The 57,671-nt window shown below is 67.2% G+C and carries 49 protein-coding genes (2 of these 49 only partly in view); 21 read left to right on the top strand and 28 right to left on the bottom strand.

Annotated features, from left to right (window positions below; genetic code table 11):
• On the top strand, window positions 1–400 hold the 3' portion of the coding sequence (locus ABD210_RS07175; RefSeq protein WP_344110078.1) for a SigE family RNA polymerase sigma factor. It extends 101 nt beyond the left edge of the window; 400 of the gene's 501 nt are visible here — the last part of the coding sequence; the start codon falls outside the window, past its left edge; the stop codon is at window positions 398–400.
• 23 nt (window positions 401–423) lie between these two features.
• Complete coding sequence (locus ABD210_RS07170) at window positions 424–1,692, top strand: hypothetical protein (protein WP_344110076.1); 1,269 nt, start codon at window positions 424–426, stop codon at window positions 1,690–1,692.
• A 39-nt stretch (window positions 1,693–1,731) separates the two neighbouring features.
• Here ABD210_RS07170 and ABD210_RS07165 read toward each other — a convergent pair whose 3' ends face one another.
• Genes ABD210_RS07165 through ABD210_RS07155 form a run of 3 tightly spaced genes read right to left on the bottom strand, consistent with a single transcriptional unit; the run spans window position 1,732 to window position 4,336 of the window.
• Complete coding sequence (locus ABD210_RS07165) at window positions 1,732–2,478, bottom strand: GntR family transcriptional regulator (RefSeq protein ID WP_344110074.1); 747 nt, start codon at window positions 2,476–2,478, stop codon at window positions 1,732–1,734.
• A 53-nt stretch (window positions 2,479–2,531) separates the two neighbouring features.
• Complete coding sequence (locus ABD210_RS07160; protein ID WP_344110072.1) at window positions 2,532–3,305, bottom strand: TIM barrel protein; 774 nt, start codon at window positions 3,303–3,305, stop codon at window positions 2,532–2,534.
• Window positions 3,302–4,336 carry a Gfo/Idh/MocA family oxidoreductase gene (locus ABD210_RS07155; RefSeq protein WP_344110070.1) on the bottom strand — a complete coding sequence of 345 codons (1,035 nt, stop codon included), beginning with the start codon at window positions 4,334–4,336 and terminating at the stop codon, window positions 3,302–3,304. Before ABD210_RS07155 ends, ABD210_RS07160 begins: the two co-directional genes overlap by 4 nt.
• Window positions 4,337–4,453: 117 nt before the next feature.
• On the opposite strand from ABD210_RS07155, the gene ABD210_RS07150 reads away from it, so the two are divergent.
• The 3 genes from ABD210_RS07150 to ABD210_RS07140 all read left to right on the top strand — a co-directional run bounded on the left by ABD210_RS07150 (window position 4,454) and on the right by ABD210_RS07140 (window position 7,694).
• Window positions 4,454–5,434, top strand: coding sequence for a LacI family DNA-binding transcriptional regulator (locus tag ABD210_RS07150; protein ID WP_344110068.1), 981 nt, complete (start codon window positions 4,454–4,456; stop codon window positions 5,432–5,434).
• 102 nt (window positions 5,435–5,536) lie between these two features.
• Window positions 5,537–6,682, top strand: coding sequence for a phytanoyl-CoA dioxygenase family protein (locus tag ABD210_RS07145; protein ID WP_344110066.1), 1,146 nt, complete (start codon window positions 5,537–5,539; stop codon window positions 6,680–6,682).
• Between the two features lie 10 nt (window positions 6,683–6,692).
• Window positions 6,693–7,694 (top strand): Gfo/Idh/MocA family protein, encoded by a 1,002-nt coding sequence (locus ABD210_RS07140; RefSeq protein ID WP_344110064.1) that lies wholly within the window; start codon window positions 6,693–6,695, stop codon window positions 7,692–7,694.
• 336 nt (window positions 7,695–8,030) lie between these two features.
• Here ABD210_RS07140 and ABD210_RS07135 read toward each other — a convergent pair whose 3' ends face one another.
• The 13 genes from ABD210_RS07135 to ABD210_RS07075 form a co-directional block, all read right to left on the bottom strand.
• Window positions 8,031–9,527 carry a CoA-acylating methylmalonate-semialdehyde dehydrogenase gene (locus ABD210_RS07135; protein WP_344110062.1) on the bottom strand — a complete coding sequence of 499 codons (1,497 nt, stop codon included), beginning with the start codon at window positions 9,525–9,527 and terminating at the stop codon, window positions 8,031–8,033.
• The gene (locus ABD210_RS07130; protein WP_344110060.1) at window positions 9,524–10,390 is read right to left on the bottom strand and encodes a sugar phosphate isomerase/epimerase family protein; all 867 of its coding nucleotides are present in this window, start codon (window positions 10,388–10,390) and stop codon (window positions 9,524–9,526) included. Before ABD210_RS07130 ends, ABD210_RS07135 begins: the two co-directional genes overlap by 4 nt.
• On the bottom strand, window positions 10,387–11,403 hold the full coding sequence (locus ABD210_RS07125; RefSeq protein WP_344110058.1) for a Gfo/Idh/MocA family protein: 1,017 nt from the start codon (window positions 11,401–11,403) through the stop codon (window positions 10,387–10,389). Before ABD210_RS07125 ends, ABD210_RS07130 begins: the two co-directional genes overlap by 4 nt.
• Window positions 11,400–12,275, bottom strand: coding sequence for an ATP-binding cassette domain-containing protein (locus ABD210_RS07120; protein WP_344110056.1), 876 nt, complete (start codon window positions 12,273–12,275; stop codon window positions 11,400–11,402). Before ABD210_RS07120 ends, ABD210_RS07125 begins: the two co-directional genes overlap by 4 nt.
• On the bottom strand, window positions 12,272–13,318 hold the full coding sequence (locus ABD210_RS07115) for an ABC transporter permease (RefSeq protein ID WP_344110054.1): 1,047 nt from the start codon (window positions 13,316–13,318) through the stop codon (window positions 12,272–12,274). Before ABD210_RS07115 ends, ABD210_RS07120 begins: the two co-directional genes overlap by 4 nt.
• Before the next feature lie 10 nt (window positions 13,319–13,328).
• Entirely contained in the window at window positions 13,329–14,333 is a 1,005-nt protein-coding gene (locus tag ABD210_RS07110; protein ID WP_344110052.1) for a substrate-binding domain-containing protein, read from the bottom strand.
• Window positions 14,334–14,415: 82 nt separating this feature from the next.
• Window positions 14,416–15,312 carry a TIM barrel protein gene (locus tag ABD210_RS07105; RefSeq protein ID WP_344110050.1) on the bottom strand — a complete coding sequence of 299 codons (897 nt, stop codon included), beginning with the start codon at window positions 15,310–15,312 and terminating at the stop codon, window positions 14,416–14,418.
• Window positions 15,312–17,225, bottom strand: a complete 1,914-nt coding sequence (iolD, locus tag ABD210_RS07100; RefSeq protein ID WP_344110048.1) for a 3D-(3,5/4)-trihydroxycyclohexane-1,2-dione acylhydrolase (decyclizing) — start codon at window positions 17,223–17,225, stop codon at window positions 15,312–15,314. The genes ABD210_RS07105 and iolD overlap by 1 nt, the downstream gene beginning before the upstream one ends.
• Before the next feature lie 127 nt (window positions 17,226–17,352).
• Entirely contained in the window at window positions 17,353–18,243 is an 891-nt protein-coding gene (gene iolB / locus ABD210_RS07095) for a 5-deoxy-glucuronate isomerase (protein WP_344110046.1), read from the bottom strand.
• A gap of 46 nt (window positions 18,244–18,289) precedes the next feature.
• Window positions 18,290–19,162, bottom strand: coding sequence for a Cgl0159 family (beta/alpha)8-fold protein (locus tag ABD210_RS07090; RefSeq protein WP_344110044.1), 873 nt, complete (start codon window positions 19,160–19,162; stop codon window positions 18,290–18,292).
• Window positions 19,159–20,100 carry a 5-dehydro-2-deoxygluconokinase gene (gene iolC, locus ABD210_RS07085; RefSeq protein WP_344110042.1) on the bottom strand — a complete coding sequence of 314 codons (942 nt, stop codon included), beginning with the start codon at window positions 20,098–20,100 and terminating at the stop codon, window positions 19,159–19,161. The genes ABD210_RS07090 and iolC overlap by 4 nt, the downstream gene beginning before the upstream one ends.
• Window positions 20,100–20,981: a sugar phosphate isomerase/epimerase family protein gene (locus tag ABD210_RS07080; protein ID WP_344110040.1), complete on the bottom strand. Its 882-nt coding sequence runs from the start codon at window positions 20,979–20,981 to the stop codon at window positions 20,100–20,102. Before ABD210_RS07080 ends, iolC begins: the two co-directional genes overlap by 1 nt.
• The gene (locus ABD210_RS07075) at window positions 20,978–21,979 is read right to left on the bottom strand and encodes a Gfo/Idh/MocA family protein (protein WP_344110038.1); all 1,002 of its coding nucleotides are present in this window, start codon (window positions 21,977–21,979) and stop codon (window positions 20,978–20,980) included. Before ABD210_RS07075 ends, ABD210_RS07080 begins: the two co-directional genes overlap by 4 nt.
• 241 nt (window positions 21,980–22,220) lie before the next feature.
• Here ABD210_RS07075 and ABD210_RS07070 point away from each other — a divergent pair, with 241 nt between their 5' ends.
• Window positions 22,221–22,958, top strand: a complete 738-nt coding sequence (locus tag ABD210_RS07070) for a GntR family transcriptional regulator (RefSeq protein WP_344110036.1) — start codon at window positions 22,221–22,223, stop codon at window positions 22,956–22,958.
• A gap of 120 nt (window positions 22,959–23,078) precedes the next feature.
• On the opposite strand, the gene ABD210_RS07065 is transcribed toward ABD210_RS07070, so the two are convergent.
• The 10 genes from ABD210_RS07065 to ABD210_RS07020 all read right to left on the bottom strand — a co-directional run bounded on the left by ABD210_RS07065 (window position 23,079) and on the right by ABD210_RS07020 (window position 35,826).
• Entirely contained in the window at window positions 23,079–27,941 is a 4,863-nt protein-coding gene (locus ABD210_RS07065; protein ID WP_344110034.1) for an NAD-glutamate dehydrogenase, read from the bottom strand.
• 122 nt (window positions 27,942–28,063) lie between these two features.
• Window positions 28,064–28,276 (bottom strand): ferredoxin, encoded by a 213-nt coding sequence (locus ABD210_RS07060; protein WP_344110032.1) that lies wholly within the window; start codon window positions 28,274–28,276, stop codon window positions 28,064–28,066.
• Entirely contained in the window at window positions 28,269–29,492 is a 1,224-nt protein-coding gene (locus ABD210_RS07055; protein ID WP_344110030.1) for an NADH-ubiquinone oxidoreductase-F iron-sulfur binding region domain-containing protein, read from the bottom strand. The genes ABD210_RS07060 and ABD210_RS07055 overlap by 8 nt, the downstream gene beginning before the upstream one ends.
• Entirely contained in the window at window positions 29,489–30,061 is a 573-nt protein-coding gene (locus tag ABD210_RS07050) for a ferric reductase-like transmembrane domain-containing protein (RefSeq protein ID WP_344110028.1), read from the bottom strand. Before ABD210_RS07050 ends, ABD210_RS07055 begins: the two co-directional genes overlap by 4 nt.
• Entirely contained in the window at window positions 30,061–30,969 is a 909-nt protein-coding gene (locus ABD210_RS07045; RefSeq protein WP_344110026.1) for an FAD:protein FMN transferase, read from the bottom strand. The genes ABD210_RS07050 and ABD210_RS07045 overlap by 1 nt, the downstream gene beginning before the upstream one ends.
• Window positions 30,966–31,262, bottom strand: a complete 297-nt coding sequence (locus tag ABD210_RS07040) for a hypothetical protein (RefSeq protein ID WP_344110024.1) — start codon at window positions 31,260–31,262, stop codon at window positions 30,966–30,968. Before ABD210_RS07040 ends, ABD210_RS07045 begins: the two co-directional genes overlap by 4 nt.
• A 177-nt stretch (window positions 31,263–31,439) precedes the next feature.
• A complete protein-coding gene (locus ABD210_RS07035; RefSeq protein ID WP_344110022.1) occupies window positions 31,440–31,940 on the bottom strand; it encodes a MarR family winged helix-turn-helix transcriptional regulator in 501 nt (166 codons plus the stop codon).
• 431 nt (window positions 31,941–32,371) lie between these two features.
• Window positions 32,372–33,712: a HAMP domain-containing sensor histidine kinase gene (locus ABD210_RS07030; RefSeq protein WP_344110020.1), complete on the bottom strand. Its 1,341-nt coding sequence runs from the start codon at window positions 33,710–33,712 to the stop codon at window positions 32,372–32,374.
• A gap of 2 nt (window positions 33,713–33,714) precedes the next feature.
• Entirely contained in the window at window positions 33,715–34,407 is a 693-nt protein-coding gene (locus tag ABD210_RS07025; protein WP_344110018.1) for a response regulator transcription factor, read from the bottom strand.
• Between the two features lie 804 nt (window positions 34,408–35,211).
• Complete coding sequence (locus ABD210_RS07020; RefSeq protein ID WP_344110016.1) at window positions 35,212–35,826, bottom strand: hypothetical protein; 615 nt, start codon at window positions 35,824–35,826, stop codon at window positions 35,212–35,214.
• A gap of 599 nt (window positions 35,827–36,425) precedes the next feature.
• Here ABD210_RS07020 and ABD210_RS07015 point away from each other — a divergent pair.
• Genes ABD210_RS07015 through ABD210_RS07005 form a run of 3 tightly spaced genes read left to right on the top strand, consistent with a single transcriptional unit; the run spans window position 36,426 to window position 44,191 of the window.
• Entirely contained in the window at window positions 36,426–37,604 is a 1,179-nt protein-coding gene (locus tag ABD210_RS07015; protein WP_344110014.1) for an amidohydrolase family protein, read from the top strand.
• Between the two features lie 48 nt (window positions 37,605–37,652).
• Complete coding sequence (locus ABD210_RS07010) at window positions 37,653–38,843, top strand: M48 family metalloprotease (RefSeq protein WP_344110012.1); 1,191 nt, start codon at window positions 37,653–37,655, stop codon at window positions 38,841–38,843.
• Window positions 38,840–44,191: an AAA domain-containing protein gene (locus ABD210_RS07005; protein WP_344110010.1), complete on the top strand. Its 5,352-nt coding sequence runs from the start codon at window positions 38,840–38,842 to the stop codon at window positions 44,189–44,191. The genes ABD210_RS07010 and ABD210_RS07005 overlap by 4 nt, the downstream gene beginning before the upstream one ends.
• A gap of 18 nt (window positions 44,192–44,209) precedes the next feature.
• On the opposite strand, the gene ABD210_RS07000 is transcribed toward ABD210_RS07005, so the two are convergent.
• Window positions 44,210–45,061: a tryptophan 2,3-dioxygenase gene (locus ABD210_RS07000; protein ID WP_344110008.1), complete on the bottom strand. Its 852-nt coding sequence runs from the start codon at window positions 45,059–45,061 to the stop codon at window positions 44,210–44,212.
• A 222-nt stretch (window positions 45,062–45,283) separates the two neighbouring features.
• On the opposite strand from ABD210_RS07000, the gene ABD210_RS06995 reads away from it, so the two are divergent.
• Window positions 45,284–45,883 carry a hypothetical protein gene (locus ABD210_RS06995; RefSeq protein WP_344110006.1) on the top strand — a complete coding sequence of 200 codons (600 nt, stop codon included), beginning with the start codon at window positions 45,284–45,286 and terminating at the stop codon, window positions 45,881–45,883.
• Window positions 45,884–45,995: 112 nt separating this feature from the next.
• Here ABD210_RS06995 and ABD210_RS06990 read toward each other — a convergent pair whose 3' ends face one another.
• Window positions 45,996–46,808, bottom strand: a complete 813-nt coding sequence (locus tag ABD210_RS06990; RefSeq protein ID WP_344110004.1) for an IclR family transcriptional regulator — start codon at window positions 46,806–46,808, stop codon at window positions 45,996–45,998.
• 233 nt (window positions 46,809–47,041) lie between these two features.
• Here ABD210_RS06990 and ABD210_RS06985 point away from each other — a divergent pair, with 233 nt between their 5' ends.
• The 11 genes from ABD210_RS06985 to ABD210_RS06935 form a co-directional block, all read left to right on the top strand.
• Window positions 47,042–48,034: a 5-dehydro-4-deoxyglucarate dehydratase gene (locus tag ABD210_RS06985; protein WP_344110001.1), complete on the top strand. Its 993-nt coding sequence runs from the start codon at window positions 47,042–47,044 to the stop codon at window positions 48,032–48,034.
• Complete coding sequence (locus tag ABD210_RS06980) at window positions 48,031–49,632, top strand: ABC transporter substrate-binding protein (RefSeq protein ID WP_344109999.1); 1,602 nt, start codon at window positions 48,031–48,033, stop codon at window positions 49,630–49,632. The genes ABD210_RS06985 and ABD210_RS06980 overlap by 4 nt, the downstream gene beginning before the upstream one ends.
• Window positions 49,633–49,712: 80 nt before the next feature.
• Entirely contained in the window at window positions 49,713–50,657 is a 945-nt protein-coding gene (locus ABD210_RS06975; protein ID WP_344109997.1) for an ABC transporter permease, read from the top strand.
• Window positions 50,654–51,562 (top strand): ABC transporter permease, encoded by a 909-nt coding sequence (locus tag ABD210_RS06970; RefSeq protein WP_344109995.1) that lies wholly within the window; start codon window positions 50,654–50,656, stop codon window positions 51,560–51,562. Before ABD210_RS06975 ends, ABD210_RS06970 begins: the two co-directional genes overlap by 4 nt.
• Entirely contained in the window at window positions 51,559–52,599 is a 1,041-nt protein-coding gene (locus tag ABD210_RS06965; protein ID WP_344109993.1) for an ABC transporter ATP-binding protein, read from the top strand. Before ABD210_RS06970 ends, ABD210_RS06965 begins: the two co-directional genes overlap by 4 nt.
• A complete protein-coding gene (locus tag ABD210_RS06960; protein ID WP_344109991.1) occupies window positions 52,592–53,650 on the top strand; it encodes an oligopeptide/dipeptide ABC transporter ATP-binding protein in 1,059 nt (352 codons plus the stop codon). Before ABD210_RS06965 ends, ABD210_RS06960 begins: the two co-directional genes overlap by 8 nt.
• Window positions 53,647–54,639 carry a Gfo/Idh/MocA family protein gene (locus tag ABD210_RS06955; protein ID WP_344109989.1) on the top strand — a complete coding sequence of 331 codons (993 nt, stop codon included), beginning with the start codon at window positions 53,647–53,649 and terminating at the stop codon, window positions 54,637–54,639. Before ABD210_RS06960 ends, ABD210_RS06955 begins: the two co-directional genes overlap by 4 nt.
• Window positions 54,639–55,793, top strand: a complete 1,155-nt coding sequence (locus ABD210_RS06950; RefSeq protein WP_344109987.1) for an aminotransferase class V-fold PLP-dependent enzyme — start codon at window positions 54,639–54,641, stop codon at window positions 55,791–55,793. The genes ABD210_RS06955 and ABD210_RS06950 overlap by 1 nt, the downstream gene beginning before the upstream one ends.
• Window positions 55,790–56,629 (top strand): amidohydrolase family protein, encoded by an 840-nt coding sequence (locus ABD210_RS06945; RefSeq protein WP_344109985.1) that lies wholly within the window; start codon window positions 55,790–55,792, stop codon window positions 56,627–56,629. Before ABD210_RS06950 ends, ABD210_RS06945 begins: the two co-directional genes overlap by 4 nt.
• A 34-nt stretch (window positions 56,630–56,663) precedes the next feature.
• A complete protein-coding gene (locus ABD210_RS06940) occupies window positions 56,664–57,443 on the top strand; it encodes a cysteine hydrolase family protein (protein ID WP_344109983.1) in 780 nt (259 codons plus the stop codon).
• 62 nt (window positions 57,444–57,505) lie between these two features.
• A protein-coding gene (locus ABD210_RS06935) for an amidohydrolase family protein (protein ID WP_344109981.1) crosses the window boundary here: on the top strand, window positions 57,506–57,671 show its beginning. It continues 1,055 nt past the right edge of the window; 166 of the gene's 1,221 nt are visible here — the first part of the coding sequence; its start codon is at window positions 57,506–57,508; its stop codon lies beyond the right edge, outside the window.

The raw sequence follows: 57,671 nt of genomic DNA, 5'->3' as shown, positions 1-57,671 counted from the left end.
GGACCTGCTCCAGGAGACGCTGGCGAAGATGTTCCGGGCCTGGCACGGGGTGCGGCGGATCGACAACCCGCAGGCCTACGCCCAGACCGTGCTGGCGCGCACGTTCATCTCGCAACGGCGTCGGCGCAGCTGGACCGAACAGCCGACCTCGACGCTGCCGGAACGAGCCGAGCGACCGGGCGATCCCGAGCTGCGGCTGTCCCTGCAGCAGGCGCTGGCCGAGCTGGCTCCCCTTGATCGCGCTGTCCTGGTGCTGCGGTTCTTCGAAGATCGCAGCGTCGAACAGGTCGCGCTCGATCTCGGCAAGAACGCCGGTGCGATCAGAACCAGGACCTCCCGCGCGCTGGAGCGCCTCCGGGTCGTCCTCGGCGATGACGCCGTCCACCTGATCGCACTCTGACCCGACGTACCAGGAGAACCTCCATGTCCGACCTGAAAGACTCCCTGCCCGACCTGATGCGCCGGGCCACCGAGCACCTCGAACCCTCCTCGACCGACCTGGTGGAACGCGGCATGCGTCGCGGGGTCACTCTGCGCCGCCGCCGTACTGCGCTGCTCGGTTTCAGCGGCGCCGGCGCCGTCCTGGCCACGGCCGGCATCGTGTTCGGCGGCAGCCAACTGTTCAACGGCAACGGCTCCGCCGAAGCACCGGTCGCGGGTACGCCGGGCGCTTCGGCGCAGTCGGCCAAATCCGGCAAGCCCGCCGGCCAGGCGGAAACTCTGGCCACGCTGCAGAACCTGCTTCCTGCGGACCTGAAGCAGACCAAGCCGCACACCTGGGGTTTCGACGGCTTCAACGGAGCATCCGTCATCGTTGACGACGGCAACGGCGCGTCCTTGGTCACGGCCACCGTGCAGACCGTCAACTACAAGAAGACCTGCGCCGACGTGGGGGTTCGCAACTGCAAGATCCAGGCGGACGGATCCGTGCTGGTCTCCTACGCCGACGAGCCGGTCTACCCCAACGGCGGGAACCCCGGCGGCGTGATCACGAACAGGGTCGAGCTCTACCGGCCGGACGGCTCGAACGTCAACCTGATGAGCCTCAACGGTCCGCAGGAGAAGGACGCCGAGCACACCCGTCCGAAGCCGGTGTTCTCCGTTGCCCAGCTGACCAAGTTGGCCGACAGCGAGCTGTGGGGGTTCCCACCGAAGCAGTCGGTACCGACTCCCACTGGTGGTCCGGTGTCGATCCAGGCCAAGCCGCCGATCGTTCCGCTGCCCACCACGCTCGCGACACTGAAGAAGGTGCTGCCGGGCTCGCCGCAGCTGATCAAGCCGACCACCTGGGGCGGCGGCAACGAGGGCTTCAACGGCGCCGCGTATGTCATCAACGACGGGAAGGGCGCGTCGCGGGTCGACGTGTTCCTCACGACTGATGCAGCGGTGTCCAAGTGCCCGCCGGAAGGCCTGCAGCACTGCACAGTGCGGTCGGACGGGTCCGTGCTCAGCTGGTCGAAGGACGCGCCCACCTACGCGGATGAGCGCAACAGCATCGAGGGCGTCCTGTCCAACGTCATCACGATCAACTACCCGGATGGTCGCTCCATCAGCATGACGAGCTACAACGCACCGCAGGAGAAGGGCTCCAAGCACACCCGGGTGAAGCCCGCCTACACAACCGACCAACTGACCGCCATGGCTGACAGCAAGCTCTGGAAGTTCCCGGGCGGCCGGTCGGCGACGAAGTAGGTGCTGCCCTCGTCCATCGCCGGCCTTCTGAGGGGTGGGTCAGCGGTGGACGAGGGTGTGTTCGAAGGCATAGCGGGACGCACGGAACAGGTGTCGCCCGTACTCCACAGCGCGACCGTGATCGTCGTAGGTGATCCGTGTCGTCGCAAGCAGTGGAGAGCCCGGCTCCTCCGACAGGAGCCGGGCTTGTTCGGGTGTAGCCGGCAGAGCCGAGATCGTCTGGTGCGCCACCTTCAGGCGAACCCCCTCGGCCCTGAGCAACTCGTAGAGTCCCTGGTCGGCCAGGGTGTTCGGGTGGTTCGTGTCGAGCATCTCTGGCGGCAACCAGTTGCGCATGAGGGCGAGCGGTTCGCCATCTGCTTGCCGGAGCCGCTCCAGCCGCAGTACGCGATCGCCCTCCTCGCATTGCAAGGCGATAGCCACCTCCGCGCTCGCAGGGGCGATACCGAACCGCAGCACCTCTGTCTGTGGTTTGCGGTGTGCCGCGGACAGGTCGTCGTACAGGCTGGTGAGCTCCAGCGAGCGCCGTACCTGCCCGGAGTTGCCTACTACCTGAGTACCGACGCCGCGCTTGCGCACCAGCAGGCCCTGGTCGACCAGGCGGGCTATGGCCTGGCGCACCGTGGGCCGGCTCAGGCCGTACGCCTCCGCGAGGTCCACCTCGTTGCTGAGCCGGGAACCGACCGGCAGCTCACCGCCCTGGATCGCCGCTTCGAGTTGCTGTGCTAGCTGTACGTGAAGCGGGGTACGGCTGGTGCGGTCAACGCTGACCTGGACGGTGCTCATGGGCACATCTTGGGGCGTCAGGGGCCCACCGTCGAGTCAGAGGCGGGATTTGATCAGATCTCTTCGTTTGTGAACGCGGCCCGGAACCTACGCAGCGCCAGGTCGCTGTCGCTTTGTGGAAAGGCCTCCAGCCCGACCGTGCCGTCATAGCCGAGCTGCCGCAGCGCCTCGGCGACGGCCGGATAGTTGATCTCGCCCGTGCCCGGTTCGTAGCGGCCGGGAACATCCGCGACCTGGATTTCACCGATGTAGGAAATGGCCTTCTCCAGCAGCGCGATCAGGTTTCCTTCGCCGATCTGCGCGTGGTAGAGATCCAGCATCATTCGGAGATTCGGGTGATCGACAGCCTTGACCAGCGCGAGGACGTCCTTCGCTTTCGCGAACGGCACGCCCGGATGGTCCACCTCGGTGTTGAGGTTCTCCAGCACGAACATGACGTCGTTGTCCTCCCCCAACTTCGCCAACCGTGCGAGCGTCTTCTCCGCGGCCAGCCACATCGCCCCTGTCATTTCGTACTGCGGGACGACGGGCAGGCCGCGATCGTCGAGTGCGCCGCCGTGCAGGTTGAGCCGCGGACAGTTCAGCCTCCTCGCCACCTCCACGGACTGCTCGGCTGTCTTGAGTAGTTCGTCCTGGTCATAGGTCAGCGAGCCGCTGACGTAGCCGGTCATCGACGAGAAGGTCGCCCCGGTAGCGATCAGCGCGTCGATGTCCTTGGTCGTCCAGTTCCAGATCTCCACCTCGAAACCGCCTCGGTGGATGCGCTCGATCCGTTGCGGCAACGGGAGATCCGTGAACACCATCTCGGCGCAGACCGCGAGCTTCACGCGAACTCCTTCAGCTGGACCGGCCGGCTTTCCTCGTGCGATTTCATCGCTGCGAGCGCGACCCGGAGTGCCCTGCGCGCAACTTCACCACCGGGCGACGGGGTCGTTTTGTTGCGGACCGCCGCGGCGAATTCGATGAGTTCCTCGGTATAGGCGTCCGCGAACATCTCCTCGTCGCTTCGGAGCGTCTGCTGCTGCAATCCTTCGGCGTTGTAGTGCACCAGCGGACTACTGGCATGGCGTCCCGCCGTCACCATGCCCTTCGAACCGAACACCTCGGCACGTACGTCGTACCCGTAGAGCGCGGAGAAATTCGCCTCCGCCGTCGCGATCGCGCCATTGTCGAACGTGATCATGACGACGGCTGTGTCGAGCAGCCCGTCCTTCTTGTACTGCGGGGCGACCAGGGCGTCGGCTTTCGTGTACACCTCGACCGGCTCGGCTCCTTCGTTCAGCCACAGCAGCGCGTCGAAGTCGTGGATCAACGTCTCGCGGAAGATCGTCCATGGCCGGACACCCGCCGCGTTGGAAAGCCCCGCGGGCCATCCCGGATCCCTGGTGATCGAGCGCATCAGCTGCGGAGTACCGATTCCGCCTTCCGCAATAACCTTCTTCGCTTGGGCGAAGTCCTTGGCGAACCTTCGATTGAAGCCGATCTGCAGCGGAACCTCCGCCTGCTTGACTGCAGCGATGGCGCGATCGATCTCCTCGAGATCAAGCGAGGCGGGCTTCTCGCTGAAGATCGCCTTGCCGGCCTGCGCCGCCTTGACGATCAGCTCGGAATGCGCCGCCGCGATCGCAGTGATCGCGACCGCGTCGATCTCGGGATCCTTCAACAGGTCGTCGACATCCAGTGCCTTCGCGTCGTACTGCGCCGCAAGGGCTCGCGCCGCTTCCTCCCGGGGGTCCGCCACGGCCATGAGCTCGGCCCCGGGGACCCGGCGTGCGATGTTCCGGGCATGCATCGCCCCGATCCGGCCCGCCCCGATCAATCCGAACCTGACCACCTGCAGCCCGTGATCCGTACGCATCCGCGGCTCCCCTTCGATCGCTTACGCTGTCGCTACTAGAGCGCTCTAGTCAGATGCTAGCGAACCCTGCTTTGATAGTGGCGTCAAGACCCGATCCAAGATGGGAAGCTGAACCGCATGGGCCGTCCGACCATGGAGGATGTCGCCGCGCTGGCCGGGGTCTCCCGCGCGCTCGTTTCGATCGTGTACCGCGATGCTCCCGGGGCGAGCGACGCCACCCGTGCCAGGGTGCTGGCGGCCGGCGCCGAACTCGGCTACCGCCCTGATCACCGAGCCCGCCTGCTCGGCCGTACGAGGACCCGCCTGCTCGGCGTGACCTTCGACGTACAGGCGAGTTTTCACGGGGACCTCGTCGAAGCCCTGTACACAGCCGCCGAATCCGCCGGCTATGACCTCGCTCTCAGCGCGGTCGCCCCCAGCCGCTCCGAGTCGCGAGCCGTCCAATCGTTGTTGGACTACCGCTGCGAGGCGCTGATCCTCCTGGGCCCGACCTTGAAGCCCTCGGCCCTGGCGGCCCTCGCCGAATCCCAACCCACCGTCGTAGTAGCCCGTAAAGTCAGGGCACCCGGCGTCGACGTAGTCCGCACCGACGACACCACCGGCTCCCGCCTAGCCGTTGAACACCTACTCGCCCTAGGCCACACCAAAATCGCGCACATCGACGGCGGCAAAACCCCAGGCAGCCCGGAACGCCGAACCGGTTACCGCAACACCATGCGCGCAGCACGCCTGACCCCGCTCATCGTCCCCGGCGGCCCCACCGAGGACGAAGGCGCCCGCGCGGCGAAAACCTTCCTCGACGACGCCCCGCGAGCAACCGCCGTCACGGTCTTCAACGACAGATCGGCAGTCGGGTTCCTCGACATCATCCGTCAGTCCAGGCGAGTCCCCGACGAGCTTTCCGTCATCGGCTACGACAACACCACTGTCGCCGCCCTCTCCCACATCGACCTCACCACCATCGCCCAAGACACCCCGCGCCTAGCCGCCCACGCCACCACCACAGCCCTGGCCCGCCTAGCCGGCACCCCGACCACCCCCGACCAGACAATCCCCCCGACCCTCATCCCCCGCACCACCACAGGACCCCCACGCTGACTCTACTGCCGGCCCGCGGACGACGGGCGTTCTCGGCGGATTTCAGGTCCAGCGAAACCTTCAATGAGTCACCAGGTTGAGTACCAACGAGAGGAGCCACCAATGAGCAAAGTCTGGCTACGCGCCGAGGACGCGAGACTCGAGGACCTCCTGCAGGTCCTCAAGGAGCAGACCGATGCCGCCGACTACCCGTATGCCGAGCGCATCGAGCAGCAGGTCCCCCTGTACGACGCCACGCGCATCCGCGAGGAGGATCCCCGGCAAGTGCAGACGGAGTTGGCGAAGGCGCTCAGCGAGGGACCCGGGATCGTCGTACTGAAGGGTGCCTTCGGCAATGAGGTGGTTGATGCGACGACCGCCGAGTTCAACCGGATGATCGTGGACCAACGCGAGGCCGGAACCGCCGCCGGCGACCACTTCGCCAAGCCGGGCGCGAACGACCGCGTCTGGAACGCGCTGGAGAAGCTGGCGATCAGGGCTCCCGAGGTGTTCGCCGCCTACTATGCGAACGACCTGCTGGCACTGGTGGCGAACGCCTGGCTCGGACCGGCGTACCAGCTGACCTCGCAGGTGAACGTTGTGAATCCAGGAGGTGAAGGTCAGACCGTACATCGGGACTATCACCTCGGCTTCCAGTCGAACGAGGTCGCGGCTCTCTACCCTGCTCATGTGCACAGGCTGTCGAGCGTGCTCACCCTGCAGGGAGCGGTAGCGCACTGTGACATGCCGGTCGAGACCGGGCCGACGCTGTACCTGCCGCACTCGCACAAGTACGAGCTGGGCTACCTCGCTTGGCGGCGCCCGGAGTTCGGCGAGCACTTCGTCGCCAATCACGTGCAGTTACCACTGGAGAAGGGAGACGCGGTGTTCTTCAACCCGGCTCTCTTCCACGCTGCCGGCAGCAACCACTCGGAGTCGATCAGGCGGATGGCGAACCTGCTGCAGATCTCGTCCGCGTTCGGCCGGGCGATGGAGAGCGTCGACCGGGTCCGGATGGCGGTCACCCTCTATCCCGTACTGCGCGAACTCGGGCAGGATGGCGCCTTCGGTCTGGACAACGTGATCGCGGCGTGCGCCGAGGGATACGCTTTTCCGACCAACCTGGACCGGGACCAGCCGATCGGCGGCCTCGCCCCACAGACCCAGGCTGACCTCGTCCGGCAGGCCCTCGACGAGGACTGGCCGGACGACAGCTTGCAGCAAGCCCTCGACGAGCACGCCGTACGCCGCCGCACGGACGACATCTGAAGGAGAAGGCATGGAACCGCTTCGCATCGGTATCCTCGGCGCCGCCCGAATCGCGGGCAGGGCCATCGCCGAGCCCGCCAAGCTGACCGGCGCCCGGCTGGTCGCCGTCGCCGCGCGGGATTCCGATCGAGCCGAGGCGTTCGCGGCGGAACACGGAGTCGAGCGGGTCCATGCCTCCTACGACGACGTCATCAACGATCCCGAGGTCGAGGCGATCTACAACCCGCTCGCCAACGGACTACACGGTCCGTGGAACCTCAAGGCCATTGCCGCGGGCAAGCACGTGCTGACGGAGAAGCCGTCGGCCAGCAACGCCACCGAGGCCGCGCAGGTCCGCGACGCGGCTCGCGAGCGGGGTGTCACGGTGATGGAAGGCTTCCACTACCTCTTCCACCCGGTGACCCGCAGGCTGCAGGAGCTACTGGCGAAGGGGGAGCTCGGCGACCTGCAGCACGTCGAGACGACGATGGTGATGCCGCCGCCCGCGGACGACGATCCGCGGTGGTCATTGGCTCTTGCCGGTGGGGCCGTCATGGATGTCGGCTGTTATGCCTTGCACGCGCAGCGGATGTTCGCGCCATGGGCGGGCGGGCTGCCGAAGCTGGCGAACGCGCGCGCCGGTGAGCGCAAGCGGGTGCCGGGCGTCGACGAGTGGCTCAACGCCGACCTGGTCTTCCCCAACGGCGCGACGGGCGCGGTCCGCACCAGCATGGCCGCCGAGGAGGTCGACTTCAGCTGCCGCATCGTCGGGACCCGCGGAGAGGCCTTCGCGCCGAACTTCGTGCTCCCTCACCTGGACGACCGGGTCACAGTGAAGACCAAGGAAGACACCTGGGTCGAGCACCTGGGACGGAAGTCGTCGTACACCTACCAGCTCGAGGCGTTCACCGCGCACCTGCGCGAGGGAACGCCGCTACCGATCGACGCGGACGACGCAGTCGACACGATGGAACTGATCGACGCCTGCTACCGCGACGCGGGCCTGCAGCCCCGCCCGGTCAGCCAGATCTGACCTCTACTACGGAACGCCGCGCCGGCACCGGTACTGCGGCGCCGCGCCGGCCGTGTGCTGCGGACGCGGCCGGCTGAGCTTGCAGCTCATCCGGCCGCCGCATGCAACCTACTTGCGACCCTGCTTGGTCGGCGGCACGATCACGCTGTCGCTCGGGTTGGCCTTCGCCTGTTTAGGTTGCTTGGGTTTGCGGACTTCGCGTCCGCCTTTGTTCTTTGCCATGAGGCACTCCAGGGCTCGACTCGGATGGCTGGGCCCGTCCGGGACGGGCCTCGTACGCCGCGGTACTCCTCATGCCCCGGTGGTTGTCCTCGACGCTACACCCTCACACCCACCTCAGTCGTGGGTCGGGAAACCCAGGTTGAGGCCGCCGTGGGACGGGTCCAGCCAGCGGGAGGTGATGACCTTTCCGCGGGTGAAGAAGTGGACTCCCTCGGTGCCGTGGGCATGGGTGTCACCGAAGAGGGAGTTCTTCCAGCCACCGAAGGAGTAGTACGCCATCGGGACCGGGATCGGGACGTTGACCCCGACCATGCCGACCTCCACCTCCGTCTGGTACCGACGGGCCGCGCCGCCGTCGTTGGTGAAGATCGCCGTGCCGTTGCCGTAAGGGTTCGAGTTCACCAGGTCGAGCGCCGCGTCATACGAGGGAACGCGGACGACCGAGAGCACCGGACCGAAGATCTCGTCGGTGTAGATCGACATGTCCGGTGTGACCTTGTCGAACAGGGTCGGGCCGAGCCAGAAGCCGTCGTCGCCACCGTCGAAGGGTCCTTCGCGGCCGTCGACGGTCAGTTCGGCGCCCGCCTCGACGCCCGCCTCGACGTACCCGACGACCTTCTCGCGGTGCTGGCCGGTGACGAGCGGTCCCATGTCGCAGCCTCGCGTTCCGTCGCCGGTCTTGAGCGTCGCCATCCGCTCGCGGATCTTGCCGATCAGCTCGTCGGCGACCGGCTCGACCGCGATCAGCGCGGAGATCGCCATGCAGCGCTCTCCCGCCGAGCCGAAGCCGGCGTTGACCGCGGCGTCCGCGGCCAGGTCGAGGTCGGCGTCGGGTAGCACGACCATGTGGTTCTTCGCGCCACCGAGCGCCTGGACCCGCTTGCCGTGGGCCGTGCCGGTCTCGTAGACGTAGCGGGCGATCGGGGTCGAGCCGACGAAGGAGACGGCCTTGATGTCCGGGTGCTCGAGCAGCCGGTCGACGGCCTCCTTGTCGCCGTGCACGACGTTCATCACGCCGTCCGGGAGGCCGGCCTCCTTCCAGAGCGCGGCGACCGCGTTCACCGCCGACGGGTCCTTCTCCGACGGCTTGATCACCACGCTGTTGCCACAGGCAACGGCGATCGGAACGAACCAGAGCGGGACCATCGCGGGGAAGTTGAACGGCGAGATCACCGCGACCGTGCCGAGCGGCTGGCGGATCGAGTACACGTCGACGTTGGTCGACACGTTCTCACTGAAGCCGCCCTTCATCAGGTGCGGGATACCGCAGGCGAACTCGACCACCTCCAGACCCCGGGTCACCTCACCGAGCGCGTCGGACAGCACCTTGCCGTGCTCGGCGGTGATCAGTGCGGCGATGTCCTCCTTGCGCTCGTTCAGCAGCTCGCGGAAGGCGAACAGCACCTGCGCGCGCTTGGTCAGCGACGTCTTGCCCCAGGCTTTCGAGGCGTCGTTCGCGACCTTGACGATCTCGTCGACGGTCGCGGCCGAAGCCAGGTCGAGCTCGCCGGTCACCTCACCGGTGGCGGGGTTGTAGACCTTTCCGGTGCGCTCGGAAACACCCGTCCAGGGCGTCCCGCCGATCAGATGGGTGATTCGCTCAATGCTCACAGCTGCATCCCTTGCTTCATCAGTAAGTCGGTGATCTTCTCGCGCATGAACGTGCTCGATTCCCGGGCACGTTCCTCCCAGGCGAAGACACAGGCAGTCACGGTGCCGTCGAAGCCGATCGTCGCCAGGCTCGCGAACAGCTCGTCGAAGTCGACCTCGCCCTGGCCGATGTCCAGGTGCTGGTGCACCCGGACGGTCGAACCGGGCGGGTTGACGATGTAGCGCAGACCCGACGACCCGGTGTGGTCGAACGAGTCGGCGACGTGGATGTTGGTCAGCAGCTCACCCGCATAGCTGATGATCCCGGGGGCGTCGTTGCCCATGTGGAAGGTGTGCGGCGCGCAGTACAGGAAGCTGACCAGCGGGTGGTTGATGCCGCGGATCAGGTCGATCGCGGCCTTGCCATCCTCCTCGAAGTCGTCCGGGTGCGGTTCCAGCACCAACCGGACGCCCTCGGCCTCGAAGACCGGCAGTAGTTCCTCCATCGAGCGCCAGAACTGCGACTCACTCCGGGCCGCCTGTTCCGGCCTGCCGTTGAACTCGGAGTTCATCACGTCGACGCCGAGCTCGGCGGTGATCCGGATCGCGCGCTTCCAGTACCGGACCGCCGCCTGCCGCTCGTCCTCATCAGGCCCCGACCACTTGTACAGCGGGAGCACCGACGAGATCCCGACCCCTGCGGCGTCCAGCTCGGTCCGGAAGGCCGCCACCCTCGCGTCGTCCACCCGCGGGTGGTTGAAGAAGGGCAGGAAGTCGTCCCGGGGCGAGAGCTCCAGCCACTCGTAGCCGAGATCGGCGACGAGACCGGGCAGTTCCAGCAACGGAACCCGCCGGAACATGTAGGGGTCGAGGCTGAGTTTCACCCGAGCACCTCGCTACGGCGTACCATCTCGACCTCCACCGGACGGCGTTCCTGCAGCGACTGCACGCCGGCCGTGCAGACCGCGGCGGCGGCATACCCGTCCCAGGCCGTCGGGCCGTCGATCTCACCCTTCGCCGCGGCGTTCACCCAGCGCTGGACCTCGATGTCGTACGCCAGCCCGAAGCGGACCCGGAAGTCGTCCGGCACCGCCCCTCCCCAGTGTCCGGCCTTCTTGGTCAAGACGTCGACACCGAGGCCGATCGCCGCGCTGCCCTGCTCCGCCACGGCCTCGCAGCGCACCTCGTACCCGACCTGGAAGTTGACGAAAACCTCCACGTCGGCGATCGCGCCGTTCGCCATCTCGAACACCGCGAACTGCGGGTCGAGCACTCCCTCACCCACCAGGCTGGTGGGCGTCGGGGCGTGCACGGTGATGCGGACGATCTCGTCATCGAACAACCAGCGCGCCACATCGACCTCGTGCACCAGGGAGTCGCGCACGATCATCTCGCTGCGGAACGTCTCCGGGACGGTCTTGTTCCGGTGCACGTTGTGCAGCAGCAGCGTCCGGCCCAGCTCACCCGAGTCGAGCAACTGCTTCAACGCCGCGTACTCCGGGTCGAAGCGGCGCATGAACCCGACCTGGATCAGCGGCCGTCCTACCTTGTGCTCAGCCTCGACCACCCGCAAGGACGACTCGGCGTCCATCGTGAGTGGCTTCTCGCAGAGCACCGGTTTGCCGTGCTCCAGGCACGCCATCAACTGCTCGGCGTGGGCGAAACCGGGGGACGCGATGATCACCGCGTCCACCTCGGCGTCGCCGACCAGCGCCAGCGGATCGTCGATCACCCGTACGCCGTCGAGCGCAGTGGCCAGGGCCGTCGCCCGGGCCACGTCCGGGTCGGACACCGCGACCAACCGGGCGCCCGAGATCCGACTGGCCACCCGCTCGGCATGATCGGCACCCATCATCCCGACACCGATGATGCCGACCCTGAGGTCCTGCTGTGTCATGCGTTCTCCAATGGGGAATGAATCCTGACCGGCCCCTGGGTTGGTTGCACCACGGCCGTCGCGTCGACCCCGCGGAGCTCGTGGCTGAGCGCCTCGAGCTCGGAGCCGCCGGCCATCTCGTTGGTCAGCTGTTCCAGGGTGATGTCGGCTCGATGGGTGTCGAGCGCGACGCGGCCCAGCTTGAGGACGACGAAGTGGTTGCCGACCAGGTAGGCGTGGTGCGGGTTGTGCGTGATGAAGACGACGCCCAGACCGGCGTCGCGTGCCTTCACGACGTACTTCAGCACCACTCCGGACTGTCGCACGCCGAGAGCGGCGGTCGGCTCATCCAGAATCAGCACCTTGGCACCGAAGTAGATCGCCCGCGCGATCGCGATGCACTGGCGCTGGCCACCCGACAACATGCCGACGGGCTGCTCCAGGTTGGGGAGCGAGATCCCCATCTTGGTCAGTTCCTCACTCGCGATCTTCTTCATCTTGGCGGCGTCGAGCGTGCCGAACGCCTTGGTGATCTCGTTGCCGAGGAAGAAGTTCCGCCAGACCGACATCAGCGGAGCCAGCGCCAGGTCCTGATAGACCGTGGCGATCCCGCTGTCCATCGACTCGCGCGGAGAGCTGAAGTGCCGCTCCTCGCCGTTCACCGAGAAGATGCCGTCGGTGTGCTCGTGCAGGCCGGCGATGATCTTGATCAGCGTCGATTTGCCCGCGCCGTTGTCGCCCAGCACGCACGTGATCTCACCCTGCCTGACCGACAGGGAGACCCCACGCAGCGCGTGCACGTTGCCGTAGCTCTTGCCGACGTCGTCCAGGTGGACGATCGGCGTGTTCGGGCTGGTGCTCGCCTCTTCGGCGAAACTCTCGGTCGTGGTCATCTCAGATCCGCCCTCTTCTTCACCACGAGGTTGACGATTGTTGCCAGCAGCAACATGACGCCGAGGAACGCCTTGAACCAGTCGGCGTTCCAGTGCGCGTAGACCACCCCGAGCTGGGTCATGCCGAAGATCAAGGCACCGATCGCCGAACCAACCACCGAGCCGAAACCGCCGGTCAGCAGACAGCCGCCGACGACCGCGGCGATGATGTAGATGAACTCCTTGCCGACACCCTCGCCGGACTGCACGCTGCTCTGGGTGAAGAGCAGGTGCATGCCGGAGAACCAGGCGAAGAACCCGACGGTCATGAACAGGCCGATCTTGACCTTCTTGACCGGGACACCGACGGCCCGAGCCGCCGCCGCGTCCCCGCCGACCGCGAAGATCCAGTTACCGATCCTCGTCTTCAGCAGCACCCAGGTGCCGGCGACGACGAACAGGATCCACCAGACGATCAGGATCTTCACCGTGACCGGTCCGACCTTGAACTGGGAGGCGAAGATCTTCGAGGCGGAGGTGTAACCGTCCATGTCGCTGATCGAGTTCGACGACACCGAGCCGGACATCAGCCGGGTGACCGCGAGGTTCAGGCCCTGCAGGATGAAGAACGTACCCAGCGTCACCAGGAAGCTAGGTAGACCGGTCCTCATCAGCAACCAGCCGTTGAAGGCGCCGATCGCCAGCGATACCACCAAGGCGACCAGGACCCCCACCCAGACGTTGGTGCTGAACTGGAACGAGAACAGCGCCGCGGTGAGACCTGAGGTGGTGACGGCGACGCCCGCCGACAGGTCGAACTCGCCGCCGATCATCAGGAGTGCGACCGGAACGGCCATCACGCCGATCAGAGCCGCCTGGTAGACGATCGTGCCGCTGGCAGCGGGGTCACGGAAGGTCGGTGCGGTGATGAGGAAGAACACCAGCACCACTGCGGCGCCCACGAGGGAGCCGATCTCTGGCCGGCTGAGGAGCCGGGCGCCGAGCGAGCGACTGCTCACCCGGTCGTCGACCGCCGTCGGCGGTTTGACGAGTGTCTCTGTCATGATCCTTACCTCATCGCGTGCCGTTGGCGGCGAACTTCTCGACGGCGGCGACGTTGTTCTTGTCGATGAACGCCGGGCCGGTCAGAGTGGCCTGTCCGCCACCGATGGTGTTGCCGTTCGTCTTGTAGAGCCACAGGCTGTCCACAGCCAGGTAACCCTGTACGTACGGCTGCTGGTCGACGGCGAACTGGACGTCACCGGACTTGATCGAGCTGATGAGCTCTTTGTTGGTGTCGAAGGTCGCCACCTTCGCCGAGGATCCGGCGTCCTTGGCCGACTTCACCGCGGCCAGCGCGAACGGCGCACCCAGGGTCATCACGTAGTCGATCGACTTGTCCTGCTGCAGCTTCGACGTCATCGTGGTCTGGCTGCCGGGCATGTCCGTGCCGGTGATGTAGATCTTCTCGGTCGTGCCGCTGAACTTCTCCTTCACGCCCTGGCACCGAGCTTCCAGGCCGACGTGGCCCTGCTCCTGGATCACGCAGACGACCTTCTTGGCCCCCAGTTCGCTGAGCTTCAAACCCGCGGCCTGACCGGCGATCCGCTCGTCCTGCCCGAAGTAGCCGAGCACGCCCTTGGTCTTGGTGTTCCAGACGTCGATGCCGCCGTTGAGAGCGACGACCGGCACGCCGGCGGCGACGGCCTTGTTGACGTTGGCCGCCATCGCGTCCGGCTTGGCCAGGGTCACGGCGATGCCGTCTGCCTTGGAGTCGATCGCGGTCTGCACCAGGTTCGCCTGTCCGGCGCCGTCCGGGTCAGCTGAGTACTGCAGTTCCACGTTGTCCTTCGCCGCGGCCGCCTCGGCGCCCTTGCGAACCAGGTCCCAGAACGTGTCACCAGGGGCCGCGTGCGTGATGAGCGCGACCTTCATGCGCGGGGTGTTCGCGACGTTGCCGGCGGCCGCCCCCGTGTTCTGTTCCGCCTTCTTGCCGCCCGAGGAGCTACAGGCGCCAAGCGCCACGACCAGGACCAGGGCCGCCCCCGTGGCCACCGCCTTCTTCTGCCACCGAACCATGAGTACAACCAGCCTTTCAGACGTTCCGCGGTAACGCCGCGGCGTTGGGTGTGACCAGAGAGAGTGCATACTCTGCTGGCCGTCAAACGGATACACCACCCCCGTGGGTCATGAGGTACGACAGCGTCCGCTCCGCGATCGGCAGCGGCACGTCGGATGGACAGGGATATAGATCCTGCTCGACGATCGCGAACAGGTCGACGTCGAGCTTCGACAGCGCATCCAGCACCGGCGGCAGGTCGGGGACACCTTGCGGCGGCTCACACATCACCCCCCGCTTCACCGCCTCACCGAAGCCCAGTCCCTGCTCGATGACGGAGTCCAGCACATTCGGATCGACCTGCTTGAGGTGCACGTAACCTATCCGGTCCGGGTAGTCCTGGATCAGCTTCAGGTTGTCACCGCCGCAGTAGCTGATGTGCCCCGTGTCCAGACACAGGTTGACGTGCTCCCCGTCGGTCTCGGCGAGGAAGCGTTCGACGTTCTCGTGCGTGTCGACATGCGCGTCGGCGTGCGGGTGGAACTGTGTCTTCAGCCCGTACTCCGCGGCGATGCGCCGACCGAGCTCGGTCATCTGGCGACCGTGCCGCGTCCGGCTCTCGTCGTCCAGCGGCGGCTCGACGATCTCGCCGGTGACCGAGTCCCGCCACATCGACGGGATCACGACGAGATGCTTCGCGCCCATCGCGGCGGTCAGTTCCGCCACGGCCGACACGTCACGCCAGGTCGACTCCCACGAGTCCGGCCGGTGCAGGTGCTCGAAGATCGTGCCGGCCGTCACCTCGAGGCCGCGCTTGTCCAGCTCTTCCTTCAGCCGCGCGGGATCGGTGGGCAGGTAGCCGTACGGTCCCAGCTCGATCCGCGTGTACCCCGCGGCGGCGACCTCGTCGAGGAACCGCTCCCACGGCGTCTGCTGCGCATCGTCCGCGAACCAGACGCCCCAGGAGTCCGGCGCGCTGCCGACGTTGACCTTGCCCATCAGAACTCCCCCTCGACAGGTGCGAGATACGGCCGTTGTGCCTGCTTCGATTCCTCGTACGACGCGGATGCGGTCCGGGTGGACTCCAGCGACGAGACCTGGCTGACAGGGACGTCCCACCAGGAATCGCTGTCGGGCGCGCCGATCAGCGGATCCGTCTTGACGTGGATCGCGATCGGCCCGGTCGCCGCCTTGGCCGTCCCGATCGCCTTCTCCAGCTCCGCGCGGCTGTTCACCTCGATCACCTCGACGCCGAGGCTCCGCACGTTCGCCGTGAGATCCACCGGCAGGTAGTCGCCGTCGAGCCGCCCGTCCCCGCTGCGCTTGCGATACGCGGTACCGAAGCGCTGGGAGCCGAGGGATTCCGACAGTGCGCCGATGGAGGCGAAGCCGTGGTTCTGCACCAGGACCACGATGATCTTCACGTTCTCCTGGACGGCCGTGACGAGCTCGCTGGACATCATCAGGTACGACCCGTCGCCGACCATGACGAAGACGTCGCGATCCGGTGCGCCGAGGCGGACGCCCAGGCCGCCGGCGATCTCGTAACCCATACAGGAGTAGCCATATTCGACGTGGTATCCCTTCGGGTCGCGTGTCCGCCACAGCTTGTGCAGGTCACCCGGCATCGAACCGGCTGCACAAACCACCACATCACGTGGCTCCGACAATTCGTTGACGACGCCGAGCACCTCGCCCTGCGTCAGTAGACCTTCCGCGAGGTTTTCCACAACCTCGGCAGGCGGGTTGTACGCCTGCTCGACGACTGCGTCCCAAACTCGTGCCAGCTCGGCGGTCAAATCCTTGTACTTTTCCTGTACAGACCAATCACCGATCGCAGACCGCAAGGAAACAAGGGCTTCCCGGGCATCTGCGACGAGAGGAAGGCCCGCATGCTTGCTACCGTCGAAGCGCGCGACATTGATGTTGACGAACCGCACGTCCGGGTTCTGGAAGACCGTCCGCGACGCCGTCGTGAAGTCGGCGAAGCGGGTCCCGATGCCGATCACCAGGTCGGCCTCGCGGGCCAGCGCGTTCGCCGCGGTCGTTCCGGTGGACCCGATCGCGCCCACCGACTGCGGGTGGTCGTAGCGCAGCGATCCCTTGCCCGCTTGACTTTCAGCCACCGGAATACCGGTCGCCTCCGCGAACTCGCGCAGGGCGTCCTGCGCCTGCGAGTAGGCCACCCCGCCGCCCGCGACGATCAGCGGCCGCTCAGAGGCCCGTAGGAGCCCTACCGCTTTGTCGACAATCGATGCCTCCGGCAACGGGCGGCTGACGTACCAGGTGCGCTCTGCGAAGAGCTCCTCCGGCCAGTCGTGGGCCTCGGCCTGGACATCTTGCGGCAGAGCCAGTGTCACCGCGCCGGTCTCCACCGGGTCGGTCAGCACCCGCATGGCGTTCAGCAGCGCCGACGGCAACTGCTCGGGCCGCCAGATGCGGTCGAAGTACTTCGACACGGGCCGGAACGCGTCGTTCACGGAGATGTCGCCGGCGGAGAAACTCTCCAACTCCTGCAGCACGGGCGTCGCCACCCGGGTCGCGAACACATCCGAAGGGAGGAGCAGGACCGGCAGCCGGTTGACCGTGGCGAGAGCTGCGCCGGTGACCATGTTGGTCGAGCCGGGGCCGATGCTTGCGGTGCAGGCGTAGGTCTGTAGGCGGTCGCGGGTGCGGGCGAAGGCAGAAGCGCTGTGCACCATGGCCTGCTCGTTGCGGGCCAGGATGTACGGCAGCGCTTCGGGATCATCGAGCTCAGCCTGCAACAGGGCCTGGCCGAGACCGGCCACGTTGCCGTGACCGAAGATGCCGAAGCAGCCCGCGAACAGCTTCTGCCGCTGCCCGTCGCGCTCCGAGTACTGGACGCTCAGGAATCGCACCAGTGCCTGGGCGACCGTGAGACGAACCGTCATCGCTGTCCTCCGATTGCCGTCATCGTTGTTCCGAAAGGTCGCCGCGGACGAGCCGTCCCAGGCCCAACCCGCTCAGGCCCAACCCGCTCAGGGCCAATCCGCTCAGGGCGAGCCGGGAAAGCCGTGGTCATCGGTCCTCCCCGAAGGGCAGCCGCGGATCGAGCTGCTGGGTGCTCCATAGTTCCCGGACCCAACCGTGTTGTGGGTCGTCGCTGATCAGCCACTCCCGCTCCGTACCAGGCCCGGCCATCACATTCAGGTAGTACATGTCATAACCAGGAGGCGCCATCGCCGGACCATGCCACCCATGAGGCACCAGCACCAGATCCCCACTGCGGACTTCGGCCAGTACGTCGATGGGGCGGTCCTCGGTGCCGTAGACCCGCTGGTAACCGATCGGGTCGTTGCCCTTGACACCTTCTGGGGCATCGTCGGACAGCTGTAGCTCGAAGTAGTAGATCTCCTCGAGCTCGCTCTCCTTGCCAGGCTTGTGCTCGTCGTGCTTGTGCGGCGGGTACGACGACCAGTTCCCGGCCGGGGTGAGAACCTCGCACGCGATGATCGAGTCCGCCTCGAGCACAGCCGGCGTGCCGAAGTTCCGCACCTGCCGGGAGGCGACCCCCGCACCCCGCAGTTCGGTCTCGACCTGCTCGACACCGATCCGCCGGAACGGGTAGTCCGACGCTGCCCGCGCGTGCGGGAAGGCGATCCGGGCGCCACCAGCGCTCACGACCGCCACAGTGGTTCCGCGCGGCACGTAGGCGAAATCGGTCGGGCCGGTGAAGACGTCGGCGCGACCACCTAGCGGAAGCGTCTCGCCGTCGACGATCACCTCGGCGGATCCGCTCAGCGGGAGCACCAGGTATTCGCAGTCGCCTGTGTCGAACTCGACGGACTGCCCGGGCCGCAGCGTTGCGACGTACAGGCCGGTGTGGTTCCAGTCCTGCTCCCCAGGACTGACCGCGAGCTCGAACCCATCCCGCGCGGTAGAACCCGCCGGGCGGAACCAGGACGTCATGCGGTACCTCCGGCGTTGGCTTCAGCGAGGTACGGGCGCAACGAGGTCATGCGGCACCTCCGTGCACTAGGGCGGCAGCTTGGTCTACGGCTGAGGCGACGTCGCCGTCCGGGGGGAACAGCAGGGCGCGGCCGACGACCAGACCGCGTACTGACGGCAGGCTCAGCGCCTTTCCCCAGGACGCAAAGGTTTCCTCGGGAGCGACAGTCGGATCACCGCCGAGCAGCAGGGTCGGCAGCGTTGTTGCCTCCATCACCCGATCCAGGTCGTCCACCACCGGCAGCTTGAGCCAGGTGTACGCGCTAGTCGCGCCGAGCCCCGAGGCGATGTGGACAGATTTGATCACCGAGTCGGGATCGAGCAGGTTGGTCACCCGGCCGTCGCGGCGTACCGACCAGAACGGTTCGACCATCGCCATCAGCTTCCGCTCCGCGAGATCCGTGACCGCGCGGGCGCTGCTCTCCAGGGTCGCCACCGTGCCGGCGTCCTCGAGGCAGATCCTGGTCAGCATCTTGCCGCCGTCGAGCCTGCGCGCGGCGATGTCCTCCGCGGAGCCATAAGCAGTGAAGCGGTCGTCGAGCTCGAACGACGCACCCTGCAGGCCGCCACGGTTCATCGAACCGATCACGACCTTGCCTTCGAGTGCACCGAGCAGCAGAAGGTCTTCCAGTACGTCCGGAGTCGCGAGTACGCCGTCGACATCGGGCCGTCCGAGCGCCGTCACGAGGCGGTCGATCAAAGCCGGCCGGCTCGCCATCGCCATCCGGTCGTCCCGCACGCCGAGGGCACCACGCGCCGGGTGGTCGGCCGCGACGATCAGCAGCCGCCCATCCTCGCCGACGAGTTCACGCCTGCGCCGCTGCTGCCAAGCCTCCGCGATCCGCTCCGGATGCCGAGCCCTGATCTCGGTCAGGTTCATGCGGACTCCCCCAGTAATGTCAGAACCTCGGCTTCGGTGGGCATCGCGGTCGAGCACTCCAGACGCGAGGCGACGATCGCGCCGGCGGTGTTGGCGAAGCGGATCACCTTCTCCAGGGGCCAGCCGGACAACAGGCCGTGGCACAGGGCACCGCCGAAGCCGTCGCCGGCACCGAGCCCGTTGACCACCTCGACCGGGAACGGCGGCACCTCGACCCGCTCGTCCCGGGTGCGCGCGAGAGTGCCCTTCGGGCCCTGCTTCACGACGGCCAGGTCGAGTCCGCGATCCAGCAGCGCCTGGGCTGCCTTGTCAGGATCGGTCTCGCCGACTGCGACCTCGCACTCCTCGCGGTTGCCGACGGCAACCGTGCAGTGCGCCAGGGCTCGGCTGACCTGCTCGTGGGCCTCGCTGGGATCGGCCCAGAACATCGGCCGGTAGTCCAGGTCGAGCACGGTGATCGCCTTGCGCTCCCGCGCCTCCCAGGCCGCGAAGTGAGCCGACCGGCTGGGTTCGGCCGACAACCCGGTCACCGTCGACCAGTAGATCCGGGCGTCCTTGATGGCCTGCAGATCCAGTTCGTCGGGGTTGATCACCAGGTCTGGCGCCTTGGGGAACCGGTAGAAGTACAGCGGGAAGTCGTCCGGCGGGAAGATCTCGCAGAACGTGATCGGCGTCGGCAGCCCGTCGACCCCGGTGACGAACCGGTCGTCCACGCCGAGTTCCCGCAGCGACCGGTGGATGAACTTGCCGAACGGGTCGTTCCCGGTCCGGCTGATCACGGCCGACTTGCGTCCGTGCTGCGCGGCCGCGACGGCGACGTTGGTGGCGCTGCCGCCGAGGAACTTGCCGAAGCTCTCGACATCCTCGAGGTGCGTGCCGGTCTGGAGCGGGTAGAGGTCGACCCCGATCCGCCCGATCGTCAGTACGTCGTCAGCCATCAGACCGCCTCGGCGATACGTCGCAGGTGGTCGATGCTGGCGCGGACGTCGACGACGGGTCCAGCATCACTCGGACGGCCCGGCAGGATCGTGTCCTGCTCGAGGACGTACCACCCGTCGTACCCGGCCTTCTCCAGCGCGCCGACGATCGTGCTCAGGTCGATGTCGCCCTGCCCGAGCGGGCGGTACATGCCCTGCCGCACCGCGTCGGTGTAGCTGACCTCGCCGGACTGGACCTTCTCGGCCCACGCGGCGTCGACGTCCTTCAGATGCGTGTGCAGGATTCGATCGGTGTGCTCGAGCGCGAGCGCCACCGGATCCACGCCGCCGATCAGCAGGTGACCGGTGTCGAGCGTGAGACCGATAGTGGATCCACGCAGTACCCGATCGACATCGGAGGCGTTCTCCACCATCGTGCCGACGTGCGGATGCAGCGTCGCGACAACGCCTTGCGCGGCCGCGATCGCGGCCACCTTGTCCAGATTGGCGAACAGGGTCTCCCACCCACGGTCATCCAGCACCGGGCGGTCGTCGTACCCGTCCTGCCCCGTCGCGGCGGCCAGCACCAAGGTGCCGGCCCCCGCCGCGACGAACCCCTCCAACGCCCGCGAAACCTCCGCGGACGGGTCCTGAGAAGGATCATGCAGTACTACGGGGACGAATCCGCCGACCGCGCGGAGTCCCAGATCGGCGAGCGTCTTCGCCTTCTCCGCCGGGTCATCGGGCAGGAACCCGTCCGGCCCGAACTCGGTCGCGGCGATCCCGACCTCGCGCATCTCGTCGAGCACCGTCACCGGGTCGTACTGCCACCCCCAGCCGGGCACCTCGCAGACACCCCACGAGATCGGGGCTCCCGCGATCCGGGCAGCAAGCTCACTCATCGGCCGATCTCTTCCATGTAGACGACGCGGTTCTCGTGGCGGGACAACTCACAGGCATCGGCGATCCGGAACGCCTGCAGCGCGTCGCTGACCGTGCAGGGGACCTCGCGGGTCCCGGCGACCACCTCGGTGAAGGCGGTCAGCTCGGCAACATACGCGGGGCGGAACCGGTCCATGAAGGTGGCGTGCGGTTCGCCCCCGGGGAACATGACGCCTGCCTCGGCGGACCTCAGCGCGGTGTGCTCGTCCAGCCCGACCGCGAGGGACCCCAGGCTGCCGAGCACCTCCATCCGGACGTCGTGGCCGGCTGCGTTGTAGCGGGTACCGCTGACCGAGACGAAGGTGCTGTCGTCGAGGGTCAACAGGGCGGCGGCCGCGTCGACATCGCCGTACTGGCCGAAGAAGGCCTCGCCGCGGTTCGCGCCGGTGGCGAAGACGCTGACCACCTCGCGGCTGGTGACGAAGCGGATGATGTCGAAGTCGTGGACCGTGCAGTCGCGGAAGAAGCCGCCGCTGGTCGGGATGTACTCCTGCGGTGGCGGGAACGCGTCGTTGGTGTTCGCGCGGATGTGGTGGACGAAGCCGAGCTCACCGGACCGGACCTGCTGCCGCGCTGCCTGGTAGCCGAGGTCGAACCGCCGCTGGAAGCCGATGTGCACCGGCACGTCCGAAGCCTCCACCACAGCGACGACTCGCTGGGTGTCGGCGAGATCGTGGGCGACCGGCTTCTCACAGAAGGTGGGCACCCCGGCGGCGATGCCGGCCGCGATCAGGTCGGCATGCGCGGAGGTCGCGGCCGCGATCACGAAGCCGTCGATCCCGCTCGCCAGGAGTGCGTCCACGTCCGGGGCGAACTCCAGCCCGAGGTCCTTGGCGACCAGTTCCGCCCGGCTCGCGTCGGCGTCGGCGACCACCACCTGTTCGACCGCCGGCAGACCCTTCAGCGTCGCGGCGTGGAACGCCCCGATCCGCCCGACCCCGACCAACCCGATTCGCATCCTCGACCCTCTCGTCACACGTTGACTGTGCAGTTTCGGTCCGGCTGCCGTGCTGGGCGCACCCCCGTGCCGCCCAGTCGGCCACCCGCCGCATCAACCGGTGCGAACGCGGCCTGCCGCGCTCTCGCAGTACGGGCCGTGTTCGCCTGGCCAGGATTGTCCGCTCCCGGAAAGGTGTCAATAGTTTGTTAGCACATTTTCACTTCGAGACATACAAACGTCCTTCATGTAACATCCAGCCATGGCCGCCCTGCCGATCCAGATCGATCGGACGAGCCCGGTGCCCCTCTATCACCAGCTCGCCGAGCAGCTGATTGCTGCCATCAGCGACGGCACCCTGCGCCCGGGCGACCCGTTCGAGAACGAGTTGGCGATGTCCGACCGGCTCAGCCTGTCCCGCCCGACCGTCCGCCGCGCGATCTCGGAGCTGGTGAACAAAGGCCTGCTGGTCCGCCGTCGCGGGATCGGCACCACCGTCGCCAACCAGATGGTGCACCGCAAGGCCGAGCTGACCAGCCTGTACGACGACCTCGCGCGCGAGGGCCGCACCCCTCGCACCGACGTGCTCTCGCTGCACTCCGAGGCGCAGGACGATCGCGCGGCCGAGGCATTGGGGCTGCCCACGGGCACGCCGCTGATCGCCATCGTCCGGCTTCGCTACGCCGGAGACGCGCCCCTGGCGATCATGCGCAACTGGTTGCCGCCGACTATGAACGACCTGACCGTCGAACAACTGCAGAAGGACGGCCTGTACGCCCTGCTCCGGGCGCGCGGGATCCGCCCGACCGTTGCGCGACAGCGGATCGGCGCCCGCAACGCGACCGCGGAGGAGCGCCGCACCCTGCACATGTCGAAGGCGGAGCCACTCGTCACGATGACCCGCAGCGCCTACGACGCCGACGGCTCCCCCGTCGAGTTCGGCGACCACTGCTACCGAGCCGACCAGTACTCCGTCGAGGTCGTCGTCTCCGACCGCTGAACCTCAGCGGGTCCGAGTCATCGCGTCCTTGAACGTCTACCAAACGTCCGAAGAGCCGGGGGGGCCCGCCCGCCAGCTCCTCGGACGCAAGGGCTCGAGCGCGAGGGCTCGAGCGCGAGGTTAGGCCTGGTTGCCGAGGAGGGTTCGGACCAGGCGGAGGCCCACGGACAGGTGAGCTAGTTCGGGGCCCTCGGTTTCGACGATTTCATCCATCATGGTGGCTGCGCGGGACAGGGCTGCTTCGTTCATGTCCTGCCAGGCGCGTACTCGGTCCTCGGGATCGGCGGACGCGTCCGTCATGGCGAGCACCTGGGCCGTCAGCCGGGCGTGCACCGCGTGCAGGTCGTCGCGAAGGGCCGCGCGGGCCATCGTCTGCCAGCGGTCCGTGCGCGGCAGGCCCACGATCCGCTCGAGGAACCTGCCGAGTTGCAGCCGCTCTCCGAGCGCGAAATGAACCTTGGCGACCTCCAGTACGTCGAGGTCGTCGCGGTCGGCGGTCTCCACGATGCCGAGCCCCGCGTACGCCGGCGGCAGCACCGCGATCCGGGTCGCGAACTCCTCCGAAACCCCCTTGCTGATCAGGGTTTCCCGGCGGTGCTCGAACAACGCCAGCTCGCGGCCCCGCAGTACGTCGGGCAGGGCGGACGTGAGCTTGGCGATGCCTGGCGAGAAGAAGTCGACCAGCTCGGCGATGTCGACCGGGGGACGCCGGTTGCTCACCAGCCAGCGGGTCGCGCGCTCGACCAGCGTGCGCGTTTCCAGCCGCATGTCCGTCTGGGTGTCCGCGTCGATGGTGTTGTCGAGCTCGGCGTTGCGTGCCAGCAGATCCGGCTGCGCGAAGATCCGGCTTGCGGCCAGATTCGCCCGTACTACGTCCTCCACCGAGCCGCCGGTCTCCAGCGAGAGCCGGTGGTACGCCGTGATGCCGGACGAGTTGACGAACTCGTTCACCACCTGGGTGGTGATGATCTCGCGGCGCAGCTGGTGCGACTGCATCGGCTCGGCGAACCGCTCCTGGATCACCTGCGGGAAATAGCTCGCCAGCTTGGAGGCGAGGTAGTCGTCGTCGGGCAGCGAGGTCTTCAGCAGCTCGGCCTCGAGCACGATCTTGGTGTAGGCGATCAGCACGGACAGCTCGGGCGAAGTCAGCCCACGCCCGTCGGCCTTGCGGCGCTTGAACTCGGCGACGCTCGGCAGGAACTCCAGCTCCCGGTTGAGCAGTCCCTGGCGCTCCAGCCGCCGCACCCAGTCGGCATGCACGTGCAGCAGCGCCGGCGCCTGAGCGGTCGCGTTGGCCAGGCCGATGTTCTGCCGGTAGTTGCTCTTCAGCACCAGCGCGGCGACCTCATCAGTCATCGATGCGATCACGTCGTTGCGCTGCTTCTCGGTCAGGTCGCCGTCGGCAACCACCTTGTCCAGCAGGATCTTGATGTTCACCTCGTGGTCGGAGGTGTCCACGCCGGCCACGTTGTCGATGAAGTCGGTGTTGATCCGCCCGCCCTTGGCGGCGTACTCGATCCGGCCGAGCTGGGTGAACCCGAGGTTGCCGCCCTCGCCAACCGCCCTGGCGCGCAGGTCCGCGCCATTGATCCGGATCGCGTCGTTGGCCTTGTCGCCGACGTCCGCGTGCGACTCGGCGGTCGCCTTGACGTAGGTGCCGATGCCGCCGTTCCAGAACAGGTCGACCGGCGCCTTCACGATCGCCTGCAGCAACTCTGCCGGCGTCAGCGTGGCCGGGTTGCCCTCCAGACCGAGCGCCTCGCGGACCTCCGCCGAGATCGGGATCGCCTTGTCGGTGCGCGGGTAGACGCCGCCGCCGGTGGAGATCAGCGACGCGTCGTAGTCCGCCCACGACGACCGCGGCAGCTCGAACAACCGGCGCCGCTCGGCGAAGGAGGCCGCCGCGTCGGGTGAAGGATCCAGGAAGATGTGCCGGTGGTCGAAGGCGGCGACCAGTTGGATGTGCTCCGACAGCAGCATCCCGTTGCCGAACACGTCACCCGACATGTCGCCGACACCGACGACGGTGAAGTCCTCGTTCTGGCAGTCGTGACCCAGCTCGCGGAAGTGCCGCTTGACCGACTCCCACGCACCGCGCGCGGTGATGCCCATCGCCTTGTGGTCGTAGCCGACCGAACCACCCGACGCGAACGCGTCACCCAGCCAGAACCCGTACTCCTTGGCGACGGAGTTCGCGATGTCGGAGAAGGTCGCCGTGCCCTTGTCCGCGGCAACCACCAGGTAGGCGTCGTCCCCGTCGTACCGGACCACGTTGCTTGGAGCAACAATCGAACCACCGGCGATGTTGTCGGTGATGTCCAGCAGCCCTGAGATGAACGTCTTGTACGACGCGACGCCCTCGGCCAGCCAGGCATCCCGGTCCACCGACGGATCCGGCAACTGCTTGGCGTAGAAGCCGCCCTTGGCGCCGACCGGCACGATCACCGAGTTCTTCACCATCTGAGCCTTGACCAGGCCAAGCACCTCGGTCCGGAAGTCCTCCCGCCGGTCCGACCAGCGCAAACCGCCTCGGGCGACCGCGCCGAACCGCAGGTGCACACCCTCGACCCGCGGCGAGTACACGAAGATCTCGTACGCCGGCCGCGGCTGCGGCAGGTCCGGAATGGCCTTCGGCTCCAGCTTCAACGAGATGTACGGCCGCGGCGAACCGTCGGGACCGGGCTGGTAGTAGTTCGTCCGCAAGGTTGCCCTGATCACGGTCAGGTAGGACCGCAGGATCCGGTCCTCGTCCAGGCTCTTCACCGTGTCCAGCGCGGCGACGATCTCCTTCTCCAACTGGTCGACCGCGTTCTCCCGGTCCGGGTCGTCCGCGGCACCGCGAGCCGGGTCGAAGCTGGTCTCGAACAGCTCGACCAGCAGGCCGGCCACGTCGACGTGGTTGAGGAAGGTGTTCTCGATGTAGTCCTGGCTGAACGGCGTGCCGCCCTGGCGGATGTACTTCTGGTAGGCGCGCAGGATCGACACCTGCCGCCAGCTGAGGCTGCCGCGGATCACCAGCGCGTTCAGCTTGTCCGACTCCGCCCGGCCCTCCCAAACGGCCTGGAAGGTGTCGGAGAAGAGCGTGCGGGTCTCTTCCTTCTCCTCGTAGTCGCTCGGGGCGCGCAGACCGAAGTCGTAGATGTACGCCGTGCCGCCGGGCCCGTGGATCTCGTACGGCCGCTCGTCGATCACCTCGACACCCATGTGGGTCAGGTGCGGCAACACCTGCGACAGCGACAACGCAGTACCGGTCCGGTAGACCTTGAAGCGGCGCTCGCCTTCCCACTCCTCGTCGAGCGGGGTGTAGAGCGACATCGCCAGGCCGTCCTGGGCCGGGAGTCCGGCCAGGACCACCGCATCCTTCACGGCGACCCTGGCGTCGAAGTCCTCCTTGTACGCCTCCGGGAAAGCACCTGCGTACTCGCTGCTGAGCCTGGTGACGGCACCGTCGCCGCCCAGCGCGTGCAGCGCCTCTCTGAAGTCGTCCTGCCACGCACGTGTGGCCTCGACCACCTTCTGCTCGAGCAGGTCGGCGTCGTACTCGCCCACGTTCTCGCCCTGCTTCATGCGAACCACGAAGTGCACCCGAGCCAGCACGGACTCCGTCACGTGGGCCGCGTAGTCCACCGAGTCCGCGCCGATCGCGTCCTTGAGGATCTGCTGCATCTTGAGCCTGACCGCGGTCGTGTAGCGGTCACGCGGCAGGTACACCAAGCAGGACAGGTAGCGGTTGTAGACGTCGCGGCGGATGAACAGCTTGACCGCGCGCCGCTCCTGCAGGTGCAGCACGGTCTGCACGATCGGCAGGAGGTCCTCCACCGGCGCCTGCAGCAGCTCATCGCGCGGGAAGGTCTCCAGCACGTCCAGCAGACCCTTGCCGCTGTGGCTGCTCGGATCGAAGCCGGTCAGCTTGAACAGCTCCAGCGCCTTGCGCTTCAGCACGGGCACCTGCATGACACTCTCGGTGTAGGCAGTGGACGAGAGCAGGCCGATGAAGCGCCGCTCGGCGACCGGCTCACCGTTCTCGTCGAACTGCTTGATGCCGACATAGTCCAGGTACGACGAGCGGTGCACCGTCGAGCGGGAGTTCGCCTTGGTCAGGATCAGCAGCTTCTTCTCCCTGGCCTTGGCACTCACCTCCGGCGGCAGCAGGCCGGCGTTCTTGTCCTGGCTCGGGTCCGGGCGGAGGATACCGAGCCCCGTGCCGGGGACACCGCGCAGTACACCCTGGTCACCGCGCATGGTGAACGCGTACTCGCGGTAGCCCAGGAAGGTGAAGTGCTCGTCGGCCAGCCACTCGAGCAGTTCCCGCGCGTCCTCGACCTCGTTCTCCGGCACCGGCAGCTTCGAGGCGTCCAGCTCGGCGGCGATGGAGACGGCCTTCTCGTGCATCTTCGGCCAGTCCTCGACCGCCTCGCGGACATCGTTCAGCACCCGCTGCAGCGCCTTCTCCAGCTCCCGGTGCTCGCTGGCGGGGATCCGCTCGATCTCCAGATGCATCCAGCTCTCCCGGACCAGGTCGTGCTCGTCCGCTGAGGCCGCGTCGTCGAGCACCTCCTGCAGGGCGCCGGTGACGTCACGCCGGACGACGAACTGCGGGTGTACCAGGAGTTGCAGCTCCAGGCCTCGCTCGGTGATCACCATCGAGGCGCTGTCGACCAGGAACGGCATGTCGTCGACCACGATCTCGACCACGGTCCGCCCGTTCGCGGACCAGCCGTGCTCCTCCACCGTCGGGGTGAAGACCTGCACCTTCGCGGTGCCCTGGGGACGCAGGGCGGCGGACTTGTAGTGGTGCTTCGCCGCGCCCAGACAGTCGGTCGGCTGCCGCTCGGCCACGTCCTCGGCCGCCACATAGTGGTAGTACCGCTCGAGGAAGGTCTTCAACTTGCCGGCATCGACCGACTTGTCGTGACCGTGTGATCCAGCGACCACTGCCCTGGCGAGAACATCCGCCTTCTGGACGTCCAGCTTGCTCTGCATTCCCCACCGTCTCCAAGTGACTTCGGCGCGCTCTGCGCCCGGCCGCACGCCTTTGTGCTGTCACTCAGAGATTAGTCCACTTCTGTCACTGGTGTGATCCGGGGACGGTCCTTTCCGATGCCTTACGAATCAGTTTTCGCAGCTGCCTCGAGGCGCAGTGCGAGGGCCGGGCAAGCCAGTACTGCGCGGCGCGCGTTCGTCAGTTCACCGGGGGTGATCTCGCGCCCTCGGAGCACTGGGAAGCCCCATTCGTCGAGCACCACGTCGTCCGGCAACAGGGTCGCGCAGAGCCCGTGCCCGTCGCATCTGGTCCAGTCGATCTCCAGCCTATTCACCGGTTCCTCCTGGCACCGGTAGGACACCACGTACCGCGCGGCCACACCCGCCGCCGAGGTGCATCCGGATGTCCTCACCGAAGACCTCCAGCGCCGAGGCGAGGAATCTCGCCGAGCCGTCGGGATGAGCACAGGCGCCACGCCCCGGGACGAGCCCGAGGTGGCGATGTGCGTCATGCCAGCCCGCCGGATCGCCGAGCAACAGCCGGCCGAAATCGTCGACCAGCGCGGCCAACCCGAAGACACAAGGACCGCATTGACCCGCCGACTGGCTCGCCAACCACTGCACGACCCGATGGACCTCACCAAGCGGGCAGGTGTCCGCACCCAGCGCCACGACGATCCCGGTGGAGACATCTGGGCGACCCAGGATCACGCCGTCGGGCCTTGGCAGCCAGCGGCCGTGATATCCACCGACCAGCACAGGGGCATCGGTCGCCGCACCGGCGTACTGCAGCACGGTCGTCAGTGGGATCCCGGTCGGCGTCTCGATCACCCCCGGCCGCTGCACCGAGCCTGCAACTGTCAGGAGCTGAGTCCCCGGCTCGCTGATCAACCCGGTGCTGCTGAACTCCCGCGAGCCGAGCCTGGCCAGTACTGCGAGCTGGGCGAACGTCTCCACGTTCGACAGGAAGGTCGGGCGCCCGTTGTACCCCTTGCGGGTCGGAAGCACTCGCCGACCCGGCGGAACCGCAGGCCCGCCTTCCAGCACTCTCAGGACAGCCCGTGCCTCACCGGCCACGAACCGGCCGGGCGTATCGCTCACCTGGATGTCGACGGTGTCCTGCCGCTCTTGGATCGCAGCCCGTACCGAAGCGGCGGCGGCAGCATCGTGCACAGCGACGATGACCTGCCGTGCGCGCAACGCTTGAGCGAGACCAGTAGCTCCGTCCAGAACCAGGTGCGGCGCCATGGTCAGCAACAGCCGGTCCTTGCGACTCACTGGCTCACTCTCGGAGCCGTTCACGACCACGGCGGCAATACCCCTGGCCGGCAGGTCCGCGAGCTTCAGCGCTACGGGGAAGCCCGCACCGCCTCGACCCCTGAGGCCTACTGCTTCCGCCAGCTCGGTGTAGGCCGCTCGGCTCAGCTGTGGATGTACTCCGTGGGCCCAGAGGTGGTGCTGGAGGTCTGCCCTGCCCTGCGTCAGGCCGGCGAGCAGCCGTGGTTGTCCGATGGACCGGGGCTGTAGTGGAGTCTCCTGCAGGATGGTCATCGGATTCTCCCTGCCCGCGCGAGGCTTAACGGCGTACTGGCTTGTACTGCGCGGCTTCTCATCCGCACAGCTACTGAGATGGCTACCGCGGCCAAGCAGCTGAGGGTGATGGCCAGCATCCATGGCGTACCGCGGTCTGTGCCTGCAAGGAGGCTGTGGCCGATCGACAACAGCCAGCCGACCGATGCGGCGATGTGAATGGAGCGCCAGCGCTTGGTGAAGGCCGCTGACCTTGCCAGGCGTCCCCTCGCAGCTCCGACGACAGCGGCAAGCACCAGTCCATACATGGCGAGGACGCCGACCGTCACCGCGAAGGGGCGATAGCCGGAGCTGAAGGGCAGGACCAGGACGGATGCACTGACGCTCACATAGCTGTCGGTGATGACCGCCACGACATGTGCGAGGAGGAGGATCAGACCGGTCACAGCGGCCGAGCGGTGAACATACTGGAGCCAGAACCGCCGCTCTGGTTCACGACTGCCTGCGCCCAGAGCTCCTAGCGAAGCCGTCACCGTGAACAGGACCAACGCCATCACCCCAGCCGCTCGGGCCAGGTACCACAGCGTCATCAGGCCGCCCTGCTCGCCGCGGGCCAGCCCGCCAGCTCAGTGATCTCGCCGTCGTCGGCAACCAGCCGAGCCGGATGCCCGGCCAGGGTGAGCCGCCCAAGAGCCGCCTCGCCAGTGGCGACAATCGCAGTACTGAACGTGTTGGCCCGTACTGCGGTGGGCGCCCAGACCGAGGCAGTTCGCCAAGGACCCTCTGCGGGTTGACCTGTGCGCGGGTCGATGACGTGGTGCGCATGACCAGTCGGCGTGGACCAGCTACGTGCTGTCCTGGTCGAGGTGGTGAGGCCGCCGTGCGACAGGGTCACCGGCACCCCGGGATCACCCTCGCGCTCGGCTACGTCGATCACCCAGGGCTCGGCGGCAGTGCCCGCCGCCCGAAGGTCGCCGCCGATCTCGACGAGCACCGCGCAGCCGTGGCGCCTACTGAGCACCAGGGCCGCTCTATCGGCAGTCCAGGCCTTCGCTGTTGCGCCTAGGTCGAGCGCGGCTCCCTTGGGTACTCCGACCAGCCCAAGCCTGCGATTCAGCTGGACGTGCTTCCAGCCCACGGCCGGCGCGGATACACCTGCTGCCTGCGGAAGGCGACGGCGTACGGTCTCGATGTCCTGGTCGTAGCCGGCGGCAACCACTGCGGCTCCGACGGTCGGGTCCACCGCGCCACCACTGATGGAAGCCGCGACCAGGCTCACGTCGACGAGATCCACCAGCAGCCGGGAGACCGGGACCATGAAGCCGGCCCGGGCGTTCACCATGGACAGCTCGGAGTCGTCGCGGAAGCGGCTGGCTGCCTTGTCGACGCGATCCATCAGTGCCTTGAGGGCGCCGCACGCCGCACCGAGCGCCGCCGGATCCTCGACGGTAAGGCGGACCGTGCAGCTCCAGGCCTTCCAGGTCCGGGAAGGGCTCATGAGCCATGGCTCCCGCCCTGAGCGGTCGTCCCCTGCTGTGCCGAACCGAGGCCGCTTCCGCTGCTGCTGTCGTCGCTGCCCGAGCTGCTGCTGCTCGAACTGCTGCCGTCGCTGGTGGAGCTGGTCTGGGTGCCGGGCGTGCCAGAGGTGCTGGGCTGGCGTGCGCTGAGAACGGCTACGGCAAGGCCGGTGCCCCCGATGCCGAGCACAGCTGTCGCGACGGCGGCGGCTCCGGCTCGACGTAGCCAGCGGGCGCGGGCTGGATGAGGATCGATCGCATCTGTGGTGACCATGCCGAAAGCCTCGCGGCGAAGGCCTCAGGCCCACACCAAGAGAACCTCAAGCCGGAGTCAAGTTCTCCTGAGACTTCCCTGAGGAGCTCCTCTCAGGAGAGCCTCGGTTCAGGGCCTGGTCGGCCGGCACAGGTCTCAGCCAGCACAGGTCAGTCGGCACAGGTCAGCCGGCACAGTTCAGCCGCAGCCGCGGACCTCGGGTGGGCAGCTGGTCCGCTGGTGTTCGTCGACGGCCGCGAGCACGTCCTCGGCCGCATCACCCAGCGCGGTCATCCGCTCCTTGCCGAGTACGTCGACGAAGAGCTCGCGGACCCGAGCGGCGTGCACGGGCGCACAGGCCTTGATCGCCTCCAGGCCCTGCTCGGTCAGCACGATCTCGGGGTACCGCGCGTCACAGGCCGCCTTGCGGATCAGCCCGCGCTTCTCCATCCGGCTGAGGTGGTGCGATATCCGGCTCTTCTCCCACTGGGTCGCCTCGCCCAGCTCGAACGCGCGCATCCGACCGGTCTCCGACTCGGACAGGTTGACCAGGATCTCGAAGTCGGAGTCGGACAGGCCGAACTCCCGCTGGAGGTGCCGCACCAAGTGCGTCTCCAGCGTCTTGCGCATCAGCAGATAGCTGCGCCATGCCTTCTGCTCGTCCTCGTCGAGCCACGGTTCGTTCGCCACGACCCCCATACTACCCGCCCGGGTTGACGCATCAACCTACCCTCCCAACGCTTGCGTCCGAACAACCGGCGGCCCTGCCCCACGCTCCTTCGGACGCAACGCGATGGGACCAGCGGCCACCGCGCTGCCGGCGGCTCTTCGTTGCCGCGGACACCTCGTTGCGTCCGAACACCCGGCGGCCCCACCCCACCCTCCTTCGGACACAACGCGATGGAGCCAGCGAGCACCTCGCTACGTCCGAACACCCCGCGGGCCTGCCCCACGCCCCTTCGGACACAACGAGACGGGGCCAGCGAGCACCCCGCTACGTCCGAACACCCCGCGGGCCCACCCCACGCCCCTTCGGACACAACGCGACGGAGCCAGCGAGCACCTACCTCCCTGCGTCCGAACACCCGGCGGGCCCGCCCCGCGCTCCTTCGGACGCAATGCGGTGGGGGTCAGGGGGCAGCGAGGGTGAGGTGGACGGAGGAGCCGGTGGGGAGGTTGGGGTGGATGGTGAGCCGGCCGCCGGCGGCCTCGGCGCATCTGCGGGCGATGTCGAGGCCCAAGCCGCTCGAGCCGCGGTCGCTGCGGCCGCGCTCACCTGCCCCCAGCGGGATCCCCGGGCCTTCGTCCGCGATAACGATCAGTACGCCGGGACCGCCGCCGACGGGTTGCCTCGTCAGGATGATCCGCGCGGCTGTTCCATCGGGAGTGTGCGCGACGACGTTCTCCACCAGGGCGTCCAGCGCGGCGGCCAGGTCCTCGGCCGACGACCTCACCTCGGCCGGGGGCGTCGGCAGGTCGAGGGTCAGTTCGCGACCCTGGTCCTCGAACAGCGGCTCCCAGAACGCCGCCCGCTTGCGCGTCACCTCGACGGCATCGCAATGCGGGACCCGGCCTTCTCGTTGCGGACGACGAGCAGCGCTGATGACGGCGGTGAGCGTCCGCTCGAGGCTGTTCACCTGGGTGTTCAGTTCCTCCGCCCGTTCTCTGTCGGGCAGTGCCTCGACCTGGAGGCGGAGCGCGGTCAACGGAGTACGGAGTCGGTGGGACAGGTCGGCGACGGCCTCGCGTTCGACCGCGATGACCTCGTCGATGCGATCCGCCAGACCGTTGAGGGCGGCACCTACCTTCGCGACCTCGGCGGGACCGTTCGTGGGGGCCCTGGCGTCGACATCACCTTTCGCCAGGCGTTCCGCAGTGCGGGCTGTCTCTTCGAGCGGGCGGGCCAGGCGGCGCGAGACCAGTTCCGCGCCGAGGATGCTCAGCAGCAGGACGAGCAGGCTGGCTCCGAGCAGGACGAGAATGCGCGGGACGAGGCCGTCGTACAGCTGTTCGGTGGTCAGGAACAAGCAGACAGAAGCGGGTCCGTTGACCCTGTCGACGTTGACGTCTGTCACAACCCCACCGCTGACACTGCGGATCGACGTGTCGGAGATCTTGGGCGGTCCCTTGTTCCCGTCGTCGTTGGGATTGCCGTCGTCGTGGCTGCCGGGGACCTGCTGCGGCTGGGGGACGCCGCCCGGTGGCGGATCGCCCAGCGTCGTACCGTCGTCCAGGCGGACCGAGATGCGGCCGGGGCCGTCGGCGGTGATGCCTTTGAGGTACGCCGTGATGTCATCGGTCGTGTGGTTCTTGTCGCCCACGTAGTACGCGACACTCTCAGCGCGGTAGCGGGCTTTCGACAGGGCCTCGTCGGAGGCCGCGTTCCTCAACAGGATCGTCAGCGGGATGGCGAAGGCGAGCACGACCAGGGTGGTCATCCCGACCGACAGGAACAGGATCCGGCGGCGCATAGTCATGAGCCTGGCTCGGGCGGCGCGAGCTTGACACCTACCCCGCGGACGCTGTGCAGGAACCGCGGCTGGGCGGCCGTCTCGCCGAGCTTGCGGCGCAACCAGGACAGGTGGACGTCGACCGTCCGGTCGCCACCTCCCCAAGGCAAACCCCAGACCTCGGCCAGGAGTTCGCGCTTGGTGACGACGGCACCCGCTCGGCGCGACAAGGCGAGCAGCAGGTCGAACTCCTTGCGAGTCAGGTCGACCGGCTCCCCGTCGACGGTCACCTCGCGGCTACGCGGGTCGATCGAGAGTGCGCCCAGGCTGAGCACGGCTTCACCTTGCTGGTCGGGACTGCGCCGGCGCAGCACTGCCCGGATCCTTGCGTCGATCTGGGCTGAGCTGAACGGCTTGATCACGTAGTCGTCGGCGCCGGCGTCGAGCAACCTCACGACGCTCGCGTCGTCATCCCTGGCCGTCGCGACGATCACCGGTACGTCGCTGACCGCGCGGACCATGGCGAGTACGTCGCGGCCGTCGAGGTCGGGAAGTCCGAGATCCAGCAGCATCACGTCGGGTCGATCCCGCGCGACCGCGGCGACACCGTCAGCCCCTCCGGCCAGCGGCGTGACAGCGTGACCGGCGGCCGTGAGCGACTTGCTCAGCGACGTCCGGATCGCGTCATCGTCCTCGACCAGCAACACCCGCGCCATACCCCTGAGCGTAAACGCATCTCGTCAACTCTCCGCTCAGCCGCAACTGGGGTTCCTGCGGGGCGGACCTCCACTACTCACTTTTCAGGGTGCTTCTACCGCGGGGCGGACGTTCTAGCCACACCCTTCAGCCGCTTCCGCCGCGCGGGGCAGACTCCCACACCCACCTTCAGCCGCGCCCGCCGCTCCGGGCGGATGTCCACCACTCACAGCGAGCTGCTTCTACCGCGCGGGGCGGATGTCTACCACTCACAGCGAGCTGCTTCTACCGCGCGGGCGCGGACGTCCACCACTCACAGCGAGCTGCTTCTACCGCGCGGGCGCGGACGTCCACCACTCACAGCGAACTGCTTCTACCGCGCGGGGGCGGACGTCCAACACTCAGCTTCAGCTACTTTCGGCGCATCGGCGCGCTTTCGTGAGCGTGGCTGTCGATGCGGCGGGTGGGTTGATGAGTGCTGGCGGTCCGGGCGGTTCGGTCCATTCTGATGCAGGGTCGGCCTATTGCGGGTCGGTGCGGGTCGGCCTGATGCAGGCTGGCCCGATGCGGGTCGGTGCGGGCCGTACTGATGCCGGTCCGTGCGGGCCCTTCTGATGCGGGTCGGTTCGGTCCGTTCTGATGCGGGTCGGTTCGGTCCGTTCTGATGCCGGTCGGTTCGGTCCGGCCTGATGCCGGTCGGTTCGGTCCGACCCGATGCCGGTCGGTGCAGCCCGGCCTGATGCCGTCAGTGCGGGCCGACCCGATGCCGGTCGGTGCGGGCCGTTCTGATGCCGGTCAGTGCGGGCCGGCCCGATGCGGGTCGGTCAGGGCTGCGGGGTCGGGGCGCGGAGGCCGGAGCTGCGGAGTTCGAGGTCGGCGAGGCGGGCGATGACGGCGGAGTCGCCTTCGCGCCAGGCGGCGACCGGGTCGTCGGAGATCTTGGCGAGGCGCTGCATCGGCTGGTTCGCCATCGCCCGCAGAGCGAACAGGTCGAGGTCGGCCGCGTTGTCGATGAACTTCTGCGCCGCCTTCGCCCTCCTGGAGAAGCGGATCCGCCGCGGCAACCAGATCAGCAGCGCGAACAGGACTGGCAGGCCGATCGTGACACCGGCGAGGAGATACGCGAGCTGCTCCACCGCGTGCGCCTGGTCCCGGCCCGCTTCCGCCAAGCGCGTCGCAGCGTTGGCGGCACCATCGACGGGTGCGCGCAATTGATCCCCCACCACCGGCACCTTGCCGATCGGTTCGGACATCCCGTGCAGGTCCCCAGCCAACCCATCCCCGGCCTCGGCGGCCTTGCGCCCGGGATACCCGAGCGCATTGGTGATCTTGAAGACGAACAGTCCCAGCGCCGTACAGAACGCGATCCAGCCCACCAACATCAGATCCCCGAGCACCTGCCCGAAGCGCTGCTTCCCCACGTCGGAGTAGAGCTTCACGTCCGTATCCCTTTCGTCGACCAGAACCAGACTTCACTAATGCCCCGCTCCAACCCCGGCGACACTAGCGCTACTACCCGACACGCGGGGTCCGCCGCGATACTTCCGAGCCCGCACCTCGCTGGCGACCACGTTGCCGCCAGCCAGGAAGCTACTGCCGCCGGCCCGGGAGGCCGGTAGCAGCGCCCGCCGAGCTGCCTGGCGCACCAGACCGAGGAACTGCGTGGACCGACCCGTGCAGCCTCTGTAACGCCGAGTCGTGGATCGGTGCTCTGGGCAATCGATTCCCCTGACGCCCATCCACGACTGGCAGTCTGGGGGCCAGCTTGGAGCGGGCGAGCAACGGGCGGCCAGGTCTCGCGGCTGGTGTGGAGCATGCAGCTGGCGGTGCTCGGCCACATCCGGACACCTCGGACACCTACTGGGCATCTGGGTCAGGGTATTTCTTGACCGCGGTCCCAAGGTCGTGTCCAAACCTCCGACACTGCTCCAAACCCGACCTCGTTCCGGATCGCCCGGGGCTCCGGCTGGAATCCGCGGGATGGCGGCACATCGGCGAGTAGTCTCAGGGCCACTACTCGCGTGGTGGAGAGCGGACCATGATCGCTATCGAAGTCAGCGCTGTGTTCGACGGCGAGCGCTACTCGGCTGAGGGCGCAGTCGTGATTGTCGACGGCACGCAGATTCTGAGCGTGGATCCCCTCGGTACTGCGGTCCCTGCCGGCTGCGATCTCGTCCGCTACGAGGGCGCGACGTTGCTGCCTGGATTGATAGACGCGCACGTTCATCTGTGTTGCGACGGTGGTCCCGGCGCGCTCGAGCGGATTCCCGACTTCAGCGACGACGAGCTGACCGGTGTCATCGAGGACTCCTTGCGCGCGCACCTCGCCACCGGGGTCACCACGGTGCGCGATCTCGGTGATCGCGAGTGGGCAGTGGTCGAGTGGCGCTCCCGTCACCGCGACAGGATGCTCCCGACCGTCGTCGCCAGCGGGCCGCCGATCACCGTTCCGCACGGGCATTGCTCGAACATGGGCGGTGCCGTGGAGGGCGTCGACGAACTGCGGCGCGCTGTCGCGGAACGAGCCGAGCGCGGCGCGGACCTTGTGAAGATCATGGCGAGCGGTGGAGTGAACACCCCCGGCACCGACCCTGCTGCCGTTCAATTCAGCGCCGAAGAACTCCAGGTCGTCGTCGAGGAATCCCACAACCGCGGCCTGCCCGTCACCGCACATGCCCACTCCGTGCAGGCGATCAAGAATGCCTTGGTTGCTGGCGTGGACGGAATCGAGCACTGTTCGTTCATTACTGCGAACGGGCTCGACGTCGTGGATTCGGTAGTGGCTGACCTCGTGGCGTCACGTACGACGGTGTGCCCGACGCTCGGGGTCGAGCCTGGCGCCACACCACCGCCCGCAGTACTGGAGATCATGCGCAGGACCGGGACCGACTACGAGGCAAGGGCTCGCATGACGGGCGCCCTACATGCCGCCGGGGTCCGCTTGGTCACCGGCTCGGACGGCGGGATCAACCCCGGCAAGTCCCACGGCATCCTCCCCGAGGCAGTCATCGGCCTGGTCCTCGGCGGCGTCTCCCCTATCGACGCTCTCGCCACCGCTACCTCCCTCGCAGCAGCAGCCTGCGGCCTCGCCGACCAAACCGGCCGAATCGCCGCCGGCTACACCGCCGACCTCCTCGTCGTCACCGGCAACCCCACCACCGACATCACCGGCCTCCACAACATCCAAGCCACCTACCTCCGCGGCGACCGGGTCTAGTTTTCTGCTGGGAACCTTTTCGTCGGTGGGCCTCGTTAGGGTGGCGGGATGGTTGGTGAGTTGGGGCCGCTGGGGTATCACCGGGGCGTGTTGGGGTATGTGCGCCGGGTGGATCAGCGCGCCTGGGAGGCGTTGCTGCCGGAAGCCGAGGCCGATCCGAAACTGAAGGACGGCCTGCTGCGGAACACCCACCGACTCGAGGAGATCAGCCACCCGGAGTTGCACGAGGCGGCGAAGCAGGCCTGTCGGGCGTTGGGGCTCGACGTGGAGGTCGAGTTCTTCCAGGCACAGCGGTCGGGCACACCGAATGCGTCGCTGCTGCATCAGGTGGAGAAGGCGGTGATTCTGTTCGAGGGACCACTGCTGGAGAGGTTGGAACCGGGCGAGCTCAAGGCCGTCATCGGGCACGAGTTGGCGCACCGACTGCTCTGGACACTGGACGGAGGTGCCTATCTCGCGGTCGATCGACTGCTCGACGCCGCGGCCGGAGATGCCCGGACGCCGGGGCAATATCTGGAGACCCGGCGCCGCTGGGTGATGGCTTCCGAACTGTTCGCCGATCGCGGCGCGCTCAAAGCCTGTGGAGACCTCAGTACTACGGTGCGCGCGCTGCTCAAGATCCAGACCGGGTTGTCCGGCGTCGACCCCGAGGCCTATCTCCGTCAGGCGAGCGAGCTGGATCTGAGCACGGGGAGCCGCGGCACGAGCCACCCGGAGGGCGTCGCCCGCGCCTGGGCGCTGAAGAACTGGCTGGCCGACGAAGACGTGGAGCTCCTGCTGACCGGACCGCTCGATGTGGATTCGCCGGATCTGCTGGACGCGGAGCTGCTCAGGGAACTCAGCATGGATTTCGCCGCGCACATCGCCCATACCGAAGGCCTGCGCACCGACACCGTCGCCACGTATGCGGCCGGGTTCGCGGATCCGCCCGGGCCTCTCGGCGTACCGGGTGGGGCGGTGCCGCGGTTCGACGAGCCGTTGGCGATCCGGCCTGTCGACGGTGCGCCGATCCCGCGACCAAGACCGTTGACCGCGGCAACGAAGCAGTACCTGTGCTATCTCCTGCTGGATCTGGCGACGGCTGATCCTGATACCGGCGATGCCGGCCTGGTCGCGTCGATGGGAGTCGCTCGCCGCGCCGGACTCACGCCGTACGACGATCTGGCGGACGACGAGCTCGGCTGGAGCGACAAGCGGCGGGCGGAACTACAACTGGCCGCGGACGAGGTGGTCCGATGAAGGATCTCGTCGCGCTGGCAGTGTCGCAAGGCGGGCTCGGCAATGACGCGTTGCTGGCGGCGGTGCTTCCGCTGTTCCACGCGACGGCGGATGTGCACGAGCGCGGCCTCGTCGCGCCGCTGCGCGGGCTCGATCGGATCACCGTGGACGAGCAGACGCGGCTCGGATTCGCGCCGGAGCACGCTTCCCGGCCGATCACCGCGCCGCGGGAGATCCAAGCCAGGGAAGGGCATCGGGCCGAGGCGGTCGAGGTTGTCGCGCACCGGCAGGCAGACCTCGATCTCGGCGAGAGCGGCGGGCAACTGCGGACCCAGGTCCCCGAGCCCACTCCTGAGGCGATCCACGCGCCCGCGCTCGTGCCGGGCTGGCAGAGCTGGGAGCACGTCGTCGGGAACCACGACCCGCTGACGGACATCTTCAGCCTCGGGCAATTGCTGATCGGCCTTGGCTGCGGGCTGGACCTGGACCGGTCGGAGGACGTGGCCGAGCTGATCGATGCCCGAGGCAACTTCTACCTGCTCAGGACGAACCTGCACCCGGTGATCCTGTCGGTGGCCTCACAGATGGCCGAGCCGGACCGGCATCACCGGGCCCAGGATCTCCGGTCGCTGATCGAGCAGCTGGAGAACTACCGCGAGCAGCCGCTCGACTTCGATGTCGACGGGATCACCCGCGGTACCGCGGATCGGCGCGCGGCCGTCCTCAAAGCCTTGCGGGACAGGCTGTTCGATCTCTCCCGACGCAACCGCCTGGTCAACTTCCGGCACACCGCGCAGACGCTGAACCTGACCGAGGTATCGGTCCCCCTGATGCTCGACGTACGAAATATCCGCGCCGAGCAGCTGTTCACCTGGAACCAGGAGCTGGCCGCGCGGCTGACGAGCGGAACCGCCCAGACCCTCGGGAAGTGGATCCGGTACGACGAGGCGCCGTACGCCGCGAGCTCCCTGGACAAGCTGATCTCCACCGCCCGGCGCGACCGCGCGGAGTACGGGCAGGATCAGTTGCGGCTGGTTCCGGCCTTTCTGCGCTGGCACGACCTCAAGAACGACCCCGGCACACGCCTCGCGTCTCCGCTGGTGCTGGTGAAGGTGGAACTCGCGAAGAAGCGTGGCGTGCGGGATTCGTACACGCTGCGCGTCACCGATCCCGTGGCCGAGGTGAACCCGACATTGCGGCACCACCTCCACCAGCTGTATGGGATCAACCTGCCGGAGCGGGTGGATCTGGGCGAGCCAGACGCCCTGGCAGTGCTGCACGAGCGGCTCGCCAAGGAGATCCAGGCGTCGGAGCCAGGGCTGCAACTGCACCTGCGGGAGAAGCCGCGGATCGATCTGGTCCGGCAGCGGGCGATGCTGAAGCTGCGGAACTACCGACGCCGGCAGCACGGGAACACCGCGAACGAGTTCGGCGGCCGGCACTATTCGTATTCCTACCGGCGGTCCGACTACCAGCCGCTCGGCGTACAGATCTTCCGGAACCAGTTGGCCGTGCAGGAGCTGCCGCTGAGCATCGCGCTCGGCGCGGACCCGTCGATCCGGCGGCCGGGAGTGATCGAGACCGACACCTATTCGATCGAGACCGACGGCAGTCCGTACTCGTGGGACGTCGATCTCTGCGCGGTCGCCTTGGCGAACTTCAACTACCGCACACTCGGGCTGGTCCGGGACTACGACGAATTGCTGGACACCGGCCGGTCGTGCCAGTCGTTCGATCAACTCTTCTCCGACTCCCCGCGGCCGATCAGTAGCGAGCCGCCCGAGTTGCCGACGGCCGCGCGACATCTGGTGGTTCCAGCCGATGGTTCCCAGGTCGCGGCCGTGGCGCGGGCGCAGCGCGGCGAGAGTTTCGTGATCCAGGGACCGCCCGGCACCGGGAAGTCGCAGACGATCACCAACATGATCGCGGACTTCGTCGCGCGTGGGCAGCGGGTGCTCTTCGTCTGCCAGAAGCGAGCCGCACTCGACGTCGTGCACGCGCGCCTGGCGAGTCGCCACCTCGACGGACTGTGCACGCTGATCCACGACTCGCAGGCGGACAAGAAGGCGTTCGTCCACGGCCTTCGCGAGACCTACGAGAGCTGGCTGTCCGCCGAGGACGATTTGGACCCTTTGACCGTACGCCGGGACGCACTCGTGGCGCGGGTGGATCGCCTGCTCGCGGCCGTCGGCGAGTTCGAAAGCCTCTTGGGACAAGGGGATTCACCGAGTCTGCGCGAGGTCGTCAACCAGTTGGCCGAGCTGCGTGATCATCGCTGGGGTGCGGAGCTGGAACCTGCCGAGCGTCGGTTGGTTCCGTCGCCGGGTGATTGGTGGTCGGCGCGATCGGCCGTTACCGGGTTGGGCCAGGCGTTGGTCGCGGCTGATCCGGTCGGCGGCGGCGTGCTCGCGCGCAGCCCACTCGCCCTGGTCGCGCCCGAGATCTGGTCGCTGCCTGGCGCCGACGCCGAGATCCCTGCCCGCGCCGCCGAGATCCGCGACCACTGGACCGCCGTCGGCGCCGCCCTCGATGCAGCCGGCTCCCCAGCATCAGGCGGTCCCGCGGCGCCCGATGCCGGGGTGGACGATGCGGGGGTCGACGGTTCCGCGGCGGGCCGTTCGGCGCAGGGGCGTGTGCCCACAGGTGGTCTTGGGATCGGTGGCGCGTCGGCTGAGCGGTCGTTGGCGTGGGTGCGGACGGTTGGTGAGCTCGGAGTGGTGTTGCGGCCGTTGGCTGAGCGAGGGCTTGGGGCAACGATCGATCCTGGGTCGGCGTCGGCGCAGCGGTTGCAGGCTGCCGTGTCGCAGCACGACTCGCTGGTTGCGGCTGAGCGTGCCGCATGGGATGCGGCCGCGGGATGGAAGGAACCACTCGCTCCGGCAGACGCTCGATCAGCGCTAACCGTTGCGCAGAGCAAGGAAGGTGGGTTGCTCTCCTTCCTCAGTGCCGATTGGCGAAAGGTCAAGCGACTGGTTCACTCCCGGTTCGACTCATCCGGGCGGGCGGTTCAGCCTTCGGTGACCGACCTCCTCAAGGACCTGGTCGCCGCGCACGACGCAACTGCCGCCGTCAAGCACAACGAGGAGGAGGCGTCGCGCGAGTGGGGCACGAACGACCCCTCCGCGTTGGCCCGCCGGATCCATCAACTGAGCCAGGACCCCGCGCTGGCCGACTGGCGAACCGGCCTCACCGCGGATCCAGCCCTTGCCGCTCGGCTCGCCCACGTAGCAGCCGCGCTCGAAGAAGCTGACGGTGCCACCCGGGGCTTCCTGACGGGGAACTACGCGGACGGGACGCTGGCCGCAGTACAGGAGAGCGCGGAGGCGTTGGCGTCGGCGCGGATCGTTCCCGCGATCCAGGCTCTCGTGCCGGCGATGCGTCAGCTTGCGTCCGCACCTGCGCCGGTTCAGGCGGCTGTTCGCAGGCTCGAGGCAACGCCCGCGCAACTGGAGTATGCGGTGTGTGCACTCCATTGGGAGCGAACGCGCGCGACGGCCGCGCAGCTCACGTCTGCTCAGCTGGACGATGTCGTTGGCGAGTTGAGTCTTGTGTACGACGAGCTGACGACGGTGAATTCGGAGGTGGTCGTCGCGGGTGTGCGGCGGCGGTTCCTCACCGAGCTCGCGCATTCGGAGCTGAGCGTCAGCGGCATGTCGCCCGATGATCGCGACCGGAAGAAGACCTTCAGTACAGGGCGGCACGAGCTCGAGCACGAGTTCGGCAAGGTGATGCGCTACAGGTCGATCCGCGATCTCGCCTCGGGCGCGCCGGGTTCGGTGGTGTCGCTGCTGCGGCCTGTCTGGTTGATGAGCCCGTCGTCGGTCTCCGACACGTTGCCGCTGGACACGCCCTTCGACGTGGTGATCTACGACGAGGCGAGCCAGATCCCGATCGAGGAGGCGATCCCGGCGCTTCACCGGGCGCCGCAGGTGATCGTGGTCGGCGACCAGATGCAGCTACCGCCGACGCAGTACTTCCGGGTTACGACGCCGGCAGCAGATGCTGACGACGACGAGGCAGCAGAGCAGGTGGGAATCGCGCTGACAGACGACAGCTTCCTAGCGATCAGCGCCTTGCGGCTGGCGTCGACCATGCTGACCTGGCACTACCGCAGCCGGTCGGAGGCGCTGATCTCGTTCAGCAACGCCGCCTTCTACCAAGGCAAACTCGCCACGATCCCAGACCGCCTCCCGGCCCACACCGCACCACCTTGGACCGTCCGTGCCGCCGACCGCTCCCTCGCCGCCGAACCTCCCGCTGCAGCAGATCACGCCGCCGCGACCTTCCCGGCCGACGCCGTTCAAGCAGGCTCCACCGGTTCTGGCGGACTTGCATGGAGTAGTTCGACCGGGATTGCGCCAGGAGACGCGACCATCCCAGGTGGGCTTGCGTCAGGTGGTTCGACTGGGATTGCGGCGGTGGCGGACGGGGTGCTGGCGGGGAGTATCACGTCGGTGCGGGTGGTCGATGGTCTTTACGTACGCCGGACCAACCCGGCCGAGGCCGCGTGGATCGCCGAACTGGTGCGGGAACTGCTCGGCCGCGAGACCGGCAAGAGCGTCGGGATCGTCGCGTTCTCCGAGGCCCAGCAGGGCGAGGTCGAGCGCGCCCTGGATCAGCTGGCCGAAGCGGATCCGGAGTTCGGCGCGCGCTACGAGGCCGAGCAGGTGCGGACCCGCGACGAGCAGGACGCCGGGTTGTTCGTGAAGAACCTGGAGAATGTTCAGGGCGACGAGCGCGACATCGTGATCATGAGCGTCTGCTACGCGGCCGGACCCGACGGCCGGATGCTGATGAACTTCGGACCGATCAACACCGCGGGCGGCGAGAAACGCCTCAACGTCATCTTCAGCCGCGCGCGCCAGCACATGGTGATCGTGTCGAGCATCGAGCCGGACGCGATCACCAACACCTACAACGACGGCGCGAACACCTTGCGCCGCTTCCTCTCGTACGCCGATGCCGTCTCCCGCGGGGACCTCGAAGCAGCCCAGGCCGCGCTGACGCCGTACGCCCTGGGCCGGCACCGTCTTCCGAAGTCGGTCCCAACCAGCGCGGTGGTCACCCAACTGGCCGAAGCCCTGCGCGCCCGTGGGCTCGAGGTGGACACCGCGGTCGGCGAATCGGTCTTCCGCTGCGACCTGGCCCTGAGCCGCCCAGGCGACCCCGGCCACCGCCTCGCAGTACTGGTCGACACTCCGACACGCCTCGCATCGGACACCCTGCTGGAACGCCTGACAACCCACCCCCGGGCTCTGGCGACCGGCGGCTGGCAGGTCCACCACGTCCTCACCACCGACTGGACCCATTCCCCCGCCACGGTCCTAACCCGCCTGGAAGAAGCCCTAACCCGTCCCACCGACACCTGATCCGGCGGCCCGTGAGCGTCAGAGGGTGGTGCGGAGGTGCCAGAGGAGGGGGTAGTAGCGGAGGTCCAGGCGGGAGCGCAGGTAGCCGGCGCCGGAGGAGCCGCCGGTGCCTGGTTTGGTACCGATCATGCGCTCGACCATGACCACGTGACGGGCTCGCCAGGCGGCGGCCAGTTCGTCGTGTTGGAGGAGGGCTTCGGCCAGTTCCCAGATCTCGGTGTGCCGGCCGCGATCCCCTGCCACCTGCATCAGCGCCTTGCGGAGGTCGTCTTCCGACGCGGTCGAGAATCCGGCTTCCTCGAGCACTGCGAGGAACGCGTCCCACAGCGTCGGCTCGGCCAGCCGCTGCTCCAGCCGGGCGCGTTCGAGGTCGGACAGGCCGCGGAAGCGCTTCACGAACGAGGGATCTTTCGCCCCGGACAGGAACTCGATCTCCCGGAACTGCACGGACTGGAACCCGCTGGCCGGCGACAGCCGGTGACGGAACTCGCCGAAGTCCTGCGGCGTCATCGTCTCCAGGATGTCGACCTGCTGCGTCAGCGTCCGCTCGATCGTGTGGACCCGCCGGAGCAGATGCTGGGCGAGCCAGAGTTGACCCGAAAGCATGGCGTCGCGGGAGGCAGTCAGCTCGTGCAGGACCTGCTTGAACCACAGCTCGTAGACCTGGTGGATCGTGATGAACAGCAACTCGTCGTGCGCGGGCGGATCGGACTCGAGCCGCTGCTGGTCGAGAAGTTGACCGAGCCGCAGGTAGCTGCCGTAGGTGAGGCGACCACCTTCCTCGCCGAAGTGCACCTCGACCCCGTCCCACCGACCGGTCACCGCATCGGTGCTGGGCTGGACCCCGTCTGTATCGCTAGTGCTGCTCACGTGGCCGAGGATAACCGCCACCACAGCCCGTGATGCCGCACTCACTTCGTTCTGTAGCGCCAAGAATCACCTGACGGACCTACTCGGAAGCATCTGTCAGAAGGACGGAAGAAGCGGTCAACATCAAACGCTCGTTGGGATCTGGGTGTGTGACCGCAGCGTTCGTCGCTCGTTGGGAAAGCGGTGGAAGTTCGGTCCCGACCGAGGAACAGCGAGCCCGTCATGCACGACACCCTGACCATCCGCGACACCCTGATTTCCGACACGCGCACCCGGCCCATGCCGTCCCGGGTGCCGGCGATCAGCCCGGACGACGCCGAGGCGGCTCTGCTGGCGAACTACTCCGCGCTGGTCCGGCTGGCCTACCTGATCCTCCCGCCCACCTTCGGCCGCGATCGGCGCATCCTCGCCGCTCACGGCGTGGTGCAGCACGCCCTGCCCGAGCGCCGGCGGCTCGAGCGCCAACTGATCGGCGTACGCAACGCTGTCGACTTCACCCGAAGCTGCGTGGCACAGGCCGCAATCGAACAAGCCCGAGCCCGTACTCCGTTGAGGTGGCTGCCGCTGGTGTGGGCCATTCGCCTGTTCGGCCGACCGGATGCCGACGACCTCCTGCTTGACCGTGGGTCGCCAGAGGCCCGAGCCGCGTGGGTCTTGGGACATATCGATGCAACCGTGTTCGACCCCTGCTCTGCCCGGTTATGCCCGACGGAGCTGAAGCGGCGCAACACCCGGGGCCGTGCCGTGGCGATGTGGGCGACAGTTGTGCTCACCGTGTCGATCCTGGCCACGCTGATCGCGGCCGCCCTGGCAGGTCGCTGACTCCTGGGATCACGCAGGCGGCCCGGTGACCACGGGAGCACCCATCACGATCGGCTTGCTGAACGTCTTCGCCTTGTTCTCCAGCGATGCCGGCGTCGGATAGCGCGGATCCTCACCAGCCGGTGCGCCTTGTCAGATGTCCGATCTCGTCCGCTGCCTGCACCAGCGCGGCGACGATCTGACGGCGATGTTCTTCGTCCAGCCTGATCAGCGGCACCGAGCAGCTGAGGGAATCGACTGCGGGTTGACGTCCGGCAACGGCGACTGCGAAGCAGCCGAGCCCTGGTGTGTTCTGTCCCTGCTCATAGCTGAAACCGGCAGCACGCGCTTCGGCTAGCTCAGCCTTGAGCTTGGAGCGATCGGTGACCGTGTCCGGGGTGAGCGCCTCGAGGCGGTCAGGAAGGAGAGCCTCTACTTCTTCCTCGCTCCGCACGGCGAGCAGGACCTTGCCAAGAGCAGTCGCGTGCGCCGGAAGCCGGCGGCCGATGCGTGAACTGCTGCGCAGGTGGTGCGCCGATTCCCGGCTCGCGAGGTAAACCATGTCGCTGCCGTCGAGTCGGGCCAGGTGGACCGTCTCGTTGAGCTCATTCCGCAACTGGGTCAACAGCGGTCCAGCTGCTTCGATCACGGGATCGCGCTCCAAGTAGGCGGCACCGATTCGCAGCGCACGCAGGCCGACCGCATAGGTCAGGTTCCGCTCATCGGTCTCCACCCAACCGCGCGCCACCAAGGTCTGCAGGAGCCCGTGAAGGCTTGATTTCGGTACGCCGAGCGCGCGTTGAAGCTCGCTCAGAGTCAGCCGCTGCGGGCTGCCGGCGAGTAGTTCGAGGATGTCGACGGTTCGGTCCGCGGACTTGACGGAGGTCATCGCTTGCGGCGCGGCCGGTCCGGCTGGCTCCGCGGATCGCGGGTCCGTGCTGGTCATCTGCTTCCTCCGAGGAGCTTCTTGACTGGGGTGGGCGGCTCCCTGCAGTCGAGTTGTCCGATCTTAGGACCTTCTGCGCCGGCCTCTGGCCTGTATTCCTGGCTGATCGGAATCTGCGCCGAGTACTGGGAACTCCTTGACAGTGCCCCGAACAGGCTCGTACGTTATCACGAAATCGTACACGTCGATGAATGCTGTTCATATACATGAACAAATCGACTAGAGGAGACTAAGTGCGTCAGCTCAACGGACTGCTGTTCTTTCCGGTCACTCCCTTCACCCCAGCAGGTGACCTGAACCTGACCGCCCTGGCTCAGCATCTGCAGGACGGCCTCAGTTCCGGACCGGGCGCGGTGTTCGTGGCCTGTGGCACGGGCGAGTTCCACGCACTGAGCGTTGAGGAATATGCGCAGGTGGTCGAGACCGCAGTACGGCTGACGGCCGGCCAAGTACCGGTGTTCGCCGGAGCCGGTGGACCAATTGCGACCGCTCAGGGCCAGGCCAGAGTTGCCGAGCAGCACGGCGTCGACGGTCTGCTGCTGATGCCGCCGTATCTGGTCGAGGCGCCGCATACGGGTCTTGTCCGTTACACCAAGGCGGTAGCGAGCGCGACGGAGCTGCCGCTGATCGTGTACCACCGCGGCGCCGCACGGTTCGATCCCCAGTCGGCCGCGGAGATCGCGCAGATCCCGTCGGTGATCGGGCTGAAGGACGGGTTGGGTGACCTCGATCTGCTCACCCGCATCATGTCCACGATCCGATCGACGCTGGCCGGGAGCGGGAAGTCCTTCCAGTTCTTCAACGGGATGCCGACCGCCGAGCTGACCGCTCCGGCGTACCGCGGGATCGGCGTCGACCTCTACTCATCCGCAGTCTTCTGCTTCGCACCCGAGATCGCGCTCGACTTTCACCGAGCGCTCGTCGGCGGTGACCACTCGACCGTCGAGCGTCTGATCGACGACTTCTTCGTGCCGCTCGTGACGCTGCGCTCGCAGGTTCCGGGCTATGCCGTGTCGCTGGTGAAGGCGGGGGTGCGGCTGCGTGGCCTTGACGTCGGCGGAGTCCGGCCGCCGCTGATCGACCCCACCAGTGAGCACGTCAGCGCGTTGCGGCGAATTCTCGAGATGAACGGTGCACCTGCGTCGCAGCTCACCGAGTTTGAACCCCAGTCATCGCCCAGCAGCGTCGCCGGGTTGGCCAGCATCGGAAGTGAGGAAGCACGATGACCAGATCGTGGAAGCGATACACGGCAGCGGCGGTGTCGGCCGCTCTGCTGGCAGCCCTGACGGCATGTACAGGAAGTGCGGGCACGACGACCAGCGGGTCCGCACTGAACATCATCTCCGCTGAGCCGACCAGTGGGCTCGACCCGAACACTGCGGTCACCCAGACCTCGCTGCGCGTCATGGAGTTGGTTTACGACACCCTGCTGGACTACGACAAGGACGGCAAGCTCGTACCAGGGCTTGCTCAGAAGTGGACACCAGCCGCCAACGGCCTCAGCTACACCTTCGTCCTGCAGAAGGCCGCGAAGTTCAGCGACGGGTCGCCCATCACTGGGACTGACGTCAAGTTCTCCCTGCAGCGGGCGGTGAAGGGCCAGGCGCTCGGTGCCTCGCTCGCGGACATGACGAGCGTGGACGTGGTCGACCAGAGCACGGTCCGGATCAATCTCAAGAAGCCGTCGCGGGTTTTCCTGAACGCGATGGCTCGCGTCGGCAACGCGGCGATCCTTTCGCAGAAGGCCGTCGAGTCCAATCCCTCGTACTTCACCAAGCCCACCGCCACCTCCGGGCCGTGGTCGCTCGAGCAGTGGACGACGCAGAGCAATCTCACCCTCCAGGCCAATCCGAACTACTGGCGCTCGGGATATCCCAAGATCAAGACGATCAACTACACCTTCAGCAACGACCCGACCGGTACTGCGGCGGCGCTCCAGTCCGGCACGGCAGATATGACCTATCCGATGGCTCCCAACGACGCCATTCGCCTGCAGAAGGAGGGGGTTGCGACCTCCTACCCGACGCCGACGCCGGGTCTGGTGATGTGGGGCCTGGACAAGTCGAAGCCGCCGTTCAACGACGTCCGGGTGCGACAGGCGTTCGCGTATGTCGTGCCACGCGCTGATAAGCAGACAGCGTGCTGGAACGACATCGGTACGAATGCGACGGGGAACCTCGTCTTCAGTGGATCGTGGGCGTTCACTCCCGGGCTCACCAAGTACGACGTACCCAAGGCGCAGGGGTTGACCACCGCCGGCGCGCTGCTGGACAAGGCCGGCTGGAAGCTCGCAGGAGACGTGAGGCAGTCCCAAGGAGTACCTGGAGTTCCGGACGGCACGAAGCTCGCGGTCACAGTGCCGTATGAGAACAACTGGAGCCAGGCCCGCTGCAACACTGAACTGCTCCAGCAGGACCTCGCCCCGCTCGGAGTCAAGATCACGCCGCAGGCCTTCGATTCCGCGACCTTCTACACCGATGCCGGCAAGAACAAGTTCGCGATGTACCACGCCGGCAACCAGTGGGCCACCGTCGACGACGAGATGCAGCAGGGGTTCACCTGCAAGGGCCAGGTCGTCGATCTGATGGCGAAGTGGTGCAACCCGCAGGTCGACAAGCTGATCGCGCAGGCGCAGGCGACCTTGGACCTGAACAAGGCCAAGCAGCTGTACGCGCAGGTGCAGCAGATCGTGCAGGAGGAGCAGCCGGCCATCGTCACCGGAAACCAGTACGCAGTCGTCGGGCTGGCGAAGAAGGTGCAGGGGTACGTCGCTCGCGCCGACGGCTCCAACCGTTCCCTGATTGCCGCAACCGTCGGTCAGTAGGGCCTGCGGGTGGTCGGCGCAGACGCAACGGCCCGACCACCCGGGGCTCGGCCCAGATCTTGAATGTCGGTGATGACTCCGTGCTCAAATATGCGCTGTACCGGATCGCCTTGCTGGTGCCATTGCTGCTGGGTGTGTCCGTACTGACCTTCCTCTACATCCAGGTCATACCGGGCGATCCCGTAGCCGGCCTGCTGGGTCCAGGTGGCACGCCTGAGTTGATCGCGCAGTTGCGGCATCAGTTCGGTCTCGACCAACCGATCCTGACGCAGTACTGGCACTGGCTGTCGAACCTCATCGCTCATGGTGACCTGGGCACGTCCTTCACGACCCGTCAGAAGATCACGCCGACCCTCGTCAACCGGATCCCCGCGACCCTGCAACTGACCGTCGTCGGCCTCATCTTCACGGTGGCGCTGGGTTGGCCGCTGGGGTTCCTGGCGGCGCTGTTCAAGGACACCTGGATGGACCGCGCTCTGTCATCGCTGACCCTGGTGGGCCTTTCCACGCCGATGTTCTGGGTCGGCACCCTGCTGATCCTGATCTTCGCCATGCACCTGCGATGGCTGCCTGCCGGCGGCTACGTACCGCTGGCTGTCGATCCCCTGACCAGCATCAAGGACAGCCTCATGCCGGGGCTGGCGATGGGCATCGGTCTGGCTCCCTACCTGGCCCGAATGACCCGTGCCGCAACAGTCGAGGTCCAGCATGAGCAGTTCGTCCGGCACGCACCGACCAAAGGTCTGCGCCGCAGAACGGTGTTCCTCCGCTACTCGGCTCGCAATGCGGTCCCGCCGACCGTCGTGGTGATCGGGTTGCAGCTCGGGTCGCTGCTCGGTGGCCAGGTCATCGTGGAGCAGTTGTTCAACTGGCCGGGACTCGGTCGGCTCCTCATCCAGGGAGCGATCCAGCGCGACTACTACATGGTCCAAGCGGTCATTCTCGTCATCGCAGCGCTGTATGTCCTGCTCAATCTGCTGGCCGAACTCATCACCGCGGCCCTCGACCCCCGGATCAGACTATGACTGCCTCCACCACAGTTCTCCTGCCGGCCGAATCCGCCGTCAGCTCGTCCGCCGGTAGGTCCAGGCGGGTGCTGACCGGACGGGTCATCCTCGGGGCGACCCTCGTCGGGATCGTTCTCGTCGTCGCCGTGGTCGGCCTGTTCTGGACGCCCTATCCCACCAGCCTGCCCGACCTGCCGAACCGGTTCCAGTCCCCGAGCCTGAACCACCTGATGGGGACCGACGAACTCGGCCGCGACATCTTCAGCCGCGCCATGGTGGGAGCGCGGACCTCGCTGATCATCTCCTTGTCCGCGGTGCTCCTTGCCACCGCCGTCGGCACCCTGGTCGGATTCGTCGCCGGGTACGCGGGTGGCGTGGTCGACCTGGTGTTGAGCCGGTTGCTCGACATCCTGCTCGCCGTTCCGGCACTCGTACTCGCACTGGGGATTGTGGCCATGCTGGGGGCGTCCGGAACGTCGGTCACCATCGCGTTGGCCTGGGCCTATACCCCCACCTTCGCGCGGGTCTTCCGCGGCGTGGTTGTCGCCGCGCGGGATCACCCGTACGTCGAGGCCTCTCGCGGACTCGGCCTGTCCGCGCCGGTGGTCATCGCCAAGGATCTCCTGCCGACGGTGCTGCCGGTCATGGTCGTCCAGGTCACCACCGCACTGGCCTGGGGAATCATGGATGAGGCCGGCCTGGGCTTCCTCGGCCTGGGGGTTCAGCCACCGGCGCCCTCCTGGGGGTCGCTGCTCATCGAGGGTCGCCAATACCTGTACGACGCCCCGTGGCTTCCCATCGGAGCCGGCGTCTTCGTCATCATCGCCGTCCTCGGCACGAACCTGCTCGGCGACGGGCTACGCGATGTTCTCGACCCCAGGTCCTGGACGACCCGGCACAGCGGACGGAGGGCACGGGCATGAACGAGTCGCAGCACAGTCCAGCGGCGATCGATGGGGACGACCTCCTCCGGGTCGAGAACCTGTCCATCGACTTTGCGGTGGGAAGCACGACCGTGCATGCGGTCGATGACGTGTCGTTGCAGGTCGAACGGGGCGAGATCGTCGGTCTGGTCGGCGAGTCCGGTTGCGGCAAAAGCACCCTCGGGATGTCCCTGCTGCGACTCGTGCAGTCCCCGGGGTCGATCGTCGGCGGACGGATCCTGTTCGGCGGACGCGACCTGATGGAACTGTCCGACCATGAGCTGCAACGTCTCCGTGGGCAGGAGATCTCGCTCATCTTGCAGGACGCTCTGGCGGTGATGAATCCCGTCACGCGGGTGGGAGAACAACTGACCGAGGTGATCCGCGATCACGTCGGCGGTTCCCGCGCGGAGCGGCGACGTCAAGCAGTCGCAGCTCTCAGCTCGGTCGGATTCCCACGCCCGGAACTGAGCCTGCGCAGCTTCCCTCATCAGCTCAGCGGCGGCATGCAACAGCGGGTGTCCATCGCCCAGAGCATGCTGCTCGAACCACGACTGATCATTGCCGACGAGCCGACGACGGCCCTGGACGTCACGGTGCAGGCTCAGGTTCTCGAACTACTCAAGGACGCTCGCACCACCCACGGCACCAGCATCGTATTGATCACGCACGATCTCGCGGTGGTAGCGGAGGTCTGCGACCGGGTGCTGGTGATGTACGCGGGCAAGGTGGTCGAATCCGGACCGGTACAAGAGATTCTGCAGGCGCCGAAGCACCCGTACACCGCCGCGCTGCTCGCGGCCCTGCTGCCCTTGCGGGGAGACCCTCCTACCGAACTCCGCGCGCTGCCAGGTCAGATACCGCAGCCGGATCAGTGGCCTACCGGCTGTCGGTTCCATCCGCGCTGCCCGCTTCGTCAACGACTGGGCAACCCGCAGCTCTGCAGTACGGACGTGCCGACAGCGCAAGGCGGTCCGGCCCACTGGGCCGCCTGTCACTTCGTCTCCGAGGAAGGGGCTGTGGCGAGTCATGACTGACAACGAACGATCCGTCATCTTCCGGCTCGAGGGTGTCACGAAGGAGTTCGGAGCAGACCGCCGGATCTTTCGCCGCCGCGCGGAGCGGCTGCGCGCGCTTGACGATGTGTCGCTCGAGATCTGTCGTGGCGAGGTGCTCGGTCTGGTCGGCGAGAGCGGATCGGGCAAGACCACCCTGGGCCGCATCCTGGTGGGATCGGAGCGGCGAACCAGCGGCACGGTCCAGTTCGACGGCCGCCCTGTCGACTCCTTGCGCGGGCGCCGGCGCCGTACTTTCCGGCGCCGGGTCCAGATGGTGTTCCAGAACCCGTTCACCTCGCTCAACCCGCGCCGCACGATCCGCGACGTACTGTCCGCCGGGCTGGCCGCGCGCGGCGTACCGCGTGGCGCCGAGCGTGCTGAGGCCCTGCGAGCGCTACTTCAGAAGGTCGGACTCAACGAAGCCATGCTGGACCGGTATCCCCATGAGTTCAGCGGTGGCCAGCGGCAGCGCATCGTGCTGGCCCGCGCGCTGACGGTGGATCCATCGGTTCTGGTGGCCGACGAGCCTGTCTCCGCCCTCGATGTCTCGATCCAGGCCCAGGTGCTCAACCTGTTCGTCTCGTTGCGGCGGGAGTTCGGCCTCACCATCTTGATGATCACCCACGATCTGCGGGTCGCCAACTTCCTGAGCGATCGGATCGCAGTCCTCTATCGCGGACGGCTGGTCGAAATAGGTACCCGCCGGCAGGTCATGGAGAACTCCCGCCACCCCTACACCCGGATGCTGCTGTCCGCGGCGCCGTCCGGAGATCCGACGACCCCGACTCACCATCCCTTGCTGTTCGGTGATGCGGTCGCCAACGGCCTCGCGGGGTCCGGCGGCTGTGTCTTCAGCGATCGATGCTGGCTGCGCAAGGCGAAGTCGAACCCGGACCGGTGCGTCACCGAGCAACCGCAGTTGCGCGTGATCGACGGTCAGCAGCGGGCTTCCTGCCACTTCGCAGAGGAGACCCCCGTGGCGGCCGAGGTGGCATCCGTCGATCCGGTGTCGGCAGCGGTGACTTCATGAGTTGGACGGAGGTGCCGCGGATCGGCATGCTGGGGCACGGTGCCATCGGAGCGCTGCACGCCGAGGCGTTCCGCTCGGTCGGCTGCCAGTTGGTGACCGTGATGGGACCGGACCTCAACGAGGCCGGACAGTTCGCTCGCGACCAAGGATTCGCCCGTCACACCGACCGGGTCGAAGACGTTGTCGAGGCAGCCGATATCGACGCTGTGGTCATCGCATCGCCGAACGCCGCCCACGCGGCGCAAGCGATCGCCGCCCTGAGGGGCGGCAAGCATGTGCTCTGTGAAGTGCCCGTCGGTCTGTCGCTGGACGACGTCCTCGCAGTGCAGGCGGAGTCCGAACGGCTGATCTGCATGGTGTGCCATACGCAACGATTCCTGCCGTCGATCGTCCAACTGCGGCGACGCATCGAGCACGGTCAACTCGAACTGCTGAGCCTGTCGACCGTGATGGCTATGTATCGACGCGAGAACGTCGGCTGGACCGGCCGGCGCCGTGCGTGGGACGACCACCTTGTCTGGCACCACGGAACCCATGCGATCGACAGTGCGCTCTGGCTGCTCGGCGACGAGCCTGTCGCGGTGCAGGCGGCGAGTGGCCGCCCCCATCCCGAGACCGGAGCGCCGATGGATGTCGCCATCACCATCACCACCCGAACCGGCCGGCTCGCAACCCTCTCGCTCTCTTACAACGCCATGACATCGGTCAACGACGTATTACTCATCGGCCAGTCGGAGACGCTGCGTGTCCGTGACTGGCAACTGCAAGGCGACAACGGTGAGGGCGGCCACGAATCGCCTGACGACCAGCTGACCTCTGCAGTGCATGCGCAGGCCCACGCGTTCGTACGGGCCATTCATGGCGAACAGCCGGCACTGCCGAGCATCGACGACGTCTTGCCGATCTACCGCTGCGTGCAACGCGTCGAGGACGAGATCGCACTGCAGCGGAGCCGGCCAACGCCTGCCCTGAACCGGAAGGAATCTTGATGACGAACTCACAGGCGGGTGTCGCCCTGCCGTCGGCGGTGCGAAACCAGTTCGCCGGCACGAAGGAGGGGACCTACCTCAACACCGCGGCGGAGAGCCTCTTCATGGACTCGCACCGCGATGCGCTCGCCCGCTATGCCGATCGCAAGTCGCTCGGTGCGGCCGGCCGCGAGGCCCTGGTGTCGGTCGAGAACCACTGCCGGGAGCTTGTCGGACAACTCTTGCACGTCTCGCCTTCGGACATCGCGTTCCTGGCCAGCACCTCTCGTGGACTGGATGTCGCGATCAAGTCGATCGACTGGCAGCTCGGCGACAACATCGTCGTTGCCGACACCGAGTTTCCGACAACTGCCTTCGCCGCCGTGCATCTGAGTGAGCGCGGAGTCGAGCGGCGGCTGGTCCGCAGCGAGGACTCCGCCGTCCAACCGACTGCGTTCGCCGAGCAGATCGACGAACGGACCCGCCTCGTCGTCGCCAGCCTGGTGAGCTACAAGAACGGTTTCAAGATCGATCTCCCAGAACTCTCGCAGGTCGCCCATGCCCACGGCGCGCTGCTGTTCGTCGATGCCGTGCAGGCCGCCGGAGCCGTCGAGATCGCCGCCGAGGCCGCCGACTTCCTCTGTGCGGGCACGTACAAGTGGCTGCTCGGTGCGCATGGCCTGGCGGCGTTCTACGTCAATCCGTCACTTGCCGAGCGCATCCATCCGCCCTACGTCGGCTATCGCGGTGTCGTCGACCTGTTCGCCGCCGACCGCTTCGAGCGGTACACCCTGCTGCCGGACGCACGACGATTCGAGGAAGGGATGCCGAACTACCTCGGGCTGCACGTGCTGGAGAACGCGCTCACCGTCGTCCTGGACATCGGCGTGGACACCATCTCAGAACACAACGCCCGCCTGGTCGACCAGGCGATGACCGGCCTGCTCCAACTCGGCATCGAACCGCTCACGCCAAAGGATCCGACATCCAGAGGCGCGATCGTTTCCTTCGAGACCAACCGCGAGGCAGAGATCACCGCCGGCCTGGCGCGGGCCGGCATCGGCGTCTGGGGCCGTGACGGGCGGGTCCGGATCGCGCCGGCGCTGTACAACACTCCCGAGGACGTCGACATGTTCCTGGACCACTTGCAACCATTCATCGGAGGAGCAGCATGACCACCGAGGTCGTGGACACCCACGCCCACGTCTCCCTGCCGGACGACGGGCGTTTCGCCCGCAGCGGGCTGTTCCCCGACGCGCCGTCCTTCACTGCTCCCGTGGAGGACCTGCTGGCCAAGATGGAGTCGGCCGGCGTGGACCGCGCGGTGCTCATCCAGCCGAGCATCTACGGGTTCGACCACTCCTACCTGATGCAGTGCCTCGCCGAGTACCCGGAGAGATTCGCCGGCATCGTGCTCGGCGACCACCACAACCCCGCGTTCCTCGACGAGCTCGAAGCCCTGGTGGGCAAGGGGCCCGTGCGCGGGATTCGCTTCGCGCCGCTGAACTCACCGGGGCGGGGCTGGTTCGAACCGTCGATCGAGCCAATGGCCTCCGCGGCGGCTCGGCTCGATCTGACGATCAACCTGCTGATCACGCCCAACTGGCTCCCGGTCGCCGACCAGTGGATCGAGCGGCACCCGGAGTTGACCATCGTCATCGATCATCTGGCGCGACCTGACCTGTCCGAGACATCGCGCGAGAACGCGTGCACCGCCCTGCTCTGCCTGGCCCGACATGACAATGTGCACGTCAAGCTCTCGGCTCTGCCCGAACTCTCGGCGGTGGCATACCCGCATCAGGATGTCTGGGACTGCGTGCGGGCCTGTGTCGACGCATTCGGTGCCGAGCGGCTGCTGTGGGGCTCGGACTATCCCTTCACCGCGGGCGGTGGAAGCTACGCCGACTCGCTCACCGTCCTCGACCAGATACTTCCGGACCTGCCTGCCGCCGACCGGCAAAGCATCGTCGCTGGTACTGCGCGGCGGCTCTACCGCCTTCCCGGCCACTGACTCCACCTCTTCCCGGCAAGCGAAAGGGCAAGACATGGGAACTCCCGCTGTGCACCTTCCAGCGCGCTATTACCGCACCTACCCGGTGGAATCACCTCTCGGGCACACCGAGGAGACGCTCGATCTCGACCCAGAGCGAACCGTGTTCCTCCTGGTAGACGTCTACGGGCTGGGCTTCGACGGGTCCACGCCTGACGATGCGGCAGGATCAGACCTCCCCGCGTTCTATCAAGACCAGGCGATCGCGAGTCGCGACATCGTTCGCAACCACATCGTCCCGGCCAAGCAGGCCGCGAAACGCCTGGGACTTCCGATCGTCTACCTGACCAATCACCTGTCCCCCGGCCTGAATGAAAGCAGCGAGTGGCGCAACCTGACCTTGCGGGTGCACAACATCGACGTGCTGGAGAGCTGGCGTGAACCCAACCAGATCCTCGCCCACTCCGACATCGTCGCTCCGCAGGCCGGCGAGTATCTGATCAAGAAGCAGCTCTACAGCGGCTTCTTCGAGACCCAGCTCGACTCACTGCTGCGCAGCCTTGACGCCTACACGTTGATCACCGTCGGCTTCGACAGCAGGATCTGTCTGGCCACCACGGTGACCGAGGCCATGTATCGCAACTACCGGGTCGTCGTACTGCGTGATGCTGTTGGCACCTCCCCCTATTCGACAGGCGAGGACGCCGAGACCGGAGACGGCGAGTGGTCGGCACCTAGCGCAATTCGCTTCATCGAGACCAACGTCGGGTACACGGCCAGCAGCGCTCAATGGATCGCAGCGTGCGACCAAGCAACGGGTGGAGTGTCGCAATGAGCTCGCGATGGATCCGTTGCGGGTCTTTGATCACCGGACACGGACAGACTCCGCGCACCGACATGGCAGTGCGAATCGACGACGGTGTGATCGCTGACGTCAGGCCCTTCTCCGAACTGCCGGACATCGGGGCCGCGGATGTCGTCGACCACTCGGCCGCGACAGTTGCTCCTGGCTTCGTGGACGCGCACGTGCATCTGCTCTTCACCTGCGATGTCGACCACGAGC

Source organism: Kribbella alba (assembly GCF_039529635.1).
GTDB classification, from domain to species: Bacteria; Actinomycetota; Actinomycetes; order Propionibacteriales; family Kribbellaceae; genus Kribbella; species Kribbella alba.
This window is presented reverse-complemented; position numbering and strand designations above follow the sequence as displayed.

Excerpts from the sequence above, each read along its gene's own strand:
- ABD210_RS07170 (WP_344110076.1), top strand. The coding sequence starts at position 424 with ATGTCCGACCTGAAAGACTCCCTGCCCGACCTGATGCGCCGGGCCACC.
- ABD210_RS07165 (WP_344110074.1), bottom strand. The coding sequence starts at position 2,478 with ATGAGCACCGTCCAGGTCAGCGTTGACCGCACCAGCCGTACCCCGCTT.
- ABD210_RS07155 (WP_344110070.1), bottom strand. The coding sequence starts at position 4,336 with ATGCGTACGGATCACGGGCTGCAGGTGGTCAGGTTCGGATTGATCGGG.
- ABD210_RS07150 (WP_344110068.1), top strand. The coding sequence starts at position 4,454 with ATGGGCCGTCCGACCATGGAGGATGTCGCCGCGCTGGCCGGGGTCTCC.
- ABD210_RS07145 (WP_344110066.1), top strand. The coding sequence starts at position 5,537 with ATGAGCAAAGTCTGGCTACGCGCCGAGGACGCGAGACTCGAGGACCTC.
- ABD210_RS07140 (WP_344110064.1), top strand. The coding sequence starts at position 6,693 with ATGGAACCGCTTCGCATCGGTATCCTCGGCGCCGCCCGAATCGCGGGC.
- ABD210_RS07125 (WP_344110058.1), bottom strand. The coding sequence starts at position 11,403 with ATGACACAGCAGGACCTCAGGGTCGGCATCATCGGTGTCGGGATGATG.
- ABD210_RS07120 (WP_344110056.1), bottom strand. The coding sequence starts at position 12,275 with ATGACCACGACCGAGAGTTTCGCCGAAGAGGCGAGCACCAGCCCGAAC.
- ABD210_RS07115 (WP_344110054.1), bottom strand. The coding sequence starts at position 13,318 with ATGACAGAGACACTCGTCAAACCGCCGACGGCGGTCGACGACCGGGTG.
- ABD210_RS07110 (WP_344110052.1), bottom strand. The coding sequence starts at position 14,333 with ATGGTTCGGTGGCAGAAGAAGGCGGTGGCCACGGGGGCGGCCCTGGTC.
- ABD210_RS07105 (WP_344110050.1), bottom strand. The coding sequence starts at position 15,312 with ATGGGCAAGGTCAACGTCGGCAGCGCGCCGGACTCCTGGGGCGTCTGG.
- iolD (WP_344110048.1), bottom strand. The coding sequence starts at position 17,225 with ATGACGGTTCGTCTCACGGTCGCCCAGGCACTGGTGCGATTCCTGAGC.
- iolB (WP_344110046.1), bottom strand. The coding sequence starts at position 18,243 with ATGACGTCCTGGTTCCGCCCGGCGGGTTCTACCGCGCGGGATGGGTTC.
- ABD210_RS07090 (WP_344110044.1), bottom strand. The coding sequence starts at position 19,162 with ATGAACCTGACCGAGATCAGGGCTCGGCATCCGGAGCGGATCGCGGAG.
- iolC (WP_344110042.1), bottom strand. The coding sequence starts at position 20,100 with ATGGCTGACGACGTACTGACGATCGGGCGGATCGGGGTCGACCTCTAC.
- ABD210_RS07080 (WP_344110040.1), bottom strand. The coding sequence starts at position 20,981 with ATGAGTGAGCTTGCTGCCCGGATCGCGGGAGCCCCGATCTCGTGGGGT.
- ABD210_RS07075 (WP_344110038.1), bottom strand. The coding sequence starts at position 21,979 with ATGCGAATCGGGTTGGTCGGGGTCGGGCGGATCGGGGCGTTCCACGCC.
- ABD210_RS07070 (WP_344110036.1), top strand. The coding sequence starts at position 22,221 with ATGGCCGCCCTGCCGATCCAGATCGATCGGACGAGCCCGGTGCCCCTC.
- ABD210_RS07065 (WP_344110034.1), bottom strand. The coding sequence starts at position 27,941 with ATGCAGAGCAAGCTGGACGTCCAGAAGGCGGATGTTCTCGCCAGGGCA.
- ABD210_RS07055 (WP_344110030.1), bottom strand. The coding sequence starts at position 29,492 with ATGACCATCCTGCAGGAGACTCCACTACAGCCCCGGTCCATCGGACAA.
- ABD210_RS07050 (WP_344110028.1), bottom strand. The coding sequence starts at position 30,061 with ATGACGCTGTGGTACCTGGCCCGAGCGGCTGGGGTGATGGCGTTGGTC.
- ABD210_RS07045 (WP_344110026.1), bottom strand. The coding sequence starts at position 30,969 with ATGAGCCCTTCCCGGACCTGGAAGGCCTGGAGCTGCACGGTCCGCCTT.
- ABD210_RS07040 (WP_344110024.1), bottom strand. The coding sequence starts at position 31,262 with ATGGTCACCACAGATGCGATCGATCCTCATCCAGCCCGCGCCCGCTGG.
- ABD210_RS07035 (WP_344110022.1), bottom strand. The coding sequence starts at position 31,940 with ATGGGGGTCGTGGCGAACGAACCGTGGCTCGACGAGGACGAGCAGAAG.
- ABD210_RS07030 (WP_344110020.1), bottom strand. The coding sequence starts at position 33,712 with ATGCGCCGCCGGATCCTGTTCCTGTCGGTCGGGATGACCACCCTGGTC.
- ABD210_RS07025 (WP_344110018.1), bottom strand. The coding sequence starts at position 34,407 with ATGGCGCGGGTGTTGCTGGTCGAGGACGATGACGCGATCCGGACGTCG.
- ABD210_RS07015 (WP_344110014.1), top strand. The coding sequence starts at position 36,426 with ATGATCGCTATCGAAGTCAGCGCTGTGTTCGACGGCGAGCGCTACTCG.
- ABD210_RS07010 (WP_344110012.1), top strand. The coding sequence starts at position 37,653 with ATGGTTGGTGAGTTGGGGCCGCTGGGGTATCACCGGGGCGTGTTGGGG.
- ABD210_RS07005 (WP_344110010.1), top strand. The coding sequence starts at position 38,840 with ATGAAGGATCTCGTCGCGCTGGCAGTGTCGCAAGGCGGGCTCGGCAAT.
- ABD210_RS06995 (WP_344110006.1), top strand. The coding sequence starts at position 45,284 with ATGCACGACACCCTGACCATCCGCGACACCCTGATTTCCGACACGCGC.
- ABD210_RS06990 (WP_344110004.1), bottom strand. The coding sequence starts at position 46,808 with ATGACCAGCACGGACCCGCGATCCGCGGAGCCAGCCGGACCGGCCGCG.
- ABD210_RS06980 (WP_344109999.1), top strand. The coding sequence starts at position 48,031 with ATGACCAGATCGTGGAAGCGATACACGGCAGCGGCGGTGTCGGCCGCT.
- ABD210_RS06970 (WP_344109995.1), top strand. The coding sequence starts at position 50,654 with ATGACTGCCTCCACCACAGTTCTCCTGCCGGCCGAATCCGCCGTCAGC.
- ABD210_RS06965 (WP_344109993.1), top strand. The coding sequence starts at position 51,559 with ATGAACGAGTCGCAGCACAGTCCAGCGGCGATCGATGGGGACGACCTC.
- ABD210_RS06960 (WP_344109991.1), top strand. The coding sequence starts at position 52,592 with ATGACTGACAACGAACGATCCGTCATCTTCCGGCTCGAGGGTGTCACG.
- ABD210_RS06955 (WP_344109989.1), top strand. The coding sequence starts at position 53,647 with ATGAGTTGGACGGAGGTGCCGCGGATCGGCATGCTGGGGCACGGTGCC.
- ABD210_RS06950 (WP_344109987.1), top strand. The coding sequence starts at position 54,639 with ATGACGAACTCACAGGCGGGTGTCGCCCTGCCGTCGGCGGTGCGAAAC.
- ABD210_RS06945 (WP_344109985.1), top strand. The coding sequence starts at position 55,790 with ATGACCACCGAGGTCGTGGACACCCACGCCCACGTCTCCCTGCCGGAC.
- ABD210_RS06940 (WP_344109983.1), top strand. The coding sequence starts at position 56,664 with ATGGGAACTCCCGCTGTGCACCTTCCAGCGCGCTATTACCGCACCTAC.